Below are 57,671 nucleotides of genomic sequence, written 5' to 3'. Positions count from 1 at the left end.
TACAGCCGCTACTACTATCAATATAATAAGTCCTGTGAAAAATTTCTTAACTCTCCGCATTATTGATTTACCTCTTTTGCAAATTAACGTAAATGGTGCTATAATTATGGTACTTTCGTATTATATCACAATAAGGTGTATTTTCAAAGTGGATTGGTCAATCAGGAGTACTAGTATGAACAAGTTTACCGTATCAACCAAACGTCCATATGATATTCTGATAGGGCAGGATATCCTGAAGGACGCAGGTAAATATATCAGAGAAAGAATCGACCCTTGCAAGATCTGTCTGGTAACGGACAGTAAGGTCAATGGTCTGTATTCGCAGGTTCTGACTACTTCCCTGATAGAGCATGGTTTTCAGACCTGCAAGGTGGTTTTCCCTGAGGGAGAACACTCTAAAACTATGAATACATACTCTAATATCCTGGAGGCTCTGGCTGATGAAGGTATGTCCCGAAGTGATCTGATCGTTGCTCTGGGCGGCGGTGTCGTAGGTGACTTATCCGGCTTCGCTGCTTCTTCATACATGCGTGGTATCAGGTATATCCAGATTCCAACTACATATCTGGCTACTGTTGATTCCTCTGTCGGAGGTAAAACTGGTATCAACCTATTGAACGGTAAGAATCTAGCCGGCGCTTTCTGGCAGCCATCTCTGGTCATTTCAGATTACAAGACCTTCGACACCCTCAATGACGACGAACTTTTAAACGGCGTTGCTGAGGCTGTGAAGAGCGGTATGGTTGCAGAGAATACACTTATAGACAAGGTCCTGCACCGGGATTACGCCTATGTGATCGAGCGTTGTGTATCTATTAAAAAATCCATAGTTGAAGCCGACGAGCGTGATACAGGCATGCGCCAGCTTCTGAACTTTGGTCACACTATAGGCCATTGCATAGAGAAAATCAGTTCATTCTCTGTATCTCACGGGCACGCTGTCGCTAAGGGTATGGTTGCAGAATCAAAGGCAGCATTTAAAATGGGCCTTACGGAAAACGATGTCAGCGTTTATCTGGCTGACATTCTAGGAAGCTGTGGATTTGATTTATCAATTCCTTATGATCCTGATGAAATGTACTATTATGCTCACAACGACAAGAAAATCGACGGGGATTCAATAACCATCGTCGTGCCGGAAACCATTGGAAAATGCAGACTACATAAGTTACCACTATCCGAGCTTCCTCGTTATATAGAGCTTGGAATGTAAATATTTATCTACTAGGAAAAATGAGAGATCAATCATGAGAAAGATCGTAGCAACTACGAAGGCACCTGCAGCAATAGGGCCTTACGCACAAGCAAACATCATCGATAATTTAGTTTTTACATCGGGTCAGATCCCTTTAAATCCTGAAACCGGCCAACTGGTATCAGGCGGTATAGAAGCCCAGACCAAACAGGTCTTCGCCAATCTTTCAGAAGTCTTGAAGGAAGCCGGCAGCAGCCTGGAAGATATGGTCAAGACCACCTGCTTCCTGACTGATATGAACGATTTCGCTACAGTAAACGAAATCTATGCCGAGTATTTCCCTAAGGGAGTATTTCCATCGAGATCGGCCATAGAAATATCCAAACTGCCGAAAGGTGCCATGATAGAAATAGAAGCTATCGCCCTAATCAAATAAGAGGAGAAGTGCCGTGAATGCTACTGAGCACCTTAAACTGATCAACACTGCCTTTCAGGAACTGTTGCAGATTACCCCTGAGTTCGTTTCGGTGAAAAACATGGATTTGGAATTCGTGGATGTTTCCAATTCATTTGCTTCCATTCTTGGTTTCGAGGATAGATCCATGATCCTGGGTAAAACCGTTACGGATCTTTTCGACGACAAAATTACCTGTAATCGTTTGTATGCCAGGGATATGCTTGTCATCGAAGGTTCACATCATAAAGAAGCATATGAAGAACTTTTGCCGACCCTAAAGGGCGGTCAGGTTTATATTTCTTTCATTAAATTCCTGGCACGGGATGAAAACGGCAAACCCATCGGCATTGTATCCCTAGGCCACAACAAGACCAAAGAGTACAAGGAGAAGTTGTCATTCAACTCGGAAATTCAATCGCTCTTTGCTATGGGTCCTAACACTCTCGTGTCTATGATAGTTGATCTGACTACCTGGCGTATTATGGATTCCAACTATCGCAACGACATCCACAGGTTTTGCTATGCCCTGACAACCGTAGACGATTTCCTGAAACTGGCCAATAGTATATCCATACCTGATCATCAATCCAAGCGGTATCTGGATGCACTCGATCAGAATTCACTGATCAATTTCTATAATGAAGGCAAACGGGAGATAACCTTCGATTTTCCTGTTAAGGAAATACCCGATTCGGACATATTCATGATCAGGTTCAAGGGCAGGATACTGATGGATCCTCTCTCCAATCACATTATGATGGGCATCAAATTCTCGGATATGAATGCCGAACGTAAGGCAAACGACCAGCTCAGGAAAGCAGCCGAACGTGATTCCATGACTGGGCTCCTGAATCATGAGGCCACTCTTGACCACATCAACGACTATCTGACCCATGAAGGCTGCGACGTTATCAGTGCCATGTTTATGATAGACGCAGATAATTTCAAAGGCGTCAACGACAGCTATGGCCATCAGGTAGGTGATAAAGTCCTCATAAACATTGCCAATATCATAAAACAGACTTTCAGATCCAACGATATAGTCGGCCGCGTAGGCGGAGATGAGTTCATGGTCCTCATGAAAGACTGCACATCTCTGGATGTTGTCGATGGCAAGGCAGAAGAACTTGTCGAGGCTCTTCATATTTCCCTGGTCGACGACAAAGGTTCTGTCAATGTGACCTGCAGTGTCGGCGTAAGTATGTACAACGGTGGCGGCAAAATCACTGACCAGCTTTATTATGAGGCTGACGCAGCCTTGTACAAAGCGAAAGCCTCCGGCAAGCATGCCTTTGCTTTTGCAGACGATAACAATTAGAAAAAGCGATAACAATTAATAAAAAACGGGCAACGGCGTTACTGCCATAGCCCGTTTTATATTTTATTTTTTCCATTCATCCTTCAACATGGAAAAGACCATGGAGTCTCTCGTGGTCCCATCCCATATCCTGTAAGCCCGTCGAATAGTTCCTTCATACTTGAAGCCGCATTTCTCAATGACCCTCTGGGACCTTTTGTTCACCAGGCTGGTACATATACCCACCTGATCCAGCCCCAGCTCGCCGAAGGCGAAATCCAGGACGCATTTTGCCGCCTCGGTCATAACACCTTTGCCCCACTGATCCTCAGCCAGAGAATATCCCATTTCCCTTGAATTAGAGTCCGGCCTGTACTTGTCCGGTTCCAGGGATATGGTGCCTATGAGCCTGCCGCTCTCCTTAAGCCTTATAGCCCAGGCTTCGCAGGGCATAAACAGTGTGCTTATGATTTCCCTGGACTCCTCCACATCTTTATGAGGCGCCCAGCCTGCGTGAGGTCCCACATTAGGATTGCAGGCATAGGCATACAGCCCCTCGGCGTCGTCCAAAGTGTACATGGTCATTATCAGTCTTTCACTTTCCAGAGTTTTCATGATACCGCCTCCTCTGTTGGCCGTTACTCGGTCGTACTTATTATCGTATCGTTGGTCTTGTCTATCTGGCTTACCTTCATTCTTGAAGCATCGTTTGTATCCGCTTCAGACAACAGTCCCAGCAGATTCGGACTCAGATAAACGGTCTTCAGGGTCTTGCCGTCAAGGGTAACCTTACTGTATTCTGTGAAGTTCTGTCCCTTTATATAGTACTTGCCGCCAACATTTACTACCTTGTCTATCTTGATATTCTTGACACCCATCTTCATCTTAGACGCCTTGAACGGATTCTTGCCTCCGTAGATGTAGTCGTTTCCGTAGAGCATATCGTAACCCAGCAGTTTCAGGTTCTTCAGGTAACTCTTGGAGCTGTGGTTCGTATCCTGATGATACTTGATCGTTGTGCCCGTGTGGATGCCCACTCTGTTCAGAACATCGGCAGACAACTGGTAAGCATAGAGATCCTTATCTTCCTTAGTCATCTTGTAATTGCTCCAGATGACATACTGGGTCTGATAGAGATTCTTAGCCTTATATGTATCCTCCGTAACGTCCAGCGCCGGTATATGGTCACCGTACATTACCAGAACAACCTTCTCATCGTAATTAGACAGAGTTTGCGTCAGCTTCTTTACAAACTTATCCATTTCATAGACCTGATTGACGTAGTACTCATACTTATTCTTAGTTTCCTCATCCGGCGCGCTGGTCACCTTGATCTTCGGATTGGCTATCATCTTCTCGGAAGGATATTTACCGTGTCCCTGGACAGATATAGTGTAAATATAATCCTTAGTTTTAGTCGATTTCAAAGCGTCCGTGATCTGTGAGGTCAGGATGGCATCCTTGGCCCAGCCCTTAGGCGTCTTCTGAACATCACTCATGTATTCCACCGAAGTGAATGTATCGTAGCCCAGGTTCTTGAATACGGTGTTTCTGTTATAGAACAGCGCCCTGTGATTGTGTATGGCGTGAGTGGAATATCCAATACTCTTCAGATCCGTTGCCACGCTCTCAGCCGCCTTGTCCTTCAGTACGGATTTGAACGGATATTCGCCCGGCCCGAAGAACTTCACAGAAAGTCCTGTCATTACCTCAAACTCAGTATTAGCTGTGCCTGCTCCGCAAGCCGGCACCGTAAGGCTTCCCGACGAATACTTCTTCATCAGGGACCTGTAATAAGGGATCGGATCCTGAGAATACTTCACATCCGTGAAAAGCTCAGGGTCTACAAAGGATTCCAGCTGCAGGAACAAAATGTTTGGCTCGTCTGAGGTGTTTGCCTCGTTGGTTTTTTTCAAAGTCATGGTTTTATTGCTGCCGGTGTAATCGCTGTCTTTAAATATTTTCTGCACGGCCGACTTGGAATAGTTGGACGGCTTATGTATGCCTGTATTCAGCCAGGTGTTGATAAAGCAGTAGGGTACCCCGTAATCCTGATAAGCATACGCCAGATTTCCGAAGAAAGTACTCATTACGTTTGCCTTGATAAGGCCGAAGGTCCCTCCGAAAGCACAGCATATTATCAGAACCACCACAGCCAGATTTCTTTTCAGGTTTACCTTGGTCGGCTTCTTCGGTCCCTTAAGGAACAATATGACGAAACCGATCACCACCACAGCAAAAGCGCCGGCTATGAGGATTATCTGCCACTTAGACAGATAATTAGTGACAATTGTTGCGCCGTCTGTCATAGAACTCAGGTCTTTCATTGTAAATGGCGTCATACGCTGAAGCAGTATGATTCCATTGGTCACTCCCATGGACACCCACACTGATATTATCAGCGCCAGAACGAATATCCTCCGTCTGAACAATGTGGCTATGCACAAAGTAGCGAAGATTATCAGCATATTGTCCAGAAATACCAACGGACTTGTTACCATGTATTTCAAACCCGCCAGAACTGGCGGATCGTGTCTTGCCAGAGTCTCGATGAACAGATTGATAAGAAATGCCCATATGAAGCAGACTGTAAGGCTGTTGTTTAAATGTTTGTTATAGAATTCTTTTAATTTCCCCATTGATTTATTTCCTCTCATTCCCATTTTCCATTCTTTCCGGAGTCCCGGTCATCAGGTTAGAAATAATCGCAAATTCTTCTAATGATAAGGTCTCGGCTCTTCTCTTCTCGTCGATGCCGGCCTTTCCCAATACTTCCCTTATTCTCTCTTTATTAAAGCCCGTAGCCTGCAATGAATTAAGCAGGGTTTTCCTCCGCTGGCCGAAGCCGGCGTGCACACATCTGAAATACATGCCTTCATCCAAAAGCTCTACAGGAGGTTTTGTTCTAAGATCCAGCCTGAGCACTGTGGAATCCACCTTCGGCACAGGCATGAACACATCCTTCGGCACATCAGCTACTACGCTCACAGTACAGTAGTACTGGACCGCCACCGACAGGGCTCCATAAGTCTTGGACCCCGGTCCGGCCTTGATCCTGTCTGCCACTTCCTTCTGCATCATGATAGTTATGCTCTTGGCCGCTATGTGGCTTTCCAGCAGTTTCATTATGATGGCAGTTGTGATGTAGTAGGGTAGATTGCCGATTATTTTCACCTGATCACGACCTGAGTCCGCCTCATTCTGAAGCAGTTCTGCCAGGTCCATTTTCAGGACGTTTTCATTGATTATCTCTATGTTGTCGTATTCGGCCAGAGTGTCAGCCAGGACGACCATGAGATTCTTATCGATCTCTATGGCGATGACCTTGTCGGCCTTTTCCGCCGCGGCCGCTGTCAGAACTCCGATCCCCGGTCCGATTTCTATGACCAGATCCTCGCTGTTGATATGGGCACCGTCGATGATATCATCTATTACGCCTTTATCTGTCAGGAAATTCTGACCCAGACTCTTGGAAAATCTGAAGCCGTATTTACTCTTGATTGCTCTTATGGTCGATGGATTGTATAACTCCATAAAATTCCTCTCTTGCAATACCGAAACCATTGAGTTTGGCTAATAGTGTCTTCACATTGCCATAGCCTATGCCCAGGGCGTCGGCCACTTTCTCGCGTTTCTCTCTGCTGCCCGGCCCGCCGGCCAGCCCGCAGCTCACCATATCCTCCATGGAGAATATGGCATTGCCTGTGTTTTCTGTACATCTGGCCTTCTTCAAGGCCTCTCTGATATCATCAGGAGTAGCATTTTCAACTCCTATATTGCTTCCCTTCAGGGCCTTGGCCTGTGGCAGGAACGCCTCCTTACAATCAGGAAACCGTTTCCTGATCTTGGAGCGTATCTGTTCACCTGCATAGTCCGGATCCGTGAATACTATGATCCCTCTGGTTTCAGCAGCTTTCTCGATCTGCTTCCACATGGCATCGCTCATGCCGAAGCCGTGAGTCTCTATAGTCTCGGCATCTAATGATCTGTTGATAGCCGCCGTATCATCACGGCCTTCAACTACGATTATTTCCTTAATCTTCATATCTATTTATCTTTATCTCCACTATCGTCGTCATCCAGTACATACAGCACCTCTCCCGGTTTAATGAGTTTAAGCTGTATCCTGGCCTGTTCTTCTATGTAATTCAGGTTATTTACATTTTTCAGTTCTGTTTCCAGCTGGACCTTCCTGTCCTTAAGGCTGGAATTGGTCTGCTTCAACTGTGCCTGCTCCTGCCTCAGATCCATTACATTTTTAATGGACAGGCCCATAGCTACGATCAATACAATGATTACAGCTATTAAAACCAGTCTGAGTTTGTTGACTCTGAATTTCTTTTTCCTTCTTTGTCTCGCTCCCATGATATTACTCCCCTGTTAACGATACTTTCTATTGACATATTTCATCGGGTTCCTGGCAGAACCGTTGACTCTGACCTCGAAGTGGCAATGGGATCCGTAGCTGTTTCCCGTATTGCCGACTAAGGCAATAGTCTGGCCCTGATATACCTTTTGTCCCGTATGAACATTGATCTTGCTGCAATGACCGTATCTCGTCATGTAACCGTTGCCGTGACTGATGTCTACGCACTTGCCGTAGCCGCTGTACCAGCCGGCGCGGACTACTGTGCCGCCATCGGCTGCGTGTATAGGCGTTCCAGTACCGCAGGCCAGATCCACGCCTTCATGCATCCTGCCCCATCTGTAACCAAAGGTCGATGACAGGGAATATCCGGATACAGGCATAATGAACGTCCCCGTCGGAGCCGTCTTAGGCCGCGTTTTGCTGCCCTTATATACTACTTTCTTCACCATAGGCTTCAGAACCTTAAGTTCTATGTTGGTCCTGGTGACTTGTTTTCCATTTTCCTTGACTATAATAGCCGTGGCCACGCGCTTACCGTTTTCACCCTTCTGGACTACTTTGGAATCGCCCTTATACATGCTCTTAGTCTTCTTGACCACTGTCTTATACTTGACGACTTCAGCGAATTTAGATTTCTCTATGGTCTTCACTGTAACAGCCTTAGATTTTATCAGCTGGTTAACTGCGCTCTCCCGAGTACTGACATCTGTCAGACTTACAGACTTAGGCGCATACCTCAGTTTTTCAGTTATGGATACCTTCTGATATGTTGTATCCCAGCCCTTGCGGGTAGTCTGATAATATTTCTCCACATCATCGATAACGTCCTTAGCTTCTGCCTTGCTTGACAAGGCTGCCACATTCTTTCCATCTATGTATATGCAATAGGCGTCAGCCCGCATGTTAGTCAGGTAAGTCAGACGCTTAAGTACCGTATCATCGTCATCTATGCTAACGTTCAGGGTAACTACGCGCTTGAATGTTATGTCGCTGCCCGGTTCTATCTTGATCTTGGCGTCATGGCTCTTGCTGAGCTCCGCACTGGTGATGTCCAGTACTCTGATTACATCCTCCTGATCCTTGACATATCCCAACGCCCTGCCATGATATGAATACTCATAACCCGTAGCGTAATTATAGACCGCCAGCACTGCAATAGCTACCAATACGATGATCGCAAAGGACTCCAGTAGTTTGGCCTTATGCACATGCAGAAAATCCCTGCGGTTATGCAAGAACAAAGCAACGCCATAATAGGCCTGCAGACACTTCAGGTCTGCCTTTTGTTGCGTGCGGTCGTGGAAGTCTATGACTGCTGCGCCGGCATCGATGAATTTGTCTGCTATGCTTCGTTTTTCGTTTTCTGCCATACCTCAGCCTCTTCCATACGCTCTTTCGCACAGGAGCATCGCTCCCCCAGATCTGTGATCCCGGTATCGTTGCATTTATCACAGGCGTATTTTATATCAGTGTAATCCATTTCAAAATTGTTTTCCGTCAGCAAAACGGCTCTCTCGGCCGCCAGCTGATCCATCTGCTGCCTAAGTTCCAAGCCTTTATCTTCCTCGTTGCCGAGCAAAAGTGCCTTGGACAGTGCTGACCCCATGGTCTGCACCTTATCATCTATATCTTTGATCCGCGGGATCTTCTCGTAAATTTCCTTAGTACGTGACTCCGCGGCGTTGATTGCTTCTTCTCTCAGGTAATCGTAATACTGATTCAATACTGATTGGGTAACAGTGACCTTCTTATTGACGCTATCCCCTCTCTTGGCTGCCTCATCTTTCCAGTTCTGCAATACCTTGTTTACATAACTGAAGTTAGGGCTTGATATGCCTACGGTCTTGGTGCATGCTTCCAGCACCCGATCCATATTATATCCCAGTGAATCAAACCAGTTATCCATCATCTGCTTCTCGGCTTCTGTGGCATTTCTGTTGAAGCCTAAAGCCTTCAATACCCTTCTGTACTGGTAGAAACGCTGGTCTACATCCTGCAGGTGCTCGTTGACTGCATCCACTGTATAGAGGCCATCCTTCATCCAGTTCCGCAGAACGCTTTCTATGTAATTCAGACTGCTCTTATGCTTTTCTAGGCAATAAGAAATGCCGTAAAGCATCACTTCCGGCGGGACCTTGTCATCAGTCATCCAGGATAGTATCCTGGTCACTTCAGTCGAAGAAAGGCTTCTGGCCATGAGCTGTTCCACCCTGTCGAACACCTTCTTTATCTGATCGTTTCCGAATATCTCAGGACTCGGTTCATGCTCCTCAGGTATTGCTTCCGTACTCTTTCCGTACATAAGCTCCTTCAGATTTATGAACTCGACGGTGAAATCTATGTCTCCGGCTGAGTCTACATAGAGCTTTTTAATAGCTCCCATTTTCTCCCAGTAATTCCAGGCGTCGATTATTTTCTTTTCCGGGATGCCCAGTTGCTTTGCCATGACCTTATCGGTCATTTCCAAGCCAAACTCAGCATACATATATCCATATATGTACACCTTGACATAATCTCCCGGAGCTGCCGGCAGATATTCATTTATAAAAATGTTTTCTATCCTTGAATCTAAAAGGTAAAAATCTTTTATTTTCTCTCTCACAAAATTCATTATGTCTTATATCTCTTTGTTCAAATCATTCAATAAACTGTCAACGTCTACGCCGTGACCGTCTGCCGCTTCTGCCAGACTTTCTGTAAAAGCCCCCGGACAGCCATTGCACAGCAAACCATGATCCTCAAGCACCTTCTCATACCTGTCGTCAATGTCGAGTATGTCGCAAATCTTCATATCCTTTGTAATCATAGTGTTTCACCTCACGCCTTATCGCTGAATTTAGTATAACGTGCGACCCAGGTCAGCTCCAGACTCCCTGTAGGACCGCTTCTGTGTTTAGCCAGATTGACCTCGCAGACACCCGGCTTCTCAGAATCTTCATTATAGTAATCGTCCCTGTACAGGAAGATAACTATATCGGCATCCTGCTCTATAGATCCCGACTCACGCAGATCGGATAGCACCGGCCTGTGATTAGGCCTCTGCTCCGGAGCTCGTGAAAGCTGCGACAAAACGATGACCGGACAGTCCATTTCTCTGGCCAGGAGTTTCAGGTACCTTGACAGGTTACTGATCTCCTGCTGTCTGCTCTCCGCTTTTCCCTCGGACCTCATCAGCTGCAGGTAGTCTATGACCACCAGGTCCAGGCCGTGTTCCGCTTTCATTCTTCTGCATTTGTTCTTTATCTCAAAGACCGACAGGGCAGGCGAATCGTCTATCTGTATGTTGGCGCCGGACAATGTGTCTACTGCCAGCATGATCCTGTCCCAGTCAGCTCTTTCGATCTTGCCTTTTTTAATATTTTCCATGTCCACCTTGGATTCCATAGCCAAGAGCCTTTGTCCCAGCTGCTCCTTGGACATTTCCAGACTGAACATCAGCACCGATGCATTGCCCTTGACGGCTGCATTCTGCGCAATATTCAGGGCGAAAGCCGTCTTGCCCATTGACGGCCTTGCCGCCACTATGACAAGGTCTGACCTCTGCAGGCCCGATGTGACCTCGTCCAGACGCTTGAACCCCGTAGTTATGCCCGTGACCTGCCCTTTGTTCTTAATGGCCTCGTCGATGAGGCTCATGTCCGTCAAGAGCACGTCTTTCAGGGCGGAGTAATCGTTGGACTGCCTGGACTGCGCAATGTCGAAAATGCTCTTCTCCGCATGATCCAGAATGTCGTTGGTGTCCTGATTTTCCTCAAAGGCCCGCTCGCGGATCTCTTCGGCCGTATGGATAAGCTGCCTCATAGACGCCTTCTCCGCGACTATCTTGGCGTATTCACCGGCGTTGGTCGTCGATGGAACATCGCTGGACAAAGTAGCGACATAACTTCTGCCGCCTACTGCTTCCAGGGCTTTCCTGCGTTTCAACTCATCGCAGACTGTGACTATATCTACGGGCTTGTTCTCTCTGAACATGTCCAGCATAGTCGTAAAGATTTCCTTATTGGAGCCATCGTAGAAATCTTCAGGTTTAACTACTTCAACAATGTCGGCCAACGCATCTCTGCTCAGGAGCCCTGCTCCCAGTACCGATCTTTCCGCTTCTAAATTGTGGGGTGGGATCTTCTCTGCCATCAGTCTGTTATCCTAACTCTTAAAGTACCTACAACTTCATAATACAACTTGATATCTACGTCAAACGTCCCCAAAGCTTTAATGGGACTGTCTAACTGGATCTTCTTCTTATCGACCTTGATGCTGTGCTGCTTCAGCAGAGCTTCAGCAATGTCCTTGGAAGTGATCGAGCCGAAAAGCCTGCCGCCTTCGCCGGACTTGGTCTTGATTATGACTTCATTGTCGCCGATCTTCGCTGCGAGAGCCTCAGCGGCTGCCTTTTCTGCAGCTTCTTCCTCAGCCTTCTTAGCCTTTATCTTCTCTAGGTTGCGGATGTTGCCATCGGTGGCTTCCGTAGCCCAGCCTCTTTTAATGAGCATGTTGCGGGCGTAGCCATCGCTGACCTTTACTACTTCTCCTGCTTTGCCTGTGCCTTTAACGTCTCTGTTCAGTATTACTACCATTTATATTTACCTCTTTCCATTTTTTGCCATAGTTTCTTTCAGAATGCCCTTGACTATTTCCAGCACTTCTTCAGGGCTTTCTTCTACCTGTGCCCCGGCCGTGGTCAGATGTCCGCCGCCGCCGAGTTTTTCCATGATCAGCTGCACGTTTATATCTCCCAGGGATCTGGCGCTGATGCCGGTTTTCCCCGCGCTGTTTCTGCCTGCAACAAAACTTGCCTTGACGCCCTTGATGTTGAGCAGTTCGTCTGCCACCTGGGAATTAATGATCTGAGCGTCTTCATTGTAGCCTTCGCAGGTGGATGTGGCGATGCCTGTCTCATGGATCTCAGCCGACGCTATACATTTGGCTCTGACCTTGAAGGCCTCTATATCCGTCTGGAAGAATCGCTTGACCTCGGCCGTGTCCGCTCCCGAACGTCTCAGCCAGGCTGCTGCCTCGAAGGTCCTGACGCCGGTCTTCACGGCGAACCTGTTGGTGTCTATAGTGATGCCGGCAAGCAAAGCTTCCGCCTCAAGCTTCTCCAGGACCCTCTTAGGCCCTGCGTACTGAAGTATCTCTGAAACCAGCTCCGCTGTCGATGAAGCGTAGGATTCTATATATGTTAGGCTGGCGTTCTTAATAGCGTCAACAGCTTTCCTGTGGTGATCTATTACGGCCAGTTTGCCGACTTTATCTAGGAGTTCTCTGCATTGGACATAACTCGGCCTGTGAGTATCTAATATTATTAGTAAAGTATTCTCATCTGCCAGTGACATTGCTTTCTCGCTGCTGATGAAATTATACTTACCTGTATCTTTAGCCTGTTTGTATATAAGTTGTAGAGAATCGCTTATATCGTCCATGACGATGCTGGCGTCTCTTCCGCACATCTGACAAACTCTGAACATGCCCAGAGCTGAACCGAAAGCATCCATGTCCGGGTTTTCATGACCCATGATCATAATGCGGCCGGCCTGTTCTATGAGCTGTTTCAATGTATGAGCAACAACTCTGGATTTTCCTTTGTTCCCCTTCTCAACAGTCTGCAGCTTGCCGCCATAGTAATCTATCTTATTCAATTTCTTGACTACAGCCTGATCTCCGCCACGGCCCAAGGCCAGTTCAAGGGCTGAGCTGGCGAATTCCTCCGTATTGACTATGTTCTTCCCGCCAACGCCTACGCCTATGCTCAGACTCATGGGGAAGTCCGCTTCAGTCTCTATCTGTCTGACCTCATCGAGTATGCTGAACTTATTGTCGATCATACCAGACAGGAAACAGTTCTGGAAGTATATTATGTATTCATATTCCTTATTGTTGATTATAGATGCCTTATTGTCAGTAGCCCATTTTCTGATGGTCTTATCTACCTGTGAAGACAGGGTCATTCTCATATCCGGCAGTGTGCTGGCCATCATTTCATCATAGTTGTCTATGTTGACAATGCATACACAGATCTTTTCATCATTATACATATCCTTCAGTGATTCGTAGTTAGTAATGTCATTGAAGAATACGAAGATATTACCTATGCCTGTGTCTTCATCTCTGCTGGCAAGCAGGCGGAATTTCTTCCCGCTTCGCTCTATAGTCTTATATATGCTATTATCCGCTGCCTCCATCAATTCATCTATCTTGATCCCGGTCAACGCAAAAAAATCGTAATCCTTGATCTCGTCATAGATGAATACTTCTCCTATACGGTCGTTGGATCCGACTACCTTTCCCTTGGTGCTGACAACGCACATAGGTAAAGGGACATATGATGTAAGTTTTCTCTCAAAACCTGTTTCAGCCATAAATGCTCCTTGTTCCGAGTTTCCTCAATTGGCTATCGTTATATTATATCATTTTTTTGTGATATCTAAAAGTATTTATTAAATATACTGCCTCTAATAGAAAATGGTAATATGTGTCAGTTATTATTGATCTCATCCACCTGAAGCATTCCCCCGCAGGCGGAGCACCTGTAGAGATCCGGATGGACAACTACCTTGCATTTCCTCATACGCAGCATTTTCTTCCCGCAATCAACGCAGGTTATCCTGTACCTGTAATTTCTTTCAGCTTCATTGCCCAATCCTATATCATTGTAATCCACCGTAGCACCTATATGATAGCCCAGTTCACTTTCAACTTTCCTGGCATATGTCTTCCATCTGGAGCCATGATTCATACAAGCCGGACAGCTGTGGAGAAGCTCGTGTATCACTATCTTCTTCAGATCATCATCACCAAGAGATCTGCATATAGATGAGACCTCTATAGTATAGGACGGATCCGGTTTACCGCCCGTCTGCCTGCATGCTCCCAGTCTTCTTCTCGCCCTGGTATTTACATTGACCTGAGTTACGGTCTTCGAAGGATAAACTCCGATGGAGTTAAGTTCCGTTATAGCTTCCCTTAATATCTTCTGTAATCTGTCTTTGAAGGTATCCATCTCTTCAGTTCCCATTATCTCCCCTTACTCTAAAAGACAACAACTGCCCCGTAAACGGGGCAGATCGTTTATGTTTCACATGAAACAATTCTTCTAATTAACTGATTTCAACATGTCTATCAGCCTGTTCAATTCTTCTTTGCTGTAATATTCGAAGGTAATAGCACCTTTCTTTCCCTTCTGGTCGATGGACACCTTAGTGCCGAAGATGTCTTTCAGTTCGCCTTCTGCATGAACAGTATCAGCGCTCTTGACTTTCCTGGCCGGCTTCCTTGAAGGTTTTCCCTCTCTGGCTACTATTTTCTCAACATCTCTGACCGAGATCCCTTCGCTGATGATCTTCTGACATATCTGCATCTGCAGAGCTTCGCTCTTTATATTGACTAAAGCTCTTGCATGACCTGCTGATATCCTGCCTTCTCCAACGTAATCTCTGATCACTTCCGGCAGCTTCAACAATCTCAATGAATTGGTTATATACGGCCTGCTCTTACTGACGCTTTTAGATACCTGCTCCTGAGTCAGCCCATAGGTCTTGATCATCTGACTGAGTCCTTCAGCTTCTTCAATAGGATTCAGATCCTCTCGCTGCATATTCTCTATTATAGCGATCAGCATGTTTTCTTCATCGGTAAACTCTCTTATGATGCACGGAACTGTGTCCAGTTCAGCCTTTCTGGCTGCTCTCCACCTGCGTTCTCCTGCTACTATTTCGTAGTTTTTACCCGACTTACGTACGACCAGAGGCTGGATTATTCCATGCTCCATGATAGATTCCGCCAACTCACTGATTTTATCTTCATTAAATGCTTTTCTGGGCTGATTTCTATTAGGCTTGATTTCATTAATATCAATATACACCACTGTATTGCCATCAGCGGCTTTCTGTGATACTTCTTCAGTTCCTTCTGAAATTGGTGTCTGATCTGCGAACAGAGCGTCAAGGCCGCGGCCAAGTCCTCTGTTCTTTGGAGATTTTCCTGCCATTATTTCATACCCTCCCATTCAAGAAACTCATCAGCAAATTCTCTGTAGGCTTCTGCACCTCTTGATTTAGGGTCATATTCTGTTATTGCCATACCGAAACTCGGAGCTTCCGCAAGCCTGATATTCCTTGGAATAACTGTAGAATAAACCTTCGAGCCAAAATATTTCTTAACTTCCTGTACCACCTGAATAGACAGATTAGTACGGCCATCGAACATGCTAAGCACAACTCCCTCGATCTCCAGATCCTTGTTCAGGCTCTTTTTTACCAGATCGATGGTACTTACCAGCTGGCTGACGCCTTCCAACGCATAGAACTCACACTGTATAGGGATCAATACGCTTTCAACTGCCGATAAAGAGTTGATAGTCAGCAATCCAAGCGATGGCGGGCAATCTATGAAAATGAAATCATAATCGTCCTTTATCTTGTCTAAGGCGTGTTTCAACCTCTTTTCACGGCTTTCAAGTTCAACTAATTCTATCTCCGCACCAGCAAGATCAACATTTGCCGGTATAAGATCCAGGTTCTTGACTCCCGTATGTATTATAGCCCTTCTCGGGTCGAAATTTTCTTCTATCAAAAGTTCGTAAACTGTGGTATCCAGTTCTTTCTTGGAAACACCTATGCCGCTGGTAGTATTGCCCTGCGGGTCTATATCAAGCATGAGTATTTTCTTGCCTTTCATAGCAAGGCTAGCCCCAAGATTTATATTAGTGGTTGTTTTACCTACACCACCCTTTTGATTAAAAATTGCTATTGCTTTACCCAATTTGTGTCCTCCTGTTACGATTCCCCTATTGATAATTTTAATACATTATATATTACATCCTGATAATTTTCTACCCTTTTACAAAAAATAATAAATGTTTCACGTGAAACATTTATTATCTAATAGGCGATTTGCCCGGTTTTCCAGCCGTTCTTGGGTATTTACCGGAGGTCTCTTTAATTTTCTTAATAATTACCAGATTGTGTTCCAGACCGGCCTTGTCAGCCTTATCGATTCTCACTGTTTCTCCGCCTAAAACCCTGATTGCCTTGCCGGCGTTTCTGACTTCTGCATCACAATCGCTGCCTTTATACGCAATAAAATATCCTCCGACTTTTACGAAAGGAAGCGCATACTCTGCCAGTACAGAAAGATCGGCTACAGCTCTGGATACGCATAGATCAAATGTCTCTCTCAGCTCTTCATTTCTGCCCAGGTCTTCCGCTCTGCCATGGATGGTTTTCACGTTTGATATGCCCAGTTCTCCCGTAAGTTCATCTATTATCTTCAGTCTCTTAAGCAGGGAATCAACTAATACGAACTCTTTCTCAGGATCCAGTATGGCTAGTGGAACTCCCGGGAATCCTCCGCCTGTGCCAAGATCCAATATCCTGTCAGCAGACTGATACTCGCTGCACCTGGTCACCAATACCGAATCAGCGAAATGCTTGATCTGAAATTCTTCAGGATCCTTGATTGCTGTAAGATTCACAGACTTATTAAATTCTAGCACGCCTTCCATATAACCATCGAAAGCGGCATATTGTCTTTCACTGCAACGGATATCCAGTTCCCCGAAGATCCCTTCTAAAAAGCTGCTCATTATCTGGCCCTCCTGTTTTTCTCCAGATGTATCATCAGTACATTGATATCTGCAGGAGATACTCCGGATATTCTGGACGCCTGCCCTATGGAAAGTGGCTTGATCTTATTCAGTTTCTGTATGGCTTCAATTCTCAGGCCATCCATTTCATCATAATTCAAGTCAGGAGATAATTGCTTATTCTCCAATTTTTTAAATCTTTCCACCTGCCTCATCTGTTTGGCGATATAGCCTTCATATTTGATCTGAACTTCTATCTGATCTATAGCATGAGAAGATAACTTCGGTCTGCCCGAATCGATATGCCCGAGATTCTCATAAGTTATCTCCGGTCTCTTCAGCAGCTCAAAATATGAAATTTTATTCTGCAACGGTGTACTACCATATTTTTCCATAAAATCTCCATGCTCATCCGGTTTCAAAAAAGTTTTCTGAAGTCTGGCGATTTCATTTTCCACAGCTGCCTTTTTCTTCAAATATTTCTCATGACGCTCTTCTGTGACCAGCCCTATGGAATATCCTATATCAGTTAAACGGGAATCTGCATTGTCTTGCCTCAGAACCAGCCTATATTCCGCTCTGCTGGTCATAATTCTGTAAGGTTCATTAGTGCCTTTAGTCACCAAATCGTCGATTAGAACGCCAATATAAGCCTCGCTTCTATCCAAAATAAGGGATTTTCTGTCATTTATTTCCAGCGCAGCATTTATGCCTGCCATCAATCCCTGGGAGGCTGCCTCCTCATATCCAGAGCTGCCGTTAAACTGCCCCGCACAAAAAAGTCCTTTTATGTATCTATATTCTAAATTCAGATTAAGATCCAGCGGATCTATACAATCATACTCGATGGCATAAGCCGGTCTGGTAATAGAAATATTTTCCAGCCCCTCTATGCTGTGATAAAATTCATGCTGAACATCTTCAGGCAAACTTGATGACATTCCCTGAATATACATTTCCTCTGTATCTTTCCCTTCCGGTTCTATAAACAGCTGATGACGTTTCTTGTCCGGAAATCTGTTCACCTTATCTTCTATGGACGGACAATACCTGGGACCGATCCCTTCGATTTCTCCACCGAAAAGTGCCGACCTCTGGAAATTATCCCTGATTATCTTATGAGTTTCTTCATTAGTATATGTCAGCCAGCACGGGACCTGATCTATATCCAGATCATCGTTCATGAAGGAGAACGGTACTATCCTCTCGTCGCCATCCTGCCTGGACATTTTATCGTAATCAAAAGTGGACGAAAGTGCCCTGGCCGGCGTTCCTGTTTTAAATCTTCTGAGTTTCATGCCATGCTTCTTCAGATTTTCTGCAAGCTCATAAGATGGAGCCAGCCCATTAGGGCCGCTTTCAAAATTGCTGTCTCCGATGAAAATCTTTCCTCTTAGGAACGTGCCCGTGGCAAGGACCGCCGCCTTGCATTTATAATATGCATGGGTTCTGGTCACGACGCCTGAGATACGTCCATCCTCGACCATTATATCGACGACTTCATCCTGTTTCATGTCCAGGTTCGGCTGTTTTTCAATGGTTTTCTTCATCTCAACGTGATATTTATGCTTATCAGCCTGAGCGCGCAAAGAGTGAACTGCCGGGCCTTTGGCCGTGTTAAGCATGCGGCTCTGAATGAATGTCTTATCGATGTTCACGCCCATTTCGCCGCCGAGAGCATCTATTTCTCTTACCAGATGGCCCTTGCCTGTGCCGCCTATAGACGGATTGCAGGGCATCATGGCGATGGCCTCCAGATTAATTGAAAATATCAATGTCTTATTTCCCATGCGGGCCGAAGCTAAAGCAGCCTCGCAACCTGCGTGACCAGCTCCTATAACAATGATATCATATTCTCCCATTAAGTACTTTTCCATGTTGACTTCCTATTTTCCCAGACAAAATCTACTGAAGACTTCATCTAATATATCATCGCCTACGGCTTCTCCGATTATCTCGCCTAAAGCCTCGTAAGCGCTGTTTACATCTATCTCGATTATTTCAAGGGGTTCTCCCTCATGAGTCAGCGCCATTGCATCAGACAGCGATTGCTGGGCATCCTCAAGCAAAGCTTTGTGCCTGACGTTAGTCACCATGCAGCTTTCGTTTTGTTTGATATCGCCCTTGTAAACCCTGCTGACTATGGCATTTTCCAGCTCCGCCAGACCTGAACCGCGGTCCATAGACGTTTTTATCACCTGCAGCCCCGGCAGTAACGCCCTGACATCCTCCGCCGTTGTTACATGGCCAAGATCGTCTTTGTTGACGATAGTTATGGTCTTACCAGAATCCACATACTCCATGATCTGACGATCCTCCTGGCTGAGAGGACTGCTGCCGTCGATGACAAGTATCACCAGATCGGCCTCATTAAATGATTTCTTGGAGCGCTCAATTCCAATGGTTTCGATGCGATCCTCCGTATCCCTGATGCCGGCTGTATCCGTTAGAACCACTGGGATTCCCTTAATGCTGAGGGTCTCTTCAATAGTGTCTCTGGTGGTTCCGGGAATTTCCGTTACAATGGCTCGGGATTCGCGCAGGAGAGCATTCATGAGAGATGATTTACCGACATTTGGCTTTCCGATTATGGCAACCTTCAGGCCTTCATTGATAATACGGCCGGTGGATGCGCTGTCCAGCAATTCATTCACCTGGAGCATCACTTCCTCTAAAGCCTTGGAAAGCTTGCTGTAAGTCAGTTCTTCTATGTCCTCATCGGGATAATCTATATTTACCGTCAGATTTACGAGGGCATCCATGAGCATCTTCCTGATTTCCCTGATACGCTTGGAAAGACTGCCCTCCAGCTGATCTATGGCAACGTCATAGGTTTTGTCAGCCCTGGCTCGTATGAGATCGATGACGGCTTCCGCCTGAGATAAATCTATCCTGCCGTTAAGAAAAGCACGCTTGGTAAACTCGCCTTTCTCGGCCAGCCTCGCCCCCTTGCGCAAAACTAACTCTAAAGTTTTTCGCAGAGGTACCATGCCGCCGTGGCAGTCGATTTCCACCAGATCCTCGGCCGTGTACGTTCTCGGGCCTTTCATCCAGACACAAAGAACTTCATCTATAGTCTGACCGTTGTCAGGATCTACGATGTGTCCGTAAGTCATTTTTCTGTTTTCCGGTTCACCCTTAACTGCGGGAACGAAGACCTGCTTCATTACTTCCAGAGAGCCTTCTCCACTTATTCTGATGATACCTATCCCGCCTTCGCCAAAAGCCGTGGATATTGCAGCTATAGTATCTTCCATTGATTCTCCAATATTAAAAGCCCGCATAGTGCGGGCTGATAATTTCTTTACTTTAATTCAATAATTACTCTGCGATAAGGATCCTGACCTTCACTTCTGGTACCTACGCGAGGATCATCCTGCAATGTAGCATGGATAACTTTTCTCTCATAAGGATTCATAGGCTCAAGCTTCACAGTTCTCTTGGTGCGGACAACCTTACCGGCCAGCTTGTGTGCAAGCTGTTCCAAAGTGTGCTCCCTCTTAGTCCTGTAATTCTCAGCGTCTACCACTACCTTGACGTAATTGTCATGGCCCTTGTTAACGACCAGACTTGTCAGATACTGAATAGCATCCAAAGTCTGACCACGTTTTCCGATTATCGTTCCTGAATCGTCGCCCTGAATATCAACATAAACGTTGTTGTCATCAGCCCTAACGACCATATTCAGGTTCAGACCCATCTGATCAGTTACTTCCTTCAGGAATTCCAAGGCAGGATGGTCTTCAGTCAACGGCAGATTATCCATAGTCTTATGGAAATCTAATTCTTCTAATCTGCTGGACTTAGGCGCTTCAGCCTTTTCATTTCTTCTGAAATCTTCCTTCTTGCTTTCATGTTTCTTCGCAGGAGCTTCCTCTTTCACAGGAGCCTCTGCCTTATAAGGTTCCGATTTAACTTCAGGTTTCTTCGGTTCCTCTTTCGGTTCTTCCTTCTTTTCTGCTTTTTTCTTTTCGACTCTTACCAGAGCCAGTTTGGATCCGATTCCAAAGAATCCTTTGGATGGTTCCTCCAATACTGTTATATCGACCATATCTCTGGTGAGCTTCAGGTCCTCCAAGGCAAGTTCGACTGCAGAGTCGACATCATCGCCCCATTTTTCCGTAACATCCATTTATTTTCCTCCAACAGTTCTTACTTTTTTCTTCTTTTTATTCATTTTCTCTTCAGCCATTTTCTTTCGCAGCTGATTGAAACGAATATTGTAGAAAATCTGTATGAACTGACTTATGAACCAATATGTTGCCAGGCCGGCAGCATAGGTCTTAGCGAGCCAGATTATCATTATAGGAAATCCGTATTTCATAACATTCATCATTGCATTACCGCTATTAGCAGTCTGTCCCGGCATTCCGCCGTTCTGTGATGACATATAGAATGAAATAAAGGTTGCGACTCCGGACAGGATAGGTAATATCCATGGATCCGGCTGAGCCAGATCGTTTATCCACAGAAAACTCTCATGAACAGCTATATACATCTGCTCTGAATGAACATAGTTCAGTGGATAACGCAACAAAGTGAAAAGACCCATGATGATGATCATCTGAACTACCATAGGCAGGCAACCAGCTAAAGGATTAACGCCTTCCTCTTTATATAGCTCAGCGACTTTTTCATTCATAGTTTCTTTATCGTTAGCGTACTTACGCTGTATGGCCTGCATTTTCGGCTGGAGATCTGTCATACCCGAAGTAGACAGGATCTGTTTCTTGTAAAAAGGATACAGGAAACCTTTGACAACGATTGTAATAACAACGACGGTAATACCATAACTACCGATCAGGCTATACAACCATGTCATAAGCCAAGCCAAAGGCTGAGCCAAAATTCCAAAAAAATTCATTAATTAACTTCCTCCATTATTTCAATGGGTCGTACCCGCCGGGATTCCATGGATGACACCGTAAAATCCGTCGTATTCCTAAATAAGTCCCCTTTATCGGGCCATATTTTTCCACTGCCTGGATAAAATATGTCGAACAAGTAGGATAAAACCGACAAGTCGGCGGAAATAAAGGCGAAATACAAATCTGATAAAATCTTACAAGCAATATCAATATTTTTTTAAAAAAATTGCTTACATATTTCATTACTTACTTAATACCCCGGTTCTTTTAAGTGCAGATCTCAGCGAACGCTGCACCATCTGACAATTAGCATCCCCTATGGTATTTCTTGCTATGATCACGAAATCGTAACCATCCGGCAGTTCTATCGATGAAAGCCTATAAGCCTCTTTCATCAATCGGCGAGCTCTGTTCCTCTGAACACTATTGCCAACCTTTTTACTTGCTAAAAAAGCTCTTCTGCCATATGAAAGACCGTTTTTCTTACAAAAAACAACTACAAACCTGTCTCCAACAGATTTTCCCTTCCTATATATGGCATCGAAATCTTTCTGATACCTTAGTACATTCTTCCTTAGCATTTTACGCGGACAAACTTTTTCTGCCCTTTGCTCTTCTTCTCTTGAGAACGTTTCTTCCGTTCTTGTCTGCCATTCTCTTACGGAATCCGTGTTCCTTCATTCTCTGCCTTGTCTTAGGCTGATATGTCTGTTTCATGTTTACCTCCATTTTTACATTTGATTCAGCACATTCTAAATTCCAATATGTGCACGCATACTGTAGTATTATAATGTTAAATTATTGGAATGTCAATAAAAGTTCAATAATTTACATGTCTAATTTCATGTCGCCGTCTTTGATTTTTCCTGCCTTACGTAATATTTCATATATAATGTAGGATAAGATCGCCGGAAGTACTATTTGTACTATAAGTATTTTCAGGAATACTCCTCCCGTAAATCCCATGTCCGTCAGAGTCATGATCTGACCAACCAGTCCCGAAGTTCCCATACCTGCGCCTGCGGCATTGTTGGTCATGTGAAGCAGACATGTGCTTATAGGTCCGGTTATGGCTCCTGCCAGTGTCGGCGGCAAAAGGATCCATGGGTGTTTGACTATGTTGGAAACCTGTATCATAGAAGTGCCAATGCCCTGAGCTACCAGTCCGCCAACGCCATTGTCCCTGAAGCTGATCACTGCGAATCCGACCATCTGTGCGCAGCAGCCGGCCGTTGCGGCACCTGCAGCCAGACCTGTCAGTCCCATCATTATACAAAGGGCAGCTGAGGATATAGGCGCTGTCAGTACCAGGCCTACTACTACGGCAATGAAGATGCCAAATACAAATGGCTGCCATTCTGTGGCCGTTACTATTGATTCACCTAATTTCAGCATGCACCAGCCTACGCCGGGACCAATCAGCTTGGCCATAAGTCCGCCAACCAGCAAAGTTACAGCCGGAGTCACAAGTATGTCTACCTTTGTTTCCTTGGAAACCATCTTACCAAATTCAGCGCCAACTGCTACTGCAATGAACGCCCCGGCAGGTCCGCCGTTGAATTCGATTCCAAAACCTGTAAACGTGGCTCCCATCTGGCCTACAGCCGCACATGAGAAAAGTACCAGAGGCGGCGCTTTCAGAGCCCAGGCTACGGCTACTCCTATAGCCGGCCCCATCATTGCCATAGCCGTAGTTCCTATTAATATAAGGAAGGATACGATCCATGTCTTTTCTGTAAATCCGGGAATATTTATCATCTGCTCGCCGATAGTCTTGAATATAAGACCTATCAGAAGCGAAGCGAAAAGTCCTAAAGCCATTGCAGACAATGCATCCTGGACATATCTCTTAAAACTGATTTCTATATCCTTCCGTTGAAAAAAGGTTAATTCATTATCATTTACCATTCTGTTACTCCAATCTGATATTATCAATATATAAATATTGCCAGGTTTTATTTTAACAAATTGCATAGACAACTGTCAAGACAGGGTGCGTTATTAATATCTACAGAGTTGTGAACAATGTTATCAACATGATGTGGATAACTTCTCTATCTATTTATTTCTCAAAGAAAAAAATTACCTCTTGTATATGGATAACTTATTAGGTAAAATAAATAGTACAGGAAAAGGAAGGGCATTATGAATAACGATCAGAAAACTTGGGAAAAAGTATTAGCAGAAATTGAAAAGAACACCACACCCATCAGCTACAAGACATGGTTTCTACCAACTAAGATCAGGTCTATAGATGAGGATGTAAATATAGTTTATTTGGAATCCAATGAGGATTTCATTATTAACATACTGAAAACCCGGTATCTTCAGTTGATCGAGACAAGTTTTAAAACAGTCTTGAAAGATGATTACAGAGTTATAATCAAGAATTCTGAGGAATATAAGAAGGATACTACTGTCATTAAGCCGGTAAAAGTAAGCACTTCAACAGTAACGCCTAACCTTAATAAACAGAAGATATTCAACCCGCGGTACAACTTTGATAATTTTGTTGTAGGAAACAGTAATAAGTATGCACACGCAGCAGCCCTTGCCGTGGCAGAATCTCCATCAGAAGCATATAACCCTTTGTTTATCTACGGAGACTCGGGACTTGGTAAGACTCACCTGATGCATGCCATCGGAATTTACCTGCTTGAACATAATGATAATATCAATGTCCTGTATGTTTCTTCAGAAATGTTCACCAACGAACTCATAAAAGCTCTTGGAGATAATAAAACCAGAGAATTTAAGAAGAAATACAGACAGGTCGATGTTTTGCTTATAGATGATATTCAATTTCTGGAAGGTAAGGAAACGACACAGGAAGAATTTTTCTACACCTTCAATACCTTATACGACCTTAATAAACAGATAGTGATTTCCAGTGACCGTCCGCCTAATAAACTGGTGAGACTGGAGGAAAGGCTCCGCAACAGATTCGCCTGGAATATGATAGCAAGTATCAGCCCCGCTGATTATGAAACCAGAATCGCTATTCTGGTCAAGAAAGCTGAAAACGCCAATATTTCAATGGATGACGATCTCTATGACGTAATATGTCTGATTGCAGAGAAGGTCACAGATAATATCAGAGAACTGGAAGGCGCTTTCAACAGAATAGTAACTTTTTCATCATTATTGCATGAACATATAGATAAAAAGTTCGCAAGTGATATACTTAATGATATAATACAAGATGATGGTTCTGTCATCACTCCAGAGAAAATCAAGGCTGTTGTCAGCAGGCATTATAAAATTAAGGTTTCAGAAATGGAATCTCCGAAAAGAACTAATAATATAGCTTTTCCAAGACAGATAGCAATGTATCTTTGCAGAACAATGACAGATTACTCATTGCCGAAAATAGGAAGTATGTTTGGAGGCAGACATTACACCACGGTAATGCATGCCTGTGATAAAATACAAAAAGACATAAGTAAGGACAGCTCATTTAAAGAGATCATTAAATCTCTGAAAGATGAGATCAATGAATGATGTGGACAATATTATAATAACTTTTAAGAGTTTTCCACAGTTTTCATGTTAGAAATAATTCACTGTTTGTATAGGCTGACGAGGTTATCCACAGTTTCCACAGCCCCTACTACTACTACTACTACAAATATATATTAAAAATATTGACATCCGGAGGTATAAAAATGAAATTTTCATGCGAACAGCAAAAGCTTACCAAGGCTCTTAATGTAGTCTCTAAAGCTGTAACATCAAGAAGTACTATACCTATTCTAAAAGGGATAATGCTGGAAGTAACATCAGAAGGAAAACTGACTATGTCAGCATCAGATCTTGATATTTCTATTCAGGATACTATAGATGTAAATACTACTGAGCCAGGAGCTATTATAGTAATGGCTAAACTTTTTGGTGACATTATTAGAAAATTGCCATCTGTAGAAATAAACATAGAAAGCGACGATGAAAATAATGTAACTATTAAATGCATGAATTCAGAATTTAAAATCATAGGAATGTCTACAGATGAGTTCCCTAATGTGAATATGGTAAGTGAAGAAACTGAAGCCATAGATTTTAATAAGTCTGAACTCAGGAAAATGATAGATAAGACATCTTTTGCTGCAAGCAATGATGAATCCAGAGGAGTAATTACAGGAGTACTGATAGAACTGACACCAGACCAGATGAATATGGTTGCTATTGACGGTTATAGAATGGCTATAAACAGAAAAGCTAAGGTAAGTACTAATCCAGGTAATATAATTATTTCTGCTAAGATAATAAGTGAGATCAGTAGAATAATCGGAGAAACTGACAGCGATGAAGAAAATGGTAAAATGCTGTTAAGTGAAAAGAAAGTAATATTCAAGTTTGATAATATACAAGCAGAATTGAAATTAATAGATGGTGAATTTATTAATTACAAGGATATTTTGCCTAAGGATAGTAAAATAACCGCTAAAGTCAACAGAGCAAACTTTATGGAGAGCATCGAAAGAGCTTCACTATTGTCTAAAGCAGGGAAAAACAATCTTATTAAGATAGATCTGAAGGATAATATAATGACTATTACTTCAAATTCCGAAGAAGGAAATGTAAAAGAAGAGATCCTGACGGAAAAAGAAGGAGAAGATCTGGTAATAGGATTCAATGCTCAGTATGTACTGGACATTCTAAAAGCTATTGACGATGAAGAAATCAAATTATTCTTCAATACAGGAATAACTCCTTGTCTCATAGAGCCTATTGAAGGTGATAAATTCGAGTATCTGGTGCTTCCAGTAAGAATAAACTGATATAATGTATATTAAGAAAATAGAACTGAAAAATTTTAGAAATTATGAAGACTTTTCTATGGATTTTGATAAGAAAGTTAATCTTATCGTAGGTGAAAATGCTCAGGGGAAAACTAACCTGATCGAAGCAATTTATTTATCCTCCATAGGAAGGTCTTTTCGTACTAATCGCGATAGCGATATGATAAAATTCGATGATGACAGAGCTTATGTAAAGGTATATGCTCAGAAAGAAGTTATAGATACCAAGGTTGAAATAACTATCAACGGAAAGTCAAAGAAATCTATAAAGAAGGACGGCTCTCTGGTAAGGAAAACTTCTGAGCTGATAGATAATATAATAATAGTGATTTTTTCGCCGGAGGATCTGAAAATAGTTAAGGATGAACCGGAGAAAAGAAGAAAATTCATAGATCGTGAACTGGCGCAGATAAAACCGGCCTACTATGATTGCTTAAGCAATTATAAAAAAATACTTTTGCAGAGAAACACCTATCTGAAAGAAGATTATGTCGATAATAAGGTATTATCAGTCTGGGACAGTCAGCTTGTCAGATATGGTTCTGATCTTATGAAGATGCGTAAGAAGTTCATAGACGATATAAATGTTTTCAGCGGAAATATCCATAGCAGCATAACTAACGGTAAAGAAAAGCTGACTCTTAAATACGTTCCGAATATAGATTATGTAGAGTCTTCAGAAGAACAGCGAAAAATATTTGAAGAAAGCTTACAGAAAAGTTATGATAACGACATCAAACTCCGCACTACGACTAAAGGCCCGCATAAGGATGACATGTCCTTTTTTGTTAACGGCATAAACGCCAGAAATTTCGGATCCCAGGGACAACAGAGGACGTGCGCCCTGTCCCTTAAACTGGCAGAGTTGGATTTTATAAAAGAAGAAACCGGTGAGACCGGAATATTACTGCTGGACGACGTCATGAGCGAACTGGATAAAGAAAGGCGAAAATATCTGGTTGACGCCCTGCATAATAATCAGATTTTTATCACTGCGACAGACATAGATAAGGAATTGACAGATTCTTATCCCGAAGCAAAAATTATCAACATAGAAAAGGGAAAAATCAAAATTGTTTAAATCCCGCCAAAGGTCATACTCATATCAAGGACTAAAGGCGGGTTTTTTAGTGGGAAATACGCGATTTAACAGATTTTTACCTTACCAATAAAGAAAAACAATAAAAAGACCCTATTCCCTTGTAAAATCGGCGATTTTATAGTATAATTATAACCGTTAATCATGCGAAAAAACATAATGCAAAAAGGTGGGTGTTAAATGAGCACTTCTGAAAAGAAAAACAATCAATATGACGCAGCCCAGATCCAGGTTTTAGAGGGTCTGGAAGCTGTCAGAAAAAGACCCGGAATGTACATCGGTACTACGGGCCCGAGAGGACTCCATCATCTGGTATATGAAATAGTTGATAACAGTATAGATGAGGCCCTGGCGGGATTTTGTAAGAAAATAGATGTTACGATCAATGAGGATAATTCCATAACCGTCATAGATGACGGAAGAGGAATGCCTGTAGACGCGCATCCTAAACTGAAAATACCGGCAGTAGAGGTAATACATACTGTTCTTCATGCCGGCGGTAAATTCGGCGGCGGAGGATACAAGGTATCCGGAGGTCTTCACGGCGTAGGAGCATCGGTAGTTAATGCCCTTTCCACCAGAATGATCGTAGAAATCGAGAGAAACGGAAATCTGTATAAAATCGAATTTGAGAGAGGCAAGACCAGCAAACCACTTGAAATCGTTGGCGAGTCCAAACACACAGGTTCTATAACCACATTCTGGCCGGATCCTGAGATATTCGAGGAAACAGAATATGATTTCGAGACATTGCAGCACAGGCTTCGCGAGATGGCCTTCCTGACCAAGGGAATCAAGATAACTCTCGAGGACAAGAGACCCGGACAGAAGAAGAAGGAAGTCTATCATTATGAAGGCGGACTCAGAGAATTTGTCAAATATCTGAACAATAACAAGGATGCTATCCATCCTGATATTTTCTATTTTGAATTCATGGAGAAGGACCACGAGGTCGAGGTGGCGATGCAGTACACAGATCGCTACAACGAGCTTATATTGTCCTATGCAAATAATATAAATACCATTGAAGGCGGAACTCATATGGCAGGCTTCAAGTCGGCCCTGACCCGCGTATTCAATGATTACGCCAAGAAAAACAATCTACTTAAGGATGGCGACAGCCTTTCCGGTGAAGATGTCAGAGAAGGTCTTTCGGCTGTAGTTTCCGTCAAGCTGACGCAACCGCAGTTTGAAGGTCAGACAAAGGCTAAACTGGGCAACAGCGAGATGCGAGGCTTCGTTGAAACGTCGACTGCTGAGAATCTCATGGCTTTCCTGGAGGAGCATCCGCAGGAAGCCGCCGCTATTCTGAATAAATGCCTGAGCGCGTCCAGAGCCAGAGAAGCTGCCCGTAAGGCTAGAGCTTTGGTCCGCAGACAGACGGCCCTTCAGGGATTGTCACTGCCGGGCAAACTTGCAGACTGCTCTGAGAAGGATCCTTCTTTGTCCGAGATATTCCTGGTCGAGGGAGATTCCGCCGGCGGCAGCGCCAAGCAGGGCAGGGATAGAAAAAGACAGGCAGTGTTACCTTTGCGAGGCAAGATCCTCAACGTAGAAAAGGCACGCCAGGATAAGATGCTCAACTCTGAAGAAATCAAGAACATGATCACCGCCTTTGGCTGCGGTATCGGAGATGAATTCGATGTCAGCAAGTTGAGATATCATAAGATAATAATAATGACAGATGCCGATGTAGACGGCGCCCATATCAGGACATTGCTGCTTACATTCTTCTATCGTTACATGACTCCTCTTATTGAGGGAGGATATGTTTACGCGGCTCAGCCGCCACTGTTCCAGGATAAGCAGGGTAAGAATGTAGTTTATACATATTCTGATAAGGAACAGGATAAGGTACTGGCTGAAATGGCTGAAAACAACGGTAAAGTTGAGATCCAGAGATACAAGGGTCTTGGAGAAATGGACTTTAACCAGCTCTGGGAAACGACTATGGATTACCATCACAGGACCATGGTGCAGATCACCGTTGAGGACGCTACCGCTGCCGACGAGATATTCACTACACTTATGGGTGATAAAGTACCGCCAAGAAAGAAATTCATCGAAGAGAATGCTAAGTATGCAACTCTTGATATTTAATAGGAGGACACGTATTTGGATACATTATTAGAAGACAACAATATAATACAACACGAAATACATGACGAAATGAAGAACTCCTATATCGACTACGCCATGAGTGTAATCGTCGGACGTGCATTGCCTGACGTACGCGATGGTATGAAACCGGTACACAGGAGGATTCTATACGGCATGAATCAGTTAGGCGTTACGCCTGACAAACCATATAAAAAGTCGGCCAGGATCGTCGGCGAAGTAATGGGTAAATATCATCCTCATGGAGATTCGTCCATATATGACGCCATGGTAAGAATGGCTCAGGATTTCTCGATGAGATACATGCTGGTCGACGGCCACGGAAACTTTGGTTCCATCGACGGAGACAGCGCCGCTGCACAGCGTTATACAGAGGCCAGAATGGCTCCTTTTGCGCAGCAGATGTTGCGTGATATAGAGAAAGACACCGTTGACTTCATGCCGAACTTCGACGGTGAGGAAAAAGAGCCGGTAGTTTTGCCGAGCAGATATCCTAACCTGCTGGTGAACGGCTCCAACGGTATCGCCGTTGGAATGGCAACGTCCATACCGCCTCATAACCTTGGCGAAGTCATAGACGCCGCTGTGGAAATGATAGACAATCCGCAGTGTACAGTTGAGGACCTCATGAAGCATGTCAAGGGACCGGACTTCCCGACGGGAGCTCAGATCCTGGGCAAAAGCGGCATCAGGGACGCCTACAGAACGGGCACAGGCAAGATCAAGGTCAGAGCCTGCTGCGAAATAGAAGAAACCAACAGAGGAAAATCTCAGATCATCGTGACTGAGATCCCTTACCAGGTAAATAAGGCCAGGCTTATCGAGAAGATCGCCGAGCTGGTCAGAGCCAAGAGGATAGAAGGAATTTCCGAACTGCGCGACGAGTCCAACCGTGAGGGAATGCGCATAGTCATCGAGCTCAAGCGCGACGCCAATCCGCAGATCACTTTGAACCAGCTTTACAAGCACACTCAGCTTCAGGACAATTTCAGCGTGATCATGATCGCACTGGTCAACGGCGAGCCGAAGGTGCTGACATTGTATGATGCGCTGTTCGAGTATCTGAAGTTCCAGAAGGAAGTTCTCACACGCAGAACCAAGTTCGACCTGGAGAAGGCCAGAGCCAGGGCGCACATATTGGAAGGACTGCGTATCGCTCTTGACAATATCGACGAGATCATCAAGATAATCAGGTCTGCATATAACGACGCCAGGGAAAAGCTAATGAAGCGCTTCGGGCTTTCGGATATTCAGGCTCAGGCTATTCTGGATATGAGACTGGCAAGACTGCAGGGTCTTGAAAGAGAAAAAATCGAGAACGAATATAACGAACTCATGGAAAAAATCGAGTACTACAAGTCATTGCTTGCTGACGATAATCTTCTCATGGGAGTTATCAAGGATGAGATGATTGGAATCAAGGAAAAGTGGAGCGACAAGAGACGCACCAAACTGGTTCCTGATGTAGACGATTTCGACGATGAGGATCTCATAGAAGAGGAAAAGGTCGCTATCACATTGACTCACCTTGGTTATATCAAGAGAGTGCCTGCTGACACCTATAAGGCTCAGCGCCGCGGAGGCAAGGGCATCACAGGCATAACCACCCGTGACAATGATTTCGTTAAGGACCTGATAATGACGTCCACTCATGACTATCTGATGTTCTTTACTAATACTGGTAAAGCTCATAAGATCAAGGCATTCGAGGTGCCGGAGGCATCCAGGACGGCCAGAGGAACGCCGGCTATCAATTTCCTGAGCCTGCTGCAGCGTGAGAGGATCACGGCAGTTATTCCGGTGCAGGAATTTGCGGAAGATAAGTATCTGATCGCTGTTACCAAGAACGGTACTATCAAGAAGACTGCTTTGTCTCAGTTCGATACTCACAGGAAGACGGGACTTATTGCGATCAACCTGAAGGATGACGATCAGCTTATAGATATCAAGCAGACGACGGGCAGGAATAATGTGATCATCGTTACCAAGAAGGGGAAATGCATCTGCTTCTCTGAGGAGGATGTAAGGCCTATGGGCAGGATCGCCGGAGGCGTGAGAGCCATCAAGCTTGAGAAAGATGATGAAGTTGTGTCCATGTCACTGGTTGAGCCTGATCAGGAACTGCTTGTAGTTACTGAGAACGGTTTCGGCAAGCGTACGCCTGTCAAGGATTATAAGATCCAGGTAAGAGGAGGCAAAGGACTTCTGACTTATGATAAGAGTAAGTTCAAGAAGACCGGACCGCTTATCGGCGCCATGGTAGTTGACGAAGAAGATGAAGTTCTTCTGATCAACAGCGAGGGCATAATAATCAGGATCAGGGCCAATGAGGTTTCTGAGCTTCGAAGAGCTACTCAGGGTGTCAAGATCATGAAAGTCGAAGACGAAACCAAGATAGTAGCTATGGCTAAAGTCATCAAGGAAGACGATGAGGACGAAGATGACGAGTCAGCAAAAGATAAGACTGATAATAAAAGCGAACAATTAGAGATTTAATTTTCGGTGAAACTGGGTATATAGAATCTGTGCGGCATCAGCCGCACAGTAATTCTTATCTGAAAAGGGAGAAATTAATGGATAATTTAAAATTTATAATACCAGGAAAACCGGAATATCTCACCATGGTCAGACTTGCCATCAGCTCTATAGCTACAACGGCAGGCTTTGATCTGGAAGCCGTAGAGGACATGAAGACAGCTGTCTGCGAGGCATGCAAGAACGTATCCTGCCACGGTTTCGATGGATTCTCTGACAAATACGAGGTAGAGTGCAATGTTGAGCAGGGACGCATCGAGATCATCGTTAAAGATGATTGCGATAGTCATACTCTGCAGAAACTGACCAAACCTTGCCAGAATTGCCCTAAGGAAGGTGATCTGGGGATCTTTGTCATAGAGTCGCTTATGAATGATGTAGAATTTGGCAGAGGCGATGATGGACGTAAGTCTATCAGAATGGTGAAGAGCATATGACGGATCTGGACAAGTTTATCAAGTACAAGGAACATCCTACAATTGAATCAAGAAATGAACTGGTGGAGCAGTATCTTTACATGGTGGACATCCTCATAAGGAAATACCTGGGTAAGGGCGTAGATTACGATGACCTTTATCAGGTAGGTGCACTGGCACTGGTACAGGCAGTTGAGCGATTCGACCCTGACAGGGGATTTGAGTTCAGCTCTTTTGCTACGCCTACTATTCTTGGTGAAATCAAGAAGTATTTCAGAGATAAACAGTGGAGCCTTAAGGTTCCAAGGCGTTTGAAGGAAATATCTTCTAAGATACAGGAGGTTAAGGACGAGCTTTATCTTCAGTATCACAGAGCTCCTACAGTAAAGGAAATATCTGAAGCCACGGGATTTTCTCAGGAGCAGATAATAGAGGCCATTGAAGGCTCTCAGGCCTACGGCACTTATTCTCTGGATAAGACCTTCGAGGATGCCGGCGAAGATGGAGAAAGCTCCTTCCTTGAGAGATACACGGGATTTGATGAAAAGGGATTCGAGCGCGTGGAGACCTCAGAGATAATCAATAAAGTCATGGATGAAATGAACGATCAGAGCAGATACATATTCCGCGAGAGATTCATCTATAACAGATCTCAGGCAGAGATAGCCAAGACTCTTGGAGTGTCACAGATGACGATCTCCAGGGCAGAAAGAAAAATAATAGAAGAATTTAAGAAAGAGCTGCACAAGTAGTGAAACCAATACTTGAACAGCTCTTTTAGTATGCCTTATTTTATTGATTTGATCTTCAGATCTCCCATACGGTCTGCTGCCTTGCCGACCTTGTTGACCAGGTTATTAAGGTCCCGGCAGAACTCCCTCATGGTTATGATACCTGTCATTGATTCGAAGGACTCAAGCTCCTTGATATTTTCCCAGTAGAGTCGCTTGACGCGATCCTGATATTTCTTGGCCTGTTTAAGATCCTTCCAGAAATCATCTGTGTTCGGATCATTCCATTTCTTCATAGCGTCCGTAAGAGTAAATATGGCATTGCTGGCCAGCTGGGCCATCTCAATGTTCTTCTCAGTCGGATGATAGTCGAAGTACAGAATGAAGTCTTTCAGATCCTTGATTTCATCGCTGAGATCATCCAGGACTCTGGACACCTTGAACAGATAATGCCTGTCCACAGGAGTAATAAAGGCATTCTTTACATAATAGACCAGTTCAGATCGCTTCTCATCAGCTGTCTTCTCATATTCCTCAATTTTATCAGCAGTTTCAGGATCAAGTTTATTCATGAATTCGACCAGGAGAGTGCTGCTGGTGCAGGCCTTCTCGCACTGATTCACCAGAAGTTTATAAACATCCGGCTGCTTTTTCTTATTGAACAGTCCGCGCTGCTTTTTCTTGTCCATAATTTCCCCCTTATAATACGACTGATGTAAGTATCTTCAGTATCAAAGCACCCATAAGGGCCGATGCCGGTATAGTCGTGATCCATGAGATGGCGATTTTTCCTGAAACCGACCAGTTGACCGATTTAGGTGTGTTCTCCGTTCCTACGCCCATGACCGAGCCTGTGATGATCTGCGTCGAACTGATAGGCAGTCCTGTCAGATTTGAAAATTCTGTGACCAGTATTGAGGCCAACTGCGAAGCGAAGGCCTTATCTGAGTCGACTTTGATTATATCTTTTCCGACAGCCCTGATCATATTGGAGCCGCCGCACATGGTACCTATGGCCAGGGCTGCGCTGCAGGATACTATCAGCCAAAGTGGCATGGTCAGGTCGGTTCCTTCACAGCCGGCGATGCCAATGGCAGTCAGACCGATCACCTTTTGCGCATCGTTACTGCCGTGGAAGCAGGCTTCCAGCACCGTGGAGATTATCTCCAGCACGCGTATACGCCGGTTCCAGACGATGGTGGCGTTGCGGAGCAGAAAGTTCTGCGCCTTTATTAACAAAAACCCCGCTGCAAAGCCTATGACAGGCGATATGAGCATGGCCAGGATTATTTTGATGAAGAACGTGTCCCAGTGGATGAAATCCAGGCCGTAGCCCGCCAAACCGCAGCCGACCATGGCGCCGATCATTGAGTGCGAGGCGCTGGAAGGCAGGCTGACTACCCATGTGAAGACGTTCCATATGATACTGCCCATGAATGCGGCCAGCACGAAGAGGCCTACGCGACCGCTGCTGTCAGCCAGGAGGGCGTCTGTGTCCAGCAGACCCGAGGCAACAGTATAGGCTACTGCCGTTCCAAGGAGCACAGCTCCGGCAAAATTACACAGACCGGAAAGCACAGCCGCCTGCTTCTGCGTTATGAGCCTGGATGTGATCGATGTGGCCACTATAGTCCCGCCATCGTGGGCCCCGTTTATGAAGGCTGTTATCAAGCCGATTATCAGTATCAAATAAATCATAAAATCATATCGATGAGCTATTTCCACTTCTTGCTCAATGTGTGTGCCGCCTTGACGGTGAATATGCTGAGTACTACAGACAGAATCATAGCGCCTTCCCATGCATAATTGAAAGTTGTCAGATCTACAAGTTTATTACCATCTGCGACATAGTACCTGATGTCAAGGACGGATGTGTAGATCAGCCAGTACACCAGTGTGAATATGTTCGCTACCATTATGCCCTGACTGCTTGTATTGAAGACTGATGCTTTGGCGATGAGGACGTTGCGGGTGTATTTGGTCGCCAGGCCGTCTTTATCAAGCTGCAAAAGATTCTTGAAGTTTATCAAAGAGTACGCTGCGGCTATAACTGATGCGAACAATACTATGGTCGTGCCGTACATGCTGTCTCTGTGGGTGCCGTCTGCCGAAGCAAGTATGGATGAATGAAAACTCAGGTAAGCATATCCGCCGATAATCAGTATTCCAGCTATGCCGGTAAGTATCAATAGTATTTCCAGTGTTTTTATCTGTTTCTGTTTAGTTTCTCTCTTTACGCTCATATTTATTACTCTCCCTTATTCGATTACATTTATTCTACTTTAGCAGGGGCTTCAAGTCAACAAAATGCGGGAGGATTCTTGACATAGAAGAAATATAAGCAAAAAGGGAGTAATAAGACAATATATATTCCATTTTAGTTATATTATAGGATTTTCCTAATGTATTGAGTATTCTGATAATTTATTTGTATTAGACCGTTCTTTCAGCGGGACTTATAATTAAAGAGTAGTAATTTACATAGTTTTTATTTTATTTTACTTTACTTTACTTATCTTATCTTATTAAGGAGGACTTATTATGGGTAAAAAGATACCTCTATGGCAAGCGTACTTGTGCTTCTTTTTCACATTGATCGCACTTATGTATTGCCTGGGCATGTTGGGAAAACTTGCTAACGTATTCAGTGGCAACCCAACAGACACTGTCAATGCCTTCACCTGTGATTATGGAGAGGTCCATATCGCACTGCTGGTATCGGCAACATTCGCAACAATCGTAGCATCACTTAATGGCTACAAATGGGCATTCCTGGAGGCAGGAATCCTCGCATCAATCAACAGATCAATGCAGGCTATACTGATCCTGGCAGAAGTTGGACTTCTGATAGGATGCTGGGTAGCAGCAGGAGTCGTTCCTGGCATGATCTACTACGGACTGTTAATTCTTAAACCAAGCATTTATCTGGCAGCAACTTGTCTGCTATGTTGTATAGTATCACTGGCCACAGGTTCATCCTGGACAACAGCAGGTACTATAGGAATCGCACTTATAGGTGTAGGAACTGGTCTTGGTATCAGTCCTGCAATGTCAGCCGGAGCCATCATCACCGGAGCTTATTTCGGAGATAAGATGTCACCGCTGTCAGACACAACAAACCTGGCGCCTGCTATGGCAGGTTCCACACTGTTCGACCATATCAGACATATGATCTGGACAGTAACACCGTCACTATTGGTAGCACTGGTAGTATACGTTATCCTGGGTCTGAGAGTAGACAAGGGAGCAAGCCTCGACATCGTAGAGCCGATGAGAAACGCCTGCCTGATCAACTTCCATCTGAACTTGTGGATGCTGTTACCACCAGTACTGGTAATCGTAATCGTAGCACTGAAGATACCTGCTATACCTGGAATCATGGGCGGCATCGTAGCCGGCATGGTAATAGGTTCTGTATTCAACGGTATCAGCCTTGCTGAATGGCCAAGTATCCTGCATTATGGGTACACAGTACCTGCATTCAGTGACGCATGGACCGGAGCAGAATCCAAATATGCAGATGTCATCACTTCAGTAAGTGGAGGCGACTCCACCACGATACTAGGCTTGTCCAATGACCAGTTCAAGGAGTTTATAGCTCAAACGGGCGTAGGCAACAATGTACAGGGTGAGTACAACATCGACTCACTGATCAACGAAAAGGGCGGAATGAGTTCCATGTTATGGACCATCAACCTGATCCTCTGCGCTATGTGCTTCGGCGGAGTAATGGATGCATCCGGAATGCTGGGATCCATTGCCAAGTCACTGCTCGTATTCGCTAAGGGCGTTGGCGGACTGGTAACAGTAACACTGGTAAGCTGCATAATCATGAACATCATCGGCGGAGACCAGTACCTGTCAATCGTACTTCCTGGAAGAATGTACAAAGAGACATTCGAGGATATGCACCTGGCACCTAAGAATCTGTCAAGATGTCTTGAGGATGCAGGAACAGTAACATCCAACCTGATCCCATGGAACACCTGCGGAGCTACAATGTACAAGTTCCTCGGCGTACCGGCTTGGGGCAAAGGCGGATATGGACCTTATGCTATCCTTTCATGGTTCAATCCTATCGTATCCTGCTTCTATGGATGGACAGGAATCTCCATGGTCAAGATGACTGATGAAGAGTATGAAGCTTGTATGGAAAGAAGAGCTAAAGAAAAGGAAGAAGCTTCAGAGAATCTGGAGGCTTAATCCTGAGATCATCATTAAGATCACAAATGTAGAATAAAATAAATCATCTGAGGAAGAGAGCGCGTAGGTGCTCTCTTTCTTGGGTAAAACATCCGCCTGCTTTAATTATGAATTATGGCCAAATGATAATAAATAGTTATTGAATAATTAATAAATTATCGTGCTTAAGGTAATTAAATGCTATATAATATAAGTTAAGTTAGAGCGAGATGGTAGCATTAAGGGAGATTTACTCTATGGATATATTAAAATTAAGATATTTTCTGGTGGTGGCCCGATGTCAGAATATGACTAAAGCGGCAGAAGCGCTCCATGTGGCCCAGCCAGCCATCAGTCAGGCTATCAAGAAGTTAGACGATGAACTGGGAGTCAAGCTTTTCGATAGGGTTGGCCGTAATATCAGGCTGAGTGAGACGGGCAAGCTGTTCTATACAGAAATAGAGCCGCTGGTCAAGGCCCTCGACGATATCCCCCAGAAACTGGCTGATAAAGTCGGCCTGGAGAATAAGACTGTCAGAGTGAATATCCTTGCCAGCCATGAGCTTATGACTGATATAGTCAGTGAATTCAAGCGGGAACATCTGGATGCCAGCTTCCATATTTCACAGAATGAGGAAGACGAGAACTGGGATATAAGGATATCCTCTGTTTTTGATAAGGATTATTCCGGACATGAGGAGACAGTATTATCAGAGGAAATATTTGTAGCAGTTCCTGTGGATTCGCATCTGTGCGATCTGCAGAATATCACCTTTGAGGACATAAGACATGCGGGATTCATAAGCCTGGAAAGAAACAGGCAGTTTTCCACGATGATGGCAAGTCATTGTCTGTCAGCGGGATTCGAGCCTCTCATAGTATATGAAGGCGAAAGCCCTGACATGGTTGCCAAACTTGTAGGTGCAGGTGTAGGACTGGCATTCTGGCCGGAGTACTCCTGGGGAAAGCTCCATGATGACAGGGTCAAACTCATAAGAGTAGAAGAAGGGGCTTGCCGATGGAATCTTTACCTGGCCAGGAAAGATCAGATGGGCAAGACTGAGATGAAAGATGAATTCTATGACTTCGCAGTAAACTATATACATGGACTGCCTGCCAGATAAACAGAATAGAACAATGGTAATGAAAAAGCTCGCGGTATTATCCGCGGGCTTCATTTATACCTACATTGGCCAGTTCATCGGCCCTGTTGTTCATATCCGTTATGTACTTGAAACTTTCGAAATCGAATTCTGCGCCGTTCCAGCTGCAGAATTTCTCATATAGCCCGTCCATATCTGTACTTTTACTGTTCAGATTCACATGGCCCTTGACCCGGTAGAAGGAAACGTCGTGTTTTTTGACCAGAGCGATCAGCTCCTGCCAGAGTTCCTTATTTTCCACAGGCTTCTTAGCCGTATTCACCCAGCCGTTCTTCTCCCACTTGACATACCATTTGTCACGGAAGCAGTTGGCCACATAGGAACTGTCAGAGAAAACCCTGATCACGAGTCCTTCCCTTTTGAGCGCCCTGAAACCCTCTATAACGGCCGTGAGCTCCATCTGATTGTTAGTAGTGTTGGCCTTACTGCCGTGAAGTTCCCTTCGACTATCACCGTATTCAAGAATAGCGCCCCAACCGCCAAAGTTCTCTTTGCTTTGGTTTCCCGAGCAGCCGCCGTCCGTGTACATTTTCAAAACCTGCGCCATTGTCATTCTCCTTTGCTATCTCATACTATTATGCACTAAAATACCACAAGGGTAAAGAAGAATATTTGTGCAATGTATTTCTTGTTATTTCCGGGATTAGTGGTATAATTCATCTATATTGTTAAGGAGGTCTAACTGATATATGGGGTTTTCGTTTTGCTCTTTTGCCAGCGGCAGTTCAGGTAATTGCTACATGGTAGAGAGCGATAATACAACATTACTCGTCGATGTAGGCATTGCCGGAAAGAGAATACTTGCCGGTCTGGAGGAAAACGGGCTGCAGGTGGAAGACATTAACGGCATATTGCTTACTCACGAACACATAGATCATGTCAGGAGCATAAGGATGATAGGCAGGAAGGCGTCTCAAGCTGAAATATACGGCTCTGAGGGGACTTTTTCATGTATAGAGGATAAACTGCCGCCTGACCGTATACATCCGCTTCTGGAGGAAGATCCTTTCGATATCGGCGACATTACCGTAGTGCCCTTCGACCTCTCCCATGACGCTCTGGAACCCATGGGCTATTCCTTTGTTCATGAAGGACGTAAGCTGACTATAGTCACAGACACAGGCTACGTTACCGATGACATCTTCGACCAGATCAGAGACGCGGACACACTGGTGCTGGAGGCCAACCACGAGGTCAACATCCTCAGGATGGGCTCCTACCCTTACCCTTTGCAGGAGAGGATCCTGGGGGAAGAGGGCCATCTGTCCAACGAGACGGCCGGAAATACCATCTGCCACATGCTGGACGCACTGGATGGTAAAAAAACACCTAAGGTGGTCCTGGCTCATCTGAGCAGCGAGAATAATACCCCGGAGCAGGCCTATCTGACCGTGAAGAATATTTTGTTTGAGAATGATTATTATGTGGACAGGGATCTGGAATTATCAGTAGTGCGCAGAGACGATCCCAGCCCCCTTATAGAAGTGTAGATATGAATATTACGATAATATGTATAGGAAAATTGAAAGAAAAATACTGGAAGGACGCCGTGGCCGAGTACAGCAAGAGGCTGGGCAGCTATTGCAGTCTGAATATAGTCGAGCTGAAGGAGTCGCGGCTGGCGGCCAATGCCGGCGAGGCTGATGAAATGGCTGTCATAGACGCTGAAGGCCAGGAGATACTGAACAAAATAAACAGCGGTATGTATGTCATTAGTCTGGAGATCCGCGGCAAAAAGCTCACTTCAGAGGCTCTCGCTGCCAAGGTAAGGGACCTGGCCCTGGAGGGCAGAAGCGACATTGCTTTCGTTATAGGCGGCAGCCTGGGATTATCGTCGGCGGTCAGCAGAAGGGCAGATTTCAAACTGTCATTTTCCGACATGACTTTCCCTCATCAGATGATGAGAGTCATACTTCTGGAGCAGGTCTATCGTAGTTTCAAAATCAATAGAAACGAGCCTTATCATAAGTGACAGCTTATTGATAAGCGAAACTTAGAGCCCTTTGATTGCAAGGGAAACAACAATTTTGCATAAAGCGACAATTAAATGATTTTGACGCTTTACTTTTTGAAAAAAAGAATTATAATGTGAGGTAATGACGAATGGATGAAGACAGATATTTACAGTTGAGAAAAGAGATATTTATCATCTGCAGCATATATGCAGCCGTATGTGAAGTCGTGTCTTTGTTCATTTTAGGCTTCGATAAGGGGTTCCTTATGGGGCTCATAGCCGGAGTCGCGATCATGCTGGTCAATCTGGAATTGTTAAAGAGAATAGTAGTCTTATATGTCAACACTAAAAGGCTGGGGCTCGTAGTAGTATTATATCTACTACGTTTGTGTATTTATGCCGGCGTGGCATATCTGTGCTATATGATAAGTATTAACGGACTACTGGCTTATGCCATAGGAGTATTTGGAATAGTAATTGGAGCCTTGATCAGTTATAAAAAGGAGGCAGTTTAGGATATGAATCTGAATGAGCTTGGAGCTCGGATAATAGTATATTTCGGCAGTAGCGGGAAGTTCTTCCTTTCAGAGAGCACATGCTATGCTATTATTCTGGCAGTGATCCTGGCGGCAGTCGGTATCTGGCTGGGCAGCAATCTGCAGGCTGTGCCTAAGGGCAAACAGGTCCTGGTAGAATTGTTCGTAGGCTGGATATATAAATTCACAGAAGAAAACCTGGGTAAAGAATTTGCCAGGTCGTTTGCGCCGTATTTCGGCACATTGATCCTGTGGCTCGTGTGTGCTAACAGTCTTGGCCTTATTGGCCTCAGACCGATAACGGCGGATGTAAGTATAACTGCAGGCCTTGCGGCCCTGTCCTTCGTACTTATCCAGTACAATGCCATCAGACATCTGGGCATCGGCGGAAGACTGAGCGAAATGCGGGATCCGTTCTCTTTCATGATAATCATGGATCTGATCAGCGATCTGACTTTCCCTGTTACTCTGGCTCTTCGACTCTTCGGAAACATCTTCGGAGGAATGATAGTGGTAGATCTGTGGCTGAATCTTATGTCGACTATCAGCGCGACCTTCTGTCCGGTACCTATACTAAGGTGCGTAACAGTAATACCTTTGAATCTGTTCTTCGATATGTTCGAACCGGTGATACAGGGATACATATTCACGGTGCTGACGGCGATCAATCTGCGGCGAGGCATGGAAGGTACGTCACCTGAGACTCTGGAACGCAGAAGGAAGAGCAAGGAGAAACGGCTGGCTAAACATCAGGCGAAACAGTTAGAACAGGCCGGTTAGGGCCATAATATAAATTATAGTTTTTAATGGAGGTAGTAAAAATGGGACTTATAGCAATTGGTGCAGGCATATGTATGGGACTTGCAGCTCTGGGCGTAGGAATTGGTCAGGGCATCGTAGCTAACGGTGCAATGCATGGAATGTCTAGACAGCCGGAGATCATGGGCAAACTTCTGGTCAATATGATACTGGCTATGGCCATCATGGAGACCGCGTTGGTTTTCGGTTTGATAATATCGATCATACTGTTAGGTAAAATGTAAATTATGAGGCTGATCAGTAACAGCAGGAAGGAGGATAAAGCATGCGCGCGTATCAGAGTTTACTAGAACTTAATTGGAATTTTGTTTTCTCATTGATAACATTCATTGTTTTATTCTTTATCCTGAAGCATTTTTTCTTTGAAAAGGTCCATGATTTTATGGAGAAAAGATCGCAGGACATCCAGGACAGCCTTGATAATGCTGAAGTCAAGAGTCGGGAAGCCGATGAGAAACTGAAGGATTATGAGGAACGCATCGCCAATGTCGACATTGAGAGCAGAACCATAATAAAGAAGGCGAGAGATGAGGCCAAGGTCCAGGCTGACGGCATAGTCAACGAGGCCAATGAAAAGGCGAGAAAGGCTATAGAACATTCCGACAAAGAGATCGAGCGGGAAAGGTTCAATGCCCGCAAGCAGCTTAAGGAAGAAGTCAGCGACCTGGCTATTATGGCTGCAGGCAAGATAATGGAAAAGGAAATCACGCCTGATGACCATGAGGAAATCGTCAATAAGATCATCGAGGAAGCTGAGGATGAGCCATGGAAATAGGAATAGCAAGGATATACGCCACAGCTCTTTTTGAAGCGGCTGATGACAACGGTAGCGTTGATGAAGTCAAGGATGAATTGATACAGCTTGATAAGATCTTCGAGAAAGAGAAGGATTTCGACAAGCTTATGATCAACCCTGCCATATCTAACGCATCCAAGAAGGAAATGATGAAGGAAATCTTCGAAGGCAAGATCTCCAAGGAGGTCCTGTCATTTCTTTGTATCCTTATTGATAAGAACAGGCAGTATAATTTCCATAATATTGTCAGACAGTACTGTGATATCTTCGATGAGGAGACCGGCATAGGCGAGGGAGTAATATATTCCGCAGTCAAACTGACCGATGCTCAGATGAAGAAATTCCAGGAAGAAACAGGCAGACTTTTGCAGAAGAATGTAATGCTCAGGAATAAAGTAGATACCAGCCTCATCGGCGGAGTTAAGATCTTCGTTGACGGGAAAATCGTCGACGCATCATTGCGTTCGCGGCTTGATAAGCTGGCAGAACAGATAAAAAATAGCTAGAAGGGAGAGACTTCTATGAATTTAAGACCCGATGAAATAAGCGGATTGATCAAGGATCAAATCAAGAATTATACGAATGAAATGGATATCTCTGACTTCGGTACTGTAATGCAGGTAGGCGATGGCATCGCCAGGGTCTACGGGCTCAGTCACTGCATGTCCAGTGAGTTGTTGGAGTTTCCACACAATGTCTATGGCATGGCCCTCAATTTGGAAGAGGATAATGTGGGCGCGGTAATACTCGGCGACGACCGTCAGATAGGCGAAGGCGACATAGTCAAACCTACAGGCACGGTAGTTGAGGTACCCGTTGGCGAAGCCCTTATCGGCAGAGTCGTAGATGCTTTAGGCAAACCTATCGACGGCAAAGGCGCCATCGACACCACAGAGCACAGGCCTATAGAAAGTCCGGCTCCGGGCGTTTTGCGCAGGCAGCCAGTCAAGGAACCACTGCAGACCGGAATCAAAGCCATTGACTCCATGATCCCTATAGGCAGGGGTCAGCGTGAGTTGATCATAGGCGACAGGCAGATAGGTAAGACAGCCATCGCCATAGATACCATTTTGAACCAGAAGGGCAAGGACGTCATCTGCATCTATGTAGCCATAGGTCAGAAGCAGTCTACAGTAGCCCAGCTGGTGGAAACTTTGGAAAAGAAAGACGCCATGAAGTACACTATCGTCGTATCGGCTACGGCCAGCGAGGTAGCGCCTATGCAGTACATCGCACCCTATGCGGGCTGCGCTATGGGCGAGTATTTCATGTACCAGGGCAAGCATGTGCTGATCGTCTATGATGATCTGTCTAAGCATGCCGTGGCCTACAGAGCCATGTCATTACTTCTTCGCAGACCACCAGGAAGAGAAGCATATCCCGGCGACGTATTCTACCTTCACAGCAGACTGCTGGAAAGAGCAGCCAAACTGTCGGATGAATTAGGAGGCGGTTCTCTTACGGCTTTGCCGATAATCGAGACCCAGGCCGGAGATATAGCAGCATACATACCAACAAACGTAATATCCATAACAGACGGCCAGATATTCCTTGAAAACGAGTTGTTCTTTGCAGGACAGAGACCGGCCATAAATGCCGGGATTTCCGTATCCCGTGTAGGAGGAAACGCTCAGATCAAGGCCATGAAGAAGGTATCCAGCAAGATCAAACTGATGCTGGCTCAGTATACAGAACTGAAGTCATTCTCACAGTTTGGTTCTGATATAGACGCTGACACCAAGCGGCGGTTAGATCACGGCAGCATCATCATGGAGATATTGAAACAGGGCCAGTATGGACCTTTGGATGTAGCATTGCAGGTGATGATAATTTACGCAGCGGTCAACGGACTGCTGGACGACATACCGGTAAATCAGATCAAGAGCTTTGAATCACAGTTCTATCCGTATATGGACGACCACTTCCCTGAGGTCAGAAGGACTATCGAGGAAACCGGAGATCTGCCTAAGGAAACGGAAGAATTACTGACTAAAGGCATTACCGAATTCAAGAAGGTAGGTTTTGTAAATGGCTGAGCAAATGCAGGGCATCAAGCGAAGAATCAGAAGCATCAACAGCACTGAGCGTATAACCAACGCTATGAAGCTGGTCTCTGCCGCCAAACTGCGCAGAGCCAAGGCAGTCTATGAACACAGTAAACTGTTCCTGGATCGCATCAAGGCTTCTATGGATGAGACTTTTGATAATGCCGCCAGCGTGCCGAAGCAGTTCCTCGTAGGCAGCCGTGAGATCAAGACCACCTGTCTTGTGATCATGACCAGCAGTACGGGCCTCTGCGGCAGTTTCAATGGAAACGTAATCAGATATACGGAGAAGTTGATAAAGGAAGCTCATCATGACGCCAAGCTGGTCACAATAGGCTCCAAGGGAAGAGAACATTTCCAGAGGATGAACTATGACATACTGATCGAACATGACGGAACTGCTGATACTGTGACTTTCGAAGAGACTCAGGATATTGCAGGACCACTTATAGAGAAATATCTGGCCGGGGAGATCGATGAGATCATTCTGGTGTATACTTCTTACATCAACACATTGAAGCAGGAAGTCACCACGCGGAGGATATTGCCTATAGACATGAATGAGATCAAGGCCGACGAGAAGGCTGAGGATGCGCTCATAGACAAGGCAGAAGGCAAAGGATTCGAAGAAGGCGAAGATAAAGACGCCGGGCCGCAGCCACTTCACTCTATCGAGTATGAACCATCGGCGGAGGAAGTATTCAGATATCTCGTTCCCAAGTACTTCCAGCTTCATCTCTACAGCGCGGCTATAGAGTCAGCCACCTGTGAGCATGCCGCCAGACGTCAGGCCATGGAAAACGCCAACGACAACGCCAGCGATATGCTGACTATGCTCCAGGTCAAGTATAATAGAGCAAGACAATCGCAGATAACAGATGCAATTATTGAAATAGTCTCTGGTTCAGAGGCACAGAGTTAGGAGGAAAGATAATTGAATAAAGGAAGAATACATGAGATTATCGGACCGGTAATAGATATCAAGTTCCATCCGGACGAACTGCCGGAATTGAAGAACGCTATACAGATCAAGCTGAACGACGGTAAAACCATCGTTGCCGAGGTAGCCCAGCATAAGGGCGATGATGAGGTAAGGTGTGTAGCCCTATCCTCAACTGATGGCTTGGCAAGGGGTATGGAAGCCTATGATACAGGTAACCCTATCGAAGTTCCTGTAGGACCTGAGGTTCTGGGAAGACTGTTCAACGTTCTGGGAGAGCCAATAGATGAGAAGGGACCTGTGAACACCAAGCAGAAAGCGCCTATTCACAGAAGCGCTCCTGCCTTCGAGGATCAGGATACTTCATCACAGATATTCGAAACGGGCATCAAGGTAATCGACCTGATAGCTCCATACACGCGAGGCGGTAAAGTCGGACTCTTCGGAGGTGCCGGCGTAGGCAAGACCGTTCTTATTCAGGAGCTTATCAATAACATCGCTACAGAGCACGGCGGTATTTCCGTATTCGCCGGCGTAGGCGAGCGTACCAGAGAGGGCAATGACCTATACGGCGAAATGACCGAGTCAGGCGTTTTGAAAAAGACAGCCATGGTCTTCGGCCAGATGAACGAACCTCCTGGAGCGAGAATGCGTGTAGCTCTGACAGGACTGACGATGGCAGAATACTTCCGCGATAAAGAAAAGCAGGATGTACTTTTGTTCATAGATAATATTTTCAGATTCACTCAGGCCGGTTCTGAGGTTTCCGCTCTGCTGGGCCGTGTGCCTTCAGCCGTAGGTTACCAGCCGACCCTGGCCAATGAAATGGGCGCTTTGCAGGAGCGTATCACGTCAACAAAGGATGGCTCAATCACTTCTGTTCAGGCGGTATATGTGCCGGCTGACGATCTGACGGACCCGGCTCCGGCTACGACATTTGCCCATTTGGACGCCACGACCGTATTGGATCGTGCCATTACAGAACTGGGAATTTACCCGGCCGTAGATCCTCTGGCATCGACTTCCAGAATACTGGATCCTCTAATTGTAGGCGATGAGCATTATGAAACAGCCCGCCGTGTGCAGGAGGTTCTGCAGAAATACAAGGACTTGCAGGATATCATTGCTATTCTGGGAATGGATGAATTGTCTGAGGAAGATAAGCTGACCGTATCCAGAGCAAGGAAAATCCAGAGATTCCTGTCACAGCCGTTCACAGTGGCTGAACAGTTTACAGGCATGGAGGGCAAATATGTTCCATTGTCTGAAACTGTCCGTGGATTCAAAGAGATCCTGGATGGCGAGCATGATGATATTCCTGAGGAGATGTTCTTCTTCGCAGGCGGTATAGATGAGGTAGTGGAAAAATTCAAGGAATCACAGGAATCCGGGGAGAATTGATATGAGCAGCGCTAAGTTGGAGATCATAACGCCTGATTCGATGTTTTATTCGGGTGATGTAGATATACTTATGGCAGATACAGTTGGTGGCGAGGAAGGCTATATGCCTCGCCATGTCTGGTGCTGCAAGCTTTTAAAGGAGAACGGCAAAGTGAAGCTCAGGGAAGCCGGCGGGCCGGCGGGCCCGGAAGGGCTGAAGACTGCCGTTGTCAAAGGCGGCTATGTGGAGATCCGGGATCATTTCGTTGTTTATACGGAAGGAGCCGAGTGGGTATAGCCGGGCGGCCGCTCCTAACGCTCAAGTACACCCGCGCTTTCGCCGTTATACGACTGAGTAGCGTTTCACGTCGTCGATGTATTGCATGAGTATGCCGAGATTGACATAGAAATAGGAAAACTTGTCTTGCTTCTTGATCTCAACGAGACCGGACTGGACAAGTTTTTTCATGTGCTGAGAGATGGTGGCCTGAGCGTAGTCGAAGGCGCCGACTAGGTCCTTGGTGCAGACCAGATCCATGGTCTTGTTCTTCTGCATTATATATCTGAAAAGCTCCAGGCGGACCGGATGGGCCAAAGCGTCTGAAACGCCGGCGATGAAATCCAGTTCGTCGCTTGCCATATCATTAAGTCCATTTGTTTTCTTACGTATTCTCATTTATGTTAGTACCTCCAGGTGATAAATTGTCAATTAACAATATACAATAATAAGAGGAAATAATCAACTGGCAATCAGTGCAAATTAATTTGCATTAAAGCCGAGAATAGTGTAAAATACAAGTATTGGAGGTACCGAACATGGATGAAACTGCTTATAAAAAAATAATAGAAGAACTCATCGAACTTGTCGATGAGGGCGTTTATATTGTTGATAGAGACGGCGTAGGTCTGTTTTACAATGAGGCCATGGCGAAAAACGAGAAGATCAACGTGACGGATGTAGTGGGCAAGGAGTTCCATAAGGCCTTTCCGGGGGTCAGGCTGAGCGAGAGCACCATGTACCATGCACTCAAGAAAAGAGTGGCCACCAAAAATAAGCAGCAGACTTATACCAACCTTTACGGCAAGGAAGTTACGACTATAAACAGTACCGTGCCGGTAAACGTCGAAGGACGCACGGTTGCAGCCATCGAGGTAGCCAGGGACATTACCAACATCAGATCCATGAGCGACACCATACTAGAATTGCAGGGAGACAAACTCGGCACAACCAAAGCCACCAAGACGCCGACCATCAAGAAATACACCTTTGAGGATATAATAGGACAAAACAGAACCTTCGCGGCTATAGTCGAGCGGGCCAAGCGGGCAGCCAAGAACAACGCCTCGGTCTTCATTTACGGCGAGACCGGAACAGGTAAAGAACTCTTTGCGCAAAGCATACACTATGCCAGCAGCAGGCGTGAGAACCCGTTCCTGGCACAGAACTGCGCGGCATTGCCGGAGTCTTTGCTGGAGGGTATACTATTCGGCACTACAAAAGGCGGCTTTACCGGAGCCGTTGACAGGGCCGGGCTTTTCGAACAGGCCAACGGCGGGACACTGCTCCTGGACGAGATCAGCGCCATGCCCTACGAACTGCAGAGCAAACTTTTGCGCGTGCTGCAGGAGGATTACATCAGGCGCGTTGGCGGCACCACGGACATTCCCGTGGATGTGCGCATCATCGCCACGGTCAACGAACCGCCGGAGGTGCTCATGGCCGAGGGCAAGCTCAGGAAGGACCTGTATTACAGGCTGAATGTAGTCAGCATTTCCATCCCGCCTCTGAGGAACAGGAAAGACGACATACCCGTCCTGACGGATGCCTTTCTGGACAAGCATAACAAAAGGTTTGACAAGGAAGTCTGGATGGTGTCGGAGGCTGCGATGGCAAGGCTTTGCAAGTACGACTATCCCGGCAATATCAGGGAGCTGGAGAATATAATAGTCCAGTCCGTATCCATGGCGGAGACAGAGCATGTGCTGACGGACAGGCTTCTGCAGATGCCAATGCAGGTGCAGGCGCTGGGCAAAGACATAGAGCAGTGGGACCGCCAGGGACCGCTTAATGAATACATGAGCAACCTGGAGAAGGAGATCATCAGGGGCGTAATGATAAGCGAAGGCGGAAATGTTTCCAAATCGGCTGAAATACTGCAGATAAAGAGGCAGACCCTGCAGCATAAACTGAAGAAATACGGTATAAAAGAGTAATAGTATTTGAAAAAATACAAAATCGCAAAAATATTTGCAGTAAAATCGCAAAAATATTTGCACCAACTGGTTACCAGGCACGATGGCAAATGCTGGCAGACAGAAAGAATTAGATAATTAAACAGTTATGTAGTGGTTTTTTGTGCACTAAAGCGTAAAAAGCCACTATTTTTTGTGTCCACAGGAAGGTTTGTGTGTAATGTATACATGTTTTTAATTGGCATAGGACTTGCGTTATATAAAAGTAGCGCGGGTTCTGACGGACTCGTCATAAATAGTTAATTATTATATTTTAAATTAATGTTAAAGGAGAGAAAAGCAAATGAAAAATGTACAGGTAATCCTTTGGGGATTAGGCGCTATGGGCGGCGGAATCGGAAAAATGTTATGCAAGAAACAGGGTGTTGACATTGTCGGTGCTATTGATATAGGCGACAAAGTAGGCAAGAATCTGTATGACGTAGTTCCGGGCATCGAGCAGGGCAACAGAGCTGACGTAATCGTTGGAACTCCTGAGGATGTAATTAAAAAGGGATCAGCAGACATCGTTGTAGTTTGCACAAACTCATTTACTAAAGAAGTATATGACAAGCTTGTCTTCGTTATGGAGAAGGGCATCAACGTAATCACTTCAGCTGAGCAGATGGCTTATCCTAAGGCTCAGGAGCCTGAACTTACTAAGAAACTTGATGAGTGTGCTAAGAAGAATGGCGTTTCAGTTCTTGGAACAGGCATCAACCCTGGTCTGATCATGGACCTGCTGGTTATCCTCTGGACTTCAGCATGCGAGTCAGTTGACCACATCACTTCAAGAAGAGTTAACAGTCTTTCACCTTTCGGACCTGCTGTTATGGAAGAGCAGGGAATCGGCGTAAGCGTTGAAGATTTCAATAAGAGAAAAGCAGACGGAACAATGGCTGGACACGTTGGATTTGCTGAGTCAGTTGGTATGATGTGTGAAGCTCTTGGCTGGAAGCTTGACGAGTTCGGACAGGACATGGAGCCTATCGTAACAGACGTTGACAGAAAGTCACCTTATGGATTCGCTGCTAAAGGATCAGTTGCAGGCGTAGCTATGAAGGGCTGGGGAATCGTTGACGGCGAGAGAAAGATCGATATGGATCATCCACAGCAGATCGAGCCTGAACAGGTTGGAGTACACACAGGAGACTATGTCATCCTCGACAGCGTTCCACCAGTAAACATGGCTAACAACCCTGAGATCGAAGGCGGAATCGGAACTATGGCTATGATCATGAACTGCATACCTATGGTTATCAACGCTAAACCAGGTCTTAAGACAATGATCGACATCCCAGTTCCTCATGCTATCATGGGAGACTTCAGAGATCAGATCGACGAAGATTGCAAATTAGTTAAATAATTGAATCCTTACATTTTTACGCATGTTGTTCGGGCGGGGAGGATATCTTCGCCCGACTACATCATGTTATGCAGGGAAAGTTAGAAACAGGAGAAAATAAACAATGGCAAAAAAAGGAGATTGGGTACGCATTCACACTGTCGTACTTAAGGCCGATGAAAGAACCGGCAAGATCCCTGAGGACACCAAGAAATGTGATCTTGAAATGTGGACTAAGGGCGAACTGCAGGCAGACGCTGAAATCGGTGATGTTGTAACTGTCAAGACGGCTGTAGGCCGCTTGGAAAAGGGCACACTTATAGAAGTTGGTCCTTATTATACTCATAGCTATGGCAAATTTGTCCCAGAGATCATCCAGATCGACAAGCAGCTAAGAGAGATCGTGCGTGGAGGTGACAAATAATGGCATTAGCAAAAGATTATGATTCCGTCATGGCGAGATCCAATGATATCAATCTGAAGGCACTCGGACTTGACTACAATGAATTCGAATCAGGTTCCATCGCATTCGATTACGAAGCGCTGATGAAATCTACAGGTTACACTCTTGACGAGTGTGCAAGGATCCAGGCAAGAACAGATGTAGGAAATACACCTCTTATCGAGCTGAGAAACATCTCCGCTCTTTCAAGAAAATATGCCAAACCTGGCTACGGCGCAAGAATCTTCGCTAAGGATGAAGCTTGCAACGCATCAGGAAGTTTCAAGGCAAGAAGAGCTGCATGCGCAGTTGCTCATGCCAAGAAGCTTGGATATAAAGGCGTAATCGCTGCTACATCAGGAAACTACGGCGCAGCCGTTGCTTCACAGGCAGCTATGCAGGAACTTGACTGCATCATCGTTCAGGAGTGCTACGACTCACACGGAGTAGGACAACCTGAAATCATAGAAAAAGCAAGAAAATGCGAAGCTTACGGAGCAGAGGTTATCCAGCTGACAGTTGGACCTGAACTGTTCTACACATTCCTGAGCGTTCTTGAGGACACAGGATATTTCAACGCTTCACTTTACTCACCATTCGGCATTGCCGGCATCGAGACTCTGGGCTATGAAATAGCTATGCAGTGCCGCGAGAAGGTTGGCAAAGACCCTGATATGGTAGTATGCACTAACGCAGGCGGCGGAATGATGACAGGAACTGCCCGTGGATTGATCAAAGCAGGTGCTGTAGACACAACTATGGTAGCAGCTTCTATCGATCTGACAGGACTTTCGATGGCATCAGACAAGCAGTTCAACCTGAAGTCATGCACTACAGGTCATACTGGATTCGGCGTACCATACGCAACAGATCCTGACCATTCAGACGTTCCAAGAAGTGCAGCAAGACCTCTTCGTTACATGGACCGTTATGTAACAGTTAAGCAGGGCGAAGTTATGTATATGACAGAGACTTTGGCTCAGCTTGAGGGAATCGAAAGAGGACCTGCGGGAAATACAGCTCTCGCAGCAGCATTTTCACTGGCTCAGGAGCTTCCTGAAGACGCTATCCTTGTTATCAGTGAGACTGAGTACACAGGAGCAGGCAAACACATTCAGCCACAGCTTTCTTTCGCAAGAGACAATGGCATCGAGCTGAAGTTCGGAGATCCTTCTAAAGAAGATCAGCCGGGCGTAAACGTAGTATTCCCTGCAAACCCTGGTATGATCCAGTGCCACGACGCTGACCTGAATCATTTCAGACAGTCACTGATCAAGAAAGCAGCCAAGAAGCATGCAGACGTCACACCGACAGATGCTGACCTTAAGTTCCTGGCTGAAGAGACAAAAACTGACGTAGATTTTGTTAAGAAGACATTAGGTCTGTAAAAGATATACGCTAAGTTGGATACCGGGTCTTACCCGGTGAACAAAAGGAGAAAAAAGAATGATAAGAGAAGACGATTTTCAGGAAAGAAGAAAGCATATTGCTAACCTTTCCGACAAAGAACTGTATGACAGATTCTGGGAAATGACTGCCCAGGTTGTTGACCCTCTTCTTGAGCTGGGAAGAAAAAACACTACTCCTTCAGTTGAAAGAGCAGTACTTCTCCGCATGGGAGTATCATCCCTTGACACTCAGAAAATTGTAGAAGGCGCTATGGACAGAGGACTCATGGGCCATGGAACAGGAAATATCCTGTACAAGGTTTCTAAGGCTAAGAATATCTCAATAAGAGAGACTTCTGAGGCAATGGCTCGCGGCGAATACTGGGATGACGCAGTAGCAATGTTCAAGGAGGGCAAATAAGATGGCAGATATGATTTTAGATCGCAACGAAAAGTTGGATGTTAGAGAGGTCTTGAAGGATCTTGATAAATACGAACCAAGAAGACATAACTGGACATGGAGAGAACCTGCACCTAATCTTAAGATGGGTCCTTTCGAATTCCATGATATGTCCAAGCCACTTAAGAATGGCGTTCCACTACCACCGGCTAAATTCTTCGATGACATCGATCCTCAGCCGCTCCCTGTAATCACTACAGAGATCGCATCAGGAAGATTCGAAGATGATATCAGAAGAATGAGAATGGCCGCTTGGCATGGCGCTGACCATATAATGGTTATCAGACATATGGGACAGTCCCATATCGATGGACTTATGGAAGGTACACCACAGGGTATAGGCGGAGTTCCTATTACAAGGAAACAGGTAAGAGCTCAGAGAAAGGCTCTGGATCTTATCGAGGATGAAGTAGGTCGTCCACTGAACTACCATTCATACGTTTCAGGAGTTGCAGGACCGGACGTAGCTGTTATGTTCGCTGAAGAAGGAATCAACGGCGCTCATCAGGATCCACAGTACAATGTACTTTACAGAGATATCAACTGCGTAAGATCTTTCGTAGACGCATGCGAATCCAAGAAGATTCTGGAGTGGGCTAACATTCTTCAGATCGACGGAGCTCATAATGCTAACGCAACTGCAAGAGAAGCATGGAAGGTAATGCCTGAGCTTATCGTTCAGCATGCCATCAACTCCCTGTTCTCAGAGAAGGTTGGTATCAAACCTGAAAATATCAGTTTGTCAACAGTACCGCCAGATGCAGCACCTGCACCTGCTATGTACCTTGACCTGCCTTACGCAGTAGCACTGAGAGACATCTGCGACAGATACAAGATGAGAGCACAGCAGACGACTAAGTATGTTTGCTCATCAGTAAGAGAAGCTACAGTAACTCATGTAATGAACATGGTTATTTCCAAGCTGACAAGCGCTGACATTCAGTCAACAATCACACCGGATGAAGGCAGAAACGTTCCTTGGCACATCTACAACATGGAAGCTATCGACAACGCTAAACAGGCGCTGGTTTACATGGATGGTTTCAATGAGTTAGTTGAGCTGAAGAAGGACGGTCCTCTGAGAGAAATGGCAAGAGACATTAAAGAGAGAGCTTGCCTGTTCATGGAAGAGATCGTAGAAGTTGGCGGATATTTCAACGCAGTTGAGCAGGGATTCTTCGTAGACTCTGCTAAATATCCTGCAAGAAACGGCGACGGCATCGCAAGAAAGATCAAGGGCGGCGTTGGTTATGGATTCATCTTCCCGAGAGAAGAGGACTACATGGCTCCTGTAACTGCACACTTTGGATACAACAATGTTGAGCAGTACGGCGGAGATCCTAAGAACCCATCAGCTCTGATCGGCGGATGCACATTCGAAGACAGAAGCAAGATCGTTTACATTGACGAGCTTGATGAAGTAGATAATGTAAATGTAAGACTTGAGAAAGTTAAGAAATATCTTGACGGAAAAGCAATCAAGCCTGAAATGGAATGGTGCGGAGACGGCGTAGTAATGCTGACAATGTGCGTTCCTACAAATGTCAGAACAGCAGAGGCTACAGGCCTTCAGATCGCTGAGAAGCTGGGTCTGGACAAGCCTGAAGTAATCAGTAAAGAGATCATGCACCCTGCAGAGGGTACAAGAATCGAGATCAAGGGCAAGGTAACATTCGATATCGACCCTGATTCACTGGTACTGCCTCCACCACCACATCATCTGTCAGATGAGATCCTGTACAAAGAGTTCAAGGATCATCACATGTCAGTAGTATGCGGAACTGTTGGAGATGACGAGCATTCCGTAGGTCTGCGTGAGATCATCAACATCAAGCACGGCGGAATCGAGAAGTGGGGCATCGAGGTTAATTACCTTGGAACTTCAGTTCCTGTAGAGAAGCTGGTTGACGCTGCTGTTGAGCTGAACGCTGACGCTATACTTGCATCAACGATCATTTCACATGACAACATCCATTACAAGAGCATGAAGAGAATCAACGAGCTGGCTATCGAGAAGGGCATCAGAGATAAGGTAATTATCTGTGCAGGCGGAACTCAGGTAAGTCCTGAGGACGCAAGAGCAACCGGAATCGATGAAGGATTCGGAAGAGATTCTCATGGTATCGATGTAGCTACATTCCTTTGCGAAGAAGCAATGAGAAGACGTGGCGACCTTCCTGAGGGAGGACATCTGGTAGGAATCGACGAGGACGAGTAGTCTTCAGTCAGACGAACAGTCACATAACCGGAACTTTTTATGGGGCGGGCAAATGCCCGCTCCGTATTTGATTTTTGAATATAAGTACCGCGGGCGCAGGATGCGGCCGCGCGTCATTAGAATATATAGAGAGGTAGAAAATGAGAGTAGACGTTTTAGTAGCAGAAATAGGCTCGACCACGACAGTAGTCAACGCATTCACGGATCTGAACACGGACAAACCGGTCTTCTGGGGTCAGGGTCAGGCGCCTACCTCTGTCATGGACGGCGACGTAAGAGTCGGCCTCCAGGGAGCCATAGACGATCTTTGCAACAAAAAGAAAATTGACAGTCTGGAGTATGACGACATGCTGGCAACTTCCTCCGCCGCAGGCGGGCTGAAGATGACTGTCCACGGTCTGGTCTACGACATGACCGCCAAGGCGGCCAAAGAGGCGGCTCTGGGAGCCGGCGGCATTATACATTTTGTTACTGCGGGCAAACTCAGACGGACCGACATTGCCAAGATCAAAGAGATCAACCCTAACCTGATACTCATCGCCGGAGGCGTTGATTACGGCGAGCGCGACACGGCCCTGGACAACGCCGAGATGATCAGAGCCATGGGACTCAAGACGCCGATAATCTACGCCGGCAACATCGAGAACCAGGAAGAAATGAAGCTGATCTTTGACGAGGAAAGCGGCGAGCAGCTGTATAATGTTGAGAACGTATACCCGAAAATCGACGACCTGAACGTAGAGCCTTGCAGGAAAGTGATCCAGCAGGCTTTTGAGCAGCATATTACTCACGCGCCGGGCATGGAGCACGTGCGTGACATGGTCAGTGGACCGATAATCCCAACGCCGGGAGCTGTTATGGAGTGCACCAAGCTGCTCTATGACTGCATCGGAGACCTGATAGTTCTGGACGTTGGCGGAGCTACGACGGACCTGCATTCTGTGGCAGTTGAATCGGACAAAGTGGCCAGGATCATGGTATCGCCGGAGCCGAAGGCTAAGCGTACTGTCGAGGGAGACTTGGGCGTTTACGTAAACAGGTACAAAGTAATAGAATCTATCGGTGAGGAGAAGCTCCGTGAGGAGTGCAATGAAATGGGCATCGACATGGACAAGGTCCTGGAGAGTTACGTTGCCATTCCTAAGACCGAGGATGAGATCAAGTTCGTAGAGAGGCTGACTCTGGAGGCTGTGACCAAGGCCACAGAGCGCCACGCGGGACAGATCAGATATATATACGGACCTTCGGGCAGAAGTACTGTGGCCGAGGGCAAGGACCTGACTCAGGTGAAGTACATCGTCGGCACGGGCGGAGCCCTGACGCGGCTGCCTCACAGAGTCGAGATCATGAAACAGATCGCGAGACACAACGAGACAGGCATGCTTTTGTTCCCAACAGATCACGCCAAGATCCTCGTAGACAACGAATACATCATGGCTTCATTGGGCGTTTTGTCCAAGAAGTACCGGGAGGCGGCTATTAAGCTGCTGGAGCAGAGTCTGGATTTCAAGTTCCCTGAGAAGAAGGAAGAGGGCGTGGAGATCCCGATCTACATGAAGGCTGTGGAAGAGGAGTACGAGGAAAAGGTCCAGCGGGACGAGGAGTACAGGAAGCATATAGAGGAGTGCGAGGCGGCCGGCTATGATATGACTGCTTTCAAAGAGGAGGAGCCTATCGGCGGTGCTAACAGCCGCGGGCCTGCAGGGGCCAGTGCGGATCCTGCCAAGGCGGGCATCGAGGCGGGCCAGGGCCTTCAGGGTAAGTGGGCCACAAATTCCGACTCGGATGGCACTCAGGGTCAGTATATGGGTGACTGTACGCATGATTGCAAGCATTGTACCAGACGCAACTGCCCGAACCGGGTGGAGTAAGATATAGTTGATTGAAAAAGGAGTGGAAAAATGTATCCGAAATTAGTAGTAGATTTGAAAAAACTTCAGGGCAATCTTGACGCCGTTGCGGAGATCACCAAGGATCACGGCGGTTGCTCCCTTATGATAGTAACAAAGGGTATGTGCGCGGATCCGGAAATGTGCCGGATGATCGCGGCGGATCCTAAGGTGGACTTTATGGCGGATTCCCGCGTGAAGAATATCGCCGGTTATTGCGACATGGCAAGGAAGCAGGGGAAGAAGACTGTGCTTCTGCGCATTCCTATGCATGCAGAGGTTGAGGATGTTATCAAGTATGTGGATATTTCATTTAACTCTGTTCTGGTCAAGCAAAATTGTAATAGGCATGCGCCTTTTATGCGACTTTAGCTGGTGGTAAACCATTGTTAAATGAATGTGGTCTCTTGTTGTT

60 protein-coding genes (1 of these 60 running past the window's edge) are annotated in these 57,671 nt (G+C 45.5%); 31 read left to right on the top strand and 29 right to left on the bottom strand.

Annotation, left to right across the window (positions count from 1 at the left end):
* Positions 1-60 carry the 5' portion of a SanA/YdcF family protein gene (locus EV211_RS02270; protein WP_133527813.1) on the bottom strand. It extends 660 nt beyond the left edge of the window, so the window shows 60 of its 720 coding nt (coding positions 1-60); it begins with the start codon at positions 58-60; its stop codon lies beyond the left edge, outside the window.
* Between the two features lie 115 nt (positions 61-175).
* On the opposite strand from EV211_RS02270, the gene aroB reads away from it, so the two are divergent.
* Genes aroB through EV211_RS02255 form a run of 3 tightly spaced genes read left to right on the top strand, consistent with a single transcriptional unit; the run spans position 176 to position 2,973 of the window.
* Positions 176-1,216, top strand: a complete 1,041-nt coding sequence (gene aroB / locus EV211_RS02265) for a 3-dehydroquinate synthase (protein WP_166635339.1) — start codon at positions 176-178, stop codon at positions 1,214-1,216.
* A 34-nt stretch (positions 1,217-1,250) separates the two neighbouring features.
* The gene (locus tag EV211_RS02260; protein ID WP_330564507.1) at positions 1,251-1,634 is read left to right on the top strand and encodes a RidA family protein; all 384 of its coding nucleotides are present in this window, start codon (positions 1,251-1,253) and stop codon (positions 1,632-1,634) included.
* A 13-nt stretch (positions 1,635-1,647) separates the two neighbouring features.
* Positions 1,648-2,973: a sensor domain-containing diguanylate cyclase gene (locus EV211_RS02255; RefSeq protein ID WP_133527811.1), complete on the top strand. Its 1,326-nt coding sequence runs from the start codon at positions 1,648-1,650 to the stop codon at positions 2,971-2,973.
* A 63-nt stretch (positions 2,974-3,036) separates the two neighbouring features.
* Here the strand turns inward: EV211_RS02255 and EV211_RS02250 are convergent, their stop codons facing one another.
* From EV211_RS02250 to EV211_RS02140, 23 genes are all read right to left on the bottom strand, one after another.
* Entirely contained in the window at positions 3,037-3,567 is a 531-nt protein-coding gene (locus EV211_RS02250; RefSeq protein WP_133527810.1) for a GNAT family N-acetyltransferase, read from the bottom strand.
* A 23-nt stretch (positions 3,568-3,590) separates the two neighbouring features.
* A complete protein-coding gene (locus tag EV211_RS02245; protein ID WP_166635338.1) occupies positions 3,591-5,591 on the bottom strand; it encodes an LTA synthase family protein in 2,001 nt (666 codons plus the stop codon).
* Positions 5,592-5,595: 4 nt separating this feature from the next.
* Positions 5,596-6,486: a 16S rRNA (adenine(1518)-N(6)/adenine(1519)-N(6))-dimethyltransferase RsmA gene (rsmA, locus tag EV211_RS02240; RefSeq protein WP_133527808.1), complete on the bottom strand. Its 891-nt coding sequence runs from the start codon at positions 6,484-6,486 to the stop codon at positions 5,596-5,598.
* Entirely contained in the window at positions 6,443-6,997 is a 555-nt protein-coding gene (rnmV, locus tag EV211_RS02235; protein WP_133527807.1) for a ribonuclease M5, read from the bottom strand. Before rnmV ends, rsmA begins: the two co-directional genes overlap by 44 nt.
* Before the next feature lie 2 nt (positions 6,998-6,999).
* Complete coding sequence (locus EV211_RS02230) at positions 7,000-7,317, bottom strand: FtsB family cell division protein (RefSeq protein ID WP_133527806.1); 318 nt, start codon at positions 7,315-7,317, stop codon at positions 7,000-7,002.
* A gap of 15 nt (positions 7,318-7,332) precedes the next feature.
* Positions 7,333-8,691, bottom strand: a complete 1,359-nt coding sequence (locus EV211_RS10970) for a peptidoglycan DD-metalloendopeptidase family protein (protein WP_133527805.1) — start codon at positions 8,689-8,691, stop codon at positions 7,333-7,335.
* Positions 8,664-9,932: a DnaD domain protein gene (locus EV211_RS02220; protein ID WP_133527804.1), complete on the bottom strand. Its 1,269-nt coding sequence runs from the start codon at positions 9,930-9,932 to the stop codon at positions 8,664-8,666. The genes EV211_RS10970 and EV211_RS02220 overlap by 28 nt, the downstream gene beginning before the upstream one ends.
* A gap of 6 nt (positions 9,933-9,938) precedes the next feature.
* The gene (locus EV211_RS02215; RefSeq protein ID WP_133527803.1) at positions 9,939-10,127 is read right to left on the bottom strand and encodes a DUF1858 domain-containing protein; all 189 of its coding nucleotides are present in this window, start codon (positions 10,125-10,127) and stop codon (positions 9,939-9,941) included.
* An 11-nt stretch (positions 10,128-10,138) separates the two neighbouring features.
* Entirely contained in the window at positions 10,139-11,452 is a 1,314-nt protein-coding gene (dnaB, locus tag EV211_RS02210) for a replicative DNA helicase (protein ID WP_207667976.1), read from the bottom strand.
* On the bottom strand, positions 11,452-11,895 hold the full coding sequence (gene rplI, locus EV211_RS02205) for a 50S ribosomal protein L9 (protein WP_133527801.1): 444 nt from the start codon (positions 11,893-11,895) through the stop codon (positions 11,452-11,454). The genes dnaB and rplI overlap by 1 nt, the downstream gene beginning before the upstream one ends.
* 6 nt (positions 11,896-11,901) lie before the next feature.
* The gene (locus EV211_RS02200; protein WP_133527800.1) at positions 11,902-13,677 is read right to left on the bottom strand and encodes a DHH family phosphoesterase; all 1,776 of its coding nucleotides are present in this window, start codon (positions 13,675-13,677) and stop codon (positions 11,902-11,904) included.
* A gap of 116 nt (positions 13,678-13,793) precedes the next feature.
* Positions 13,794-14,333 (bottom strand): SprT-like domain-containing protein, encoded by a 540-nt coding sequence (locus EV211_RS02195; RefSeq protein WP_133527799.1) that lies wholly within the window; start codon positions 14,331-14,333, stop codon positions 13,794-13,796.
* A 78-nt stretch (positions 14,334-14,411) separates the two neighbouring features.
* Positions 14,412-15,305: a ParB/RepB/Spo0J family partition protein gene (locus tag EV211_RS02190; protein WP_133527798.1), complete on the bottom strand. Its 894-nt coding sequence runs from the start codon at positions 15,303-15,305 to the stop codon at positions 14,412-14,414.
* Positions 15,305-16,078 carry a ParA family protein gene (locus EV211_RS02185; RefSeq protein WP_133527797.1) on the bottom strand — a complete coding sequence of 258 codons (774 nt, stop codon included), beginning with the start codon at positions 16,076-16,078 and terminating at the stop codon, positions 15,305-15,307. The genes EV211_RS02190 and EV211_RS02185 overlap by 1 nt, the downstream gene beginning before the upstream one ends.
* A gap of 115 nt (positions 16,079-16,193) precedes the next feature.
* Entirely contained in the window at positions 16,194-16,901 is a 708-nt protein-coding gene (gene rsmG / locus EV211_RS02180; RefSeq protein WP_133527796.1) for a 16S rRNA (guanine(527)-N(7))-methyltransferase RsmG, read from the bottom strand.
* Entirely contained in the window at positions 16,901-18,778 is a 1,878-nt protein-coding gene (gene mnmG / locus EV211_RS02175; RefSeq protein WP_133527795.1) for a tRNA uridine-5-carboxymethylaminomethyl(34) synthesis enzyme MnmG, read from the bottom strand. The genes rsmG and mnmG overlap by 1 nt, the downstream gene beginning before the upstream one ends.
* A gap of 9 nt (positions 18,779-18,787) precedes the next feature.
* Positions 18,788-20,158, bottom strand: a complete 1,371-nt coding sequence (mnmE, locus tag EV211_RS02170) for a tRNA uridine-5-carboxymethylaminomethyl(34) synthesis GTPase MnmE (RefSeq protein ID WP_133527794.1) — start codon at positions 20,156-20,158, stop codon at positions 18,788-18,790.
* Positions 20,159-20,205: 47 nt separating this feature from the next.
* Positions 20,206-21,033, bottom strand: a complete 828-nt coding sequence (jag, locus tag EV211_RS02165) for an RNA-binding cell elongation regulator Jag/EloR (RefSeq protein ID WP_133527793.1) — start codon at positions 21,031-21,033, stop codon at positions 20,206-20,208.
* The gene (locus tag EV211_RS02160; RefSeq protein ID WP_133527792.1) at positions 21,034-21,765 is read right to left on the bottom strand and encodes a YidC/Oxa1 family membrane protein insertase; all 732 of its coding nucleotides are present in this window, start codon (positions 21,763-21,765) and stop codon (positions 21,034-21,036) included.
* Positions 21,766-21,781: 16 nt separating this feature from the next.
* The gene (gene yidD / locus EV211_RS02155) at positions 21,782-22,012 is read right to left on the bottom strand and encodes a membrane protein insertion efficiency factor YidD (RefSeq protein WP_133527791.1); all 231 of its coding nucleotides are present in this window, start codon (positions 22,010-22,012) and stop codon (positions 21,782-21,784) included.
* Entirely contained in the window at positions 22,012-22,350 is a 339-nt protein-coding gene (gene rnpA, locus EV211_RS02150; RefSeq protein WP_133527790.1) for a ribonuclease P protein component, read from the bottom strand. Before rnpA ends, yidD begins: the two co-directional genes overlap by 1 nt.
* A gap of 1 nt (position 22,351) precedes the next feature.
* A complete protein-coding gene (gene rpmH, locus EV211_RS02145; RefSeq protein ID WP_133527789.1) occupies positions 22,352-22,486 on the bottom strand; it encodes a 50S ribosomal protein L34 in 135 nt (44 codons plus the stop codon).
* A 111-nt stretch (positions 22,487-22,597) separates the two neighbouring features.
* Positions 22,598-23,677, bottom strand: a complete 1,080-nt coding sequence (locus EV211_RS02140) for a PTS transporter subunit IIC (protein WP_133527788.1) — start codon at positions 23,675-23,677, stop codon at positions 22,598-22,600.
* Positions 23,678-23,914: 237 nt separating this feature from the next.
* Between EV211_RS02140 and dnaA the strand changes: the two genes are divergently transcribed.
* The 7 genes from dnaA (at position 23,915) to EV211_RS02105 (ending at position 33,488) form a co-directional block, all read left to right on the top strand.
* Positions 23,915-25,270 (top strand): chromosomal replication initiator protein DnaA, encoded by a 1,356-nt coding sequence (dnaA, locus tag EV211_RS02135; protein ID WP_133527787.1) that lies wholly within the window; start codon positions 23,915-23,917, stop codon positions 25,268-25,270.
* A gap of 164 nt (positions 25,271-25,434) precedes the next feature.
* Positions 25,435-26,547, top strand: coding sequence for a DNA polymerase III subunit beta (dnaN, locus tag EV211_RS02130; protein WP_133527786.1), 1,113 nt, complete (start codon positions 25,435-25,437; stop codon positions 26,545-26,547).
* A 4-nt stretch (positions 26,548-26,551) separates the two neighbouring features.
* The gene (gene recF, locus EV211_RS02125; RefSeq protein WP_133527785.1) at positions 26,552-27,649 is read left to right on the top strand and encodes a DNA replication/repair protein RecF; all 1,098 of its coding nucleotides are present in this window, start codon (positions 26,552-26,554) and stop codon (positions 27,647-27,649) included.
* Between the two features lie 198 nt (positions 27,650-27,847).
* Complete coding sequence (gene gyrB / locus EV211_RS02120; protein WP_133527784.1) at positions 27,848-29,767, top strand: DNA topoisomerase (ATP-hydrolyzing) subunit B; 1,920 nt, start codon at positions 27,848-27,850, stop codon at positions 29,765-29,767.
* Between the two features lie 15 nt (positions 29,768-29,782).
* On the top strand, positions 29,783-32,281 hold the full coding sequence (gene gyrA, locus EV211_RS02115; protein WP_133527783.1) for a DNA gyrase subunit A: 2,499 nt from the start codon (positions 29,783-29,785) through the stop codon (positions 32,279-32,281).
* A 77-nt stretch (positions 32,282-32,358) separates the two neighbouring features.
* Positions 32,359-32,757: an ATP-binding protein gene (locus EV211_RS02110; protein WP_133527782.1), complete on the top strand. Its 399-nt coding sequence runs from the start codon at positions 32,359-32,361 to the stop codon at positions 32,755-32,757.
* On the top strand, positions 32,754-33,488 hold the full coding sequence (locus EV211_RS02105) for a SigB/SigF/SigG family RNA polymerase sigma factor (protein WP_133527781.1): 735 nt from the start codon (positions 32,754-32,756) through the stop codon (positions 33,486-33,488). The genes EV211_RS02110 and EV211_RS02105 overlap by 4 nt, the downstream gene beginning before the upstream one ends.
* Before the next feature lie 35 nt (positions 33,489-33,523).
* Here the strand turns inward: EV211_RS02105 and EV211_RS02100 are convergent, their stop codons facing one another.
* From EV211_RS02100 to EV211_RS02090, 3 genes are read right to left on the bottom strand one after another with little or no spacing between them, the layout of a single operon-like run.
* On the bottom strand, positions 33,524-34,156 hold the full coding sequence (locus tag EV211_RS02100) for a DUF47 domain-containing protein (protein WP_133527780.1): 633 nt from the start codon (positions 34,154-34,156) through the stop codon (positions 33,524-33,526).
* A gap of 10 nt (positions 34,157-34,166) precedes the next feature.
* Entirely contained in the window at positions 34,167-35,165 is a 999-nt protein-coding gene (locus EV211_RS02095; RefSeq protein ID WP_166635337.1) for an inorganic phosphate transporter, read from the bottom strand.
* A gap of 17 nt (positions 35,166-35,182) precedes the next feature.
* The gene (locus EV211_RS02090; RefSeq protein WP_133527778.1) at positions 35,183-35,710 is read right to left on the bottom strand and encodes a hypothetical protein; all 528 of its coding nucleotides are present in this window, start codon (positions 35,708-35,710) and stop codon (positions 35,183-35,185) included.
* A 298-nt stretch (positions 35,711-36,008) separates the two neighbouring features.
* On the opposite strand from EV211_RS02090, the gene EV211_RS02085 reads away from it, so the two are divergent.
* Positions 36,009-37,670, top strand: a complete 1,662-nt coding sequence (locus tag EV211_RS02085; RefSeq protein WP_133527777.1) for a Na+/H+ antiporter NhaC family protein — start codon at positions 36,009-36,011, stop codon at positions 37,668-37,670.
* 236 nt (positions 37,671-37,906) lie between these two features.
* Positions 37,907-38,773 (top strand): LysR family transcriptional regulator, encoded by an 867-nt coding sequence (locus EV211_RS02080; protein WP_166635336.1) that lies wholly within the window; start codon positions 37,907-37,909, stop codon positions 38,771-38,773.
* A gap of 37 nt (positions 38,774-38,810) precedes the next feature.
* Here the strand turns inward: EV211_RS02080 and EV211_RS02075 are convergent, their stop codons facing one another.
* Positions 38,811-39,359, bottom strand: coding sequence for an RNase H family protein (locus tag EV211_RS02075; RefSeq protein ID WP_133527775.1), 549 nt, complete (start codon positions 39,357-39,359; stop codon positions 38,811-38,813).
* 142 nt (positions 39,360-39,501) lie between these two features.
* Between EV211_RS02075 and EV211_RS02070 the strand changes: the two genes are divergently transcribed.
* The 11 genes from EV211_RS02070 to EV211_RS02020 all read left to right on the top strand — a co-directional run bounded on the left by EV211_RS02070 (position 39,502) and on the right by EV211_RS02020 (position 47,580).
* On the top strand, positions 39,502-40,302 hold the full coding sequence (locus EV211_RS02070) for an MBL fold metallo-hydrolase (RefSeq protein WP_133527774.1): 801 nt from the start codon (positions 39,502-39,504) through the stop codon (positions 40,300-40,302).
* Between the two features lie 2 nt (positions 40,303-40,304).
* The gene (gene rlmH / locus EV211_RS02065; protein ID WP_133527773.1) at positions 40,305-40,784 is read left to right on the top strand and encodes a 23S rRNA (pseudouridine(1915)-N(3))-methyltransferase RlmH; all 480 of its coding nucleotides are present in this window, start codon (positions 40,305-40,307) and stop codon (positions 40,782-40,784) included.
* Positions 40,785-40,915: 131 nt separating this feature from the next.
* Positions 40,916-41,281, top strand: a complete 366-nt coding sequence (locus tag EV211_RS02060) for a hypothetical protein (RefSeq protein ID WP_133527772.1) — start codon at positions 40,916-40,918, stop codon at positions 41,279-41,281.
* Positions 41,282-41,284: 3 nt separating this feature from the next.
* A complete protein-coding gene (locus EV211_RS02055; protein WP_133527771.1) occupies positions 41,285-42,082 on the top strand; it encodes a F0F1 ATP synthase subunit A in 798 nt (265 codons plus the stop codon).
* Positions 42,083-42,123: 41 nt separating this feature from the next.
* Complete coding sequence (atpE, locus tag EV211_RS02050) at positions 42,124-42,345, top strand: ATP synthase F0 subunit C (RefSeq protein ID WP_207667975.1); 222 nt, start codon at positions 42,124-42,126, stop codon at positions 42,343-42,345.
* Between the two features lie 41 nt (positions 42,346-42,386).
* Positions 42,387-42,896, top strand: a complete 510-nt coding sequence (gene atpF / locus EV211_RS02045; protein ID WP_133527769.1) for a F0F1 ATP synthase subunit B — start codon at positions 42,387-42,389, stop codon at positions 42,894-42,896.
* Positions 42,887-43,423 (top strand): F0F1 ATP synthase subunit delta, encoded by a 537-nt coding sequence (locus tag EV211_RS02040; RefSeq protein WP_133527768.1) that lies wholly within the window; start codon positions 42,887-42,889, stop codon positions 43,421-43,423. The genes atpF and EV211_RS02040 overlap by 10 nt, the downstream gene beginning before the upstream one ends.
* Positions 43,424-43,438: 15 nt before the next feature.
* Positions 43,439-44,953 carry a F0F1 ATP synthase subunit alpha gene (atpA, locus tag EV211_RS02035; RefSeq protein WP_133527767.1) on the top strand — a complete coding sequence of 505 codons (1,515 nt, stop codon included), beginning with the start codon at positions 43,439-43,441 and terminating at the stop codon, positions 44,951-44,953.
* A complete protein-coding gene (atpG, locus tag EV211_RS02030) occupies positions 44,946-45,884 on the top strand; it encodes an ATP synthase F1 subunit gamma (protein ID WP_133527766.1) in 939 nt (312 codons plus the stop codon). Before atpA ends, atpG begins: the two co-directional genes overlap by 8 nt.
* Positions 45,885-45,896: 12 nt before the next feature.
* Positions 45,897-47,303, top strand: a complete 1,407-nt coding sequence (gene atpD, locus EV211_RS02025) for a F0F1 ATP synthase subunit beta (RefSeq protein WP_133527765.1) — start codon at positions 45,897-45,899, stop codon at positions 47,301-47,303.
* A gap of 1 nt (position 47,304) precedes the next feature.
* Positions 47,305-47,580, top strand: coding sequence for a F0F1 ATP synthase subunit epsilon (locus tag EV211_RS02020; protein ID WP_133527764.1), 276 nt, complete (start codon positions 47,305-47,307; stop codon positions 47,578-47,580).
* 45 nt (positions 47,581-47,625) lie between these two features.
* Here EV211_RS02020 and EV211_RS02015 read toward each other — a convergent pair whose 3' ends face one another.
* Positions 47,626-47,958 (bottom strand): ArsR/SmtB family transcription factor, encoded by a 333-nt coding sequence (locus tag EV211_RS02015; RefSeq protein ID WP_133527763.1) that lies wholly within the window; start codon positions 47,956-47,958, stop codon positions 47,626-47,628.
* Between the two features lie 140 nt (positions 47,959-48,098).
* On the opposite strand from EV211_RS02015, the gene EV211_RS02010 reads away from it, so the two are divergent.
* From EV211_RS02010 to EV211_RS01975, 8 genes are all read left to right on the top strand, one after another.
* Complete coding sequence (locus tag EV211_RS02010; protein ID WP_133527762.1) at positions 48,099-49,496, top strand: sigma-54 interaction domain-containing protein; 1,398 nt, start codon at positions 48,099-48,101, stop codon at positions 49,494-49,496.
* Between the two features lie 322 nt (positions 49,497-49,818).
* Positions 49,819-50,880, top strand: a complete 1,062-nt coding sequence (ord, locus tag EV211_RS02005; protein ID WP_133527761.1) for a 2,4-diaminopentanoate dehydrogenase — start codon at positions 49,819-49,821, stop codon at positions 50,878-50,880.
* Between the two features lie 103 nt (positions 50,881-50,983).
* A complete protein-coding gene (ortA, locus tag EV211_RS02000) occupies positions 50,984-51,283 on the top strand; it encodes a 2-amino-4-oxopentanoate thiolase subunit OrtA (RefSeq protein WP_133527760.1) in 300 nt (99 codons plus the stop codon).
* The gene (gene ortB / locus EV211_RS01995; protein WP_133527759.1) at positions 51,283-52,689 is read left to right on the top strand and encodes a 2-amino-4-oxopentanoate thiolase subunit OrtB; all 1,407 of its coding nucleotides are present in this window, start codon (positions 51,283-51,285) and stop codon (positions 52,687-52,689) included. The genes ortA and ortB overlap by 1 nt, the downstream gene beginning before the upstream one ends.
* 58 nt (positions 52,690-52,747) lie before the next feature.
* A complete protein-coding gene (locus tag EV211_RS01990) occupies positions 52,748-53,110 on the top strand; it encodes an ornithine aminomutase subunit alpha (protein ID WP_133527758.1) in 363 nt (120 codons plus the stop codon).
* A 1-nt stretch (position 53,111) separates the two neighbouring features.
* Positions 53,112-55,367, top strand: a complete 2,256-nt coding sequence (gene oraE / locus EV211_RS01985; protein WP_133527757.1) for a D-ornithine 4,5-aminomutase subunit OraE — start codon at positions 53,112-53,114, stop codon at positions 55,365-55,367.
* Between the two features lie 140 nt (positions 55,368-55,507).
* On the top strand, positions 55,508-57,238 hold the full coding sequence (locus tag EV211_RS01980) for a GlmL-related ornithine degradation protein (RefSeq protein ID WP_330564500.1): 1,731 nt from the start codon (positions 55,508-55,510) through the stop codon (positions 57,236-57,238).
* A gap of 30 nt (positions 57,239-57,268) precedes the next feature.
* Positions 57,269-57,628, top strand: coding sequence for a type III PLP-dependent enzyme domain-containing protein (locus EV211_RS01975; protein WP_133527756.1), 360 nt, complete (start codon positions 57,269-57,271; stop codon positions 57,626-57,628).
* Positions 57,629-57,671 lie beyond the last annotated feature (43 nt).

Origin of the sequence: Aminicella lysinilytica (assembly GCF_004362975.1) — a bacterium.
In the GTDB taxonomy this organism is placed as follows: domain Bacteria; phylum Bacillota; class Clostridia; order Peptostreptococcales; family Anaerovoracaceae; genus Aminicella; species Aminicella lysinilytica.
Note: the sequence above shows the minus strand (reverse complement) of the source record. Positions and strands in the feature narration are given on the sequence as shown.

Excerpts from the sequence above, each read along its gene's own strand:
- aroB (WP_166635339.1), top strand. The coding sequence starts at position 176 with ATGAACAAGTTTACCGTATCAACCAAACGTCCATATGATATTCTGATA.
- EV211_RS02260 (WP_330564507.1), top strand. The coding sequence starts at position 1,251 with ATGAGAAAGATCGTAGCAACTACGAAGGCACCTGCAGCAATAGGGCCT.
- EV211_RS02250 (WP_133527810.1), bottom strand. The coding sequence starts at position 3,567 with ATGAAAACTCTGGAAAGTGAAAGACTGATAATGACCATGTACACTTTG.
- EV211_RS02245 (WP_166635338.1), bottom strand. The coding sequence starts at position 5,591 with ATGGGGAAATTAAAAGAATTCTATAACAAACATTTAAACAACAGCCTT.
- rsmA (WP_133527808.1), bottom strand. The coding sequence starts at position 6,486 with ATGGAGTTATACAATCCATCGACCATAAGAGCAATCAAGAGTAAATAC.
- rnmV (WP_133527807.1), bottom strand. The coding sequence starts at position 6,997 with ATGAAGATTAAGGAAATAATCGTAGTTGAAGGCCGTGATGATACGGCG.
- EV211_RS02230 (WP_133527806.1), bottom strand. The coding sequence starts at position 7,317 with ATGGGAGCGAGACAAAGAAGGAAAAAGAAATTCAGAGTCAACAAACTC.
- EV211_RS10970 (WP_133527805.1), bottom strand. The coding sequence starts at position 8,691 with ATGGCAGAAAACGAAAAACGAAGCATAGCAGACAAATTCATCGATGCC.
- EV211_RS02220 (WP_133527804.1), bottom strand. The coding sequence starts at position 9,932 with ATGAATTTTGTGAGAGAGAAAATAAAAGATTTTTACCTTTTAGATTCA.
- EV211_RS02215 (WP_133527803.1), bottom strand. The coding sequence starts at position 10,127 with ATGATTACAAAGGATATGAAGATTTGCGACATACTCGACATTGACGAC.
- dnaB (WP_207667976.1), bottom strand. The coding sequence starts at position 11,452 with ATGGCAGAGAAGATCCCACCCCACAATTTAGAAGCGGAAAGATCGGTA.
- rplI (WP_133527801.1), bottom strand. The coding sequence starts at position 11,895 with ATGGTAGTAATACTGAACAGAGACGTTAAAGGCACAGGCAAAGCAGGA.
- EV211_RS02200 (WP_133527800.1), bottom strand. The coding sequence starts at position 13,677 with ATGGCTGAAACAGGTTTTGAGAGAAAACTTACATCATATGTCCCTTTA.
- EV211_RS02195 (WP_133527799.1), bottom strand. The coding sequence starts at position 14,333 with ATGGGAACTGAAGAGATGGATACCTTCAAAGACAGATTACAGAAGATA.
- EV211_RS02190 (WP_133527798.1), bottom strand. The coding sequence starts at position 15,305 with ATGGCAGGAAAATCTCCAAAGAACAGAGGACTTGGCCGCGGCCTTGAC.
- rsmG (WP_133527796.1), bottom strand. The coding sequence starts at position 16,901 with ATGAGCAGCTTTTTAGAAGGGATCTTCGGGGAACTGGATATCCGTTGC.
- mnmG (WP_133527795.1), bottom strand. The coding sequence starts at position 18,778 with ATGGAAAAGTACTTAATGGGAGAATATGATATCATTGTTATAGGAGCT.
- mnmE (WP_133527794.1), bottom strand. The coding sequence starts at position 20,158 with ATGGAAGATACTATAGCTGCAATATCCACGGCTTTTGGCGAAGGCGGG.
- jag (WP_133527793.1), bottom strand. The coding sequence starts at position 21,033 with ATGGATGTTACGGAAAAATGGGGCGATGATGTCGACTCTGCAGTCGAA.
- EV211_RS02160 (WP_133527792.1), bottom strand. The coding sequence starts at position 21,765 with ATGAATTTTTTTGGAATTTTGGCTCAGCCTTTGGCTTGGCTTATGACA.
- yidD (WP_133527791.1), bottom strand. The coding sequence starts at position 22,012 with ATGAAATATGTAAGCAATTTTTTTAAAAAAATATTGATATTGCTTGTA.
- rnpA (WP_133527790.1), bottom strand. The coding sequence starts at position 22,350 with ATGCTAAGGAAGAATGTACTAAGGTATCAGAAAGATTTCGATGCCATA.
- rpmH (WP_133527789.1), bottom strand. The coding sequence starts at position 22,486 with ATGAAACAGACATATCAGCCTAAGACAAGGCAGAGAATGAAGGAACAC.
- EV211_RS02140 (WP_133527788.1), bottom strand. The coding sequence starts at position 23,677 with ATGGTAAATGATAATGAATTAACCTTTTTTCAACGGAAGGATATAGAA.
- dnaA (WP_133527787.1), top strand. The coding sequence starts at position 23,915 with ATGAATAACGATCAGAAAACTTGGGAAAAAGTATTAGCAGAAATTGAA.
- dnaN (WP_133527786.1), top strand. The coding sequence starts at position 25,435 with ATGAAATTTTCATGCGAACAGCAAAAGCTTACCAAGGCTCTTAATGTA.
- recF (WP_133527785.1), top strand. The coding sequence starts at position 26,552 with ATGTATATTAAGAAAATAGAACTGAAAAATTTTAGAAATTATGAAGAC.
- gyrB (WP_133527784.1), top strand. The coding sequence starts at position 27,848 with ATGAGCACTTCTGAAAAGAAAAACAATCAATATGACGCAGCCCAGATC.
- EV211_RS02110 (WP_133527782.1), top strand. The coding sequence starts at position 32,359 with ATGGATAATTTAAAATTTATAATACCAGGAAAACCGGAATATCTCACC.
- EV211_RS02105 (WP_133527781.1), top strand. The coding sequence starts at position 32,754 with ATGACGGATCTGGACAAGTTTATCAAGTACAAGGAACATCCTACAATT.
- EV211_RS02100 (WP_133527780.1), bottom strand. The coding sequence starts at position 34,156 with ATGGACAAGAAAAAGCAGCGCGGACTGTTCAATAAGAAAAAGCAGCCG.
- EV211_RS02095 (WP_166635337.1), bottom strand. The coding sequence starts at position 35,165 with ATGATTTATTTGATACTGATAATCGGCTTGATAACAGCCTTCATAAAC.
- EV211_RS02090 (WP_133527778.1), bottom strand. The coding sequence starts at position 35,710 with ATGAGCGTAAAGAGAGAAACTAAACAGAAACAGATAAAAACACTGGAA.
- EV211_RS02085 (WP_133527777.1), top strand. The coding sequence starts at position 36,009 with ATGGGTAAAAAGATACCTCTATGGCAAGCGTACTTGTGCTTCTTTTTC.
- EV211_RS02080 (WP_166635336.1), top strand. The coding sequence starts at position 37,907 with ATGGATATATTAAAATTAAGATATTTTCTGGTGGTGGCCCGATGTCAG.
- EV211_RS02075 (WP_133527775.1), bottom strand. The coding sequence starts at position 39,359 with ATGGCGCAGGTTTTGAAAATGTACACGGACGGCGGCTGCTCGGGAAAC.
- EV211_RS02070 (WP_133527774.1), top strand. The coding sequence starts at position 39,502 with ATGGGGTTTTCGTTTTGCTCTTTTGCCAGCGGCAGTTCAGGTAATTGC.
- rlmH (WP_133527773.1), top strand. The coding sequence starts at position 40,305 with ATGAATATTACGATAATATGTATAGGAAAATTGAAAGAAAAATACTGG.
- EV211_RS02060 (WP_133527772.1), top strand. The coding sequence starts at position 40,916 with ATGGATGAAGACAGATATTTACAGTTGAGAAAAGAGATATTTATCATC.
- EV211_RS02055 (WP_133527771.1), top strand. The coding sequence starts at position 41,285 with ATGAATCTGAATGAGCTTGGAGCTCGGATAATAGTATATTTCGGCAGT.
- atpE (WP_207667975.1), top strand. The coding sequence starts at position 42,124 with ATGGGACTTATAGCAATTGGTGCAGGCATATGTATGGGACTTGCAGCT.
- atpF (WP_133527769.1), top strand. The coding sequence starts at position 42,387 with ATGCGCGCGTATCAGAGTTTACTAGAACTTAATTGGAATTTTGTTTTC.
- EV211_RS02040 (WP_133527768.1), top strand. The coding sequence starts at position 42,887 with ATGGAAATAGGAATAGCAAGGATATACGCCACAGCTCTTTTTGAAGCG.
- atpA (WP_133527767.1), top strand. The coding sequence starts at position 43,439 with ATGAATTTAAGACCCGATGAAATAAGCGGATTGATCAAGGATCAAATC.
- atpG (WP_133527766.1), top strand. The coding sequence starts at position 44,946 with ATGGCTGAGCAAATGCAGGGCATCAAGCGAAGAATCAGAAGCATCAAC.
- EV211_RS02020 (WP_133527764.1), top strand. The coding sequence starts at position 47,305 with ATGAGCAGCGCTAAGTTGGAGATCATAACGCCTGATTCGATGTTTTAT.
- EV211_RS02015 (WP_133527763.1), bottom strand. The coding sequence starts at position 47,958 with ATGAGAATACGTAAGAAAACAAATGGACTTAATGATATGGCAAGCGAC.
- EV211_RS02010 (WP_133527762.1), top strand. The coding sequence starts at position 48,099 with ATGGATGAAACTGCTTATAAAAAAATAATAGAAGAACTCATCGAACTT.
- ord (WP_133527761.1), top strand. The coding sequence starts at position 49,819 with ATGAAAAATGTACAGGTAATCCTTTGGGGATTAGGCGCTATGGGCGGC.
- ortA (WP_133527760.1), top strand. The coding sequence starts at position 50,984 with ATGGCAAAAAAAGGAGATTGGGTACGCATTCACACTGTCGTACTTAAG.
- ortB (WP_133527759.1), top strand. The coding sequence starts at position 51,283 with ATGGCATTAGCAAAAGATTATGATTCCGTCATGGCGAGATCCAATGAT.
- EV211_RS01990 (WP_133527758.1), top strand. The coding sequence starts at position 52,748 with ATGATAAGAGAAGACGATTTTCAGGAAAGAAGAAAGCATATTGCTAAC.
- oraE (WP_133527757.1), top strand. The coding sequence starts at position 53,112 with ATGGCAGATATGATTTTAGATCGCAACGAAAAGTTGGATGTTAGAGAG.
- EV211_RS01980 (WP_330564500.1), top strand. The coding sequence starts at position 55,508 with ATGAGAGTAGACGTTTTAGTAGCAGAAATAGGCTCGACCACGACAGTA.
- EV211_RS01975 (WP_133527756.1), top strand. The coding sequence starts at position 57,269 with ATGTATCCGAAATTAGTAGTAGATTTGAAAAAACTTCAGGGCAATCTT.